At 67.9% G+C, this 55109-nt stretch carries 57 protein-coding genes, 2 tRNA genes and 2 pseudogenes (2 of these 61 cut by a window edge); 24 read left to right on the top strand and 37 right to left on the bottom strand.

All coding sequences use genetic code 11. The features are described 5' to 3' along the window. The 3 genes in view from FHR19_RS10385 to FHR19_RS10375 are tightly spaced (at most 5 nt apart) and all read right to left on the bottom strand, a layout consistent with a single transcriptional unit that may run on beyond the window. On the bottom strand, positions 1-365 hold the 5' portion of the coding sequence (locus tag FHR19_RS10385; RefSeq protein WP_184027945.1) for a CinA family protein. The gene continues 157 nt to the left of window position 1, outside the view; the window shows 365 of its 522 coding nt (coding positions 1-365); its start codon is at positions 363-365; its stop codon lies off the left edge, out of view. A gap of 5 nt (positions 366-370) precedes the next feature. After that, on the bottom strand, positions 371-910 hold the full coding sequence (locus tag FHR19_RS10380; RefSeq protein WP_184027943.1) for a hypothetical protein: 540 nt from the start codon (positions 908-910) through the stop codon (positions 371-373). Then, positions 910-2058, bottom strand: a complete 1149-nt coding sequence (locus tag FHR19_RS10375; protein ID WP_184027941.1) for a bifunctional 2-C-methyl-D-erythritol 4-phosphate cytidylyltransferase/2-C-methyl-D-erythritol 2,4-cyclodiphosphate synthase — start codon at positions 2056-2058, stop codon at positions 910-912. Before FHR19_RS10375 ends, FHR19_RS10380 begins: the two co-directional genes overlap by 1 nt. 92 nt (positions 2059-2150) lie before the next feature. Here FHR19_RS10375 and dusB point away from each other — a divergent pair, with 92 nt between their 5' ends. The 7 genes and pseudogenes from dusB to hflX all read left to right on the top strand — a co-directional run bounded on the left by dusB (position 2151) and on the right by hflX (position 11273). Continuing rightward, the gene (gene dusB / locus FHR19_RS10370; protein ID WP_184027939.1) at positions 2151-3149 is read left to right on the top strand and encodes a tRNA dihydrouridine synthase DusB; all 999 of its coding nucleotides are present in this window, start codon (positions 2151-2153) and stop codon (positions 3147-3149) included. Further along, a complete protein-coding gene (locus FHR19_RS10365; protein WP_343053239.1) occupies positions 3125-4216 on the top strand; it encodes a two-component system sensor histidine kinase NtrB in 1092 nt (363 codons plus the stop codon). Before dusB ends, FHR19_RS10365 begins: the two co-directional genes overlap by 25 nt. After that, on the top strand, positions 4174-5661 hold the full coding sequence (ntrC, locus tag FHR19_RS10360; RefSeq protein ID WP_184027937.1) for a nitrogen regulation protein NR(I): 1488 nt from the start codon (positions 4174-4176) through the stop codon (positions 5659-5661). The genes FHR19_RS10365 and ntrC overlap by 43 nt, the downstream gene beginning before the upstream one ends. 60 nt (positions 5662-5721) lie before the next feature. Next, positions 5722-7992 carry a sensor histidine kinase gene (locus tag FHR19_RS10355; protein ID WP_184027935.1) on the top strand — a complete coding sequence of 757 codons (2271 nt, stop codon included), beginning with the start codon at positions 5722-5724 and terminating at the stop codon, positions 7990-7992. After that, on the top strand, positions 7989-9365 hold the full coding sequence (gene ntrX, locus FHR19_RS10350) for a nitrogen assimilation response regulator NtrX (RefSeq protein ID WP_184027932.1): 1377 nt from the start codon (positions 7989-7991) through the stop codon (positions 9363-9365). Before FHR19_RS10355 ends, ntrX begins: the two co-directional genes overlap by 4 nt. 118 nt (positions 9366-9483) lie before the next feature. Next, positions 9484-9984, top strand: a pseudogene (hfq, locus tag FHR19_RS10345) (RNA chaperone Hfq); the annotation flags it as partial. Further along, complete coding sequence (gene hflX / locus FHR19_RS10340) at positions 9981-11273, top strand: GTPase HflX (protein WP_184028913.1); 1293 nt, start codon at positions 9981-9983, stop codon at positions 11271-11273. The pseudogene hfq and the gene hflX, both read left to right, overlap by 4 nt. Before the next feature lies 1 nt (position 11274). Here hflX and mazG read toward each other — a convergent pair whose 3' ends face one another. Genes mazG through FHR19_RS10290 form a run of 10 tightly spaced genes read right to left on the bottom strand, consistent with a single transcriptional unit; the run spans position 11275 to position 20433 of the window. Beyond that, positions 11275-12015, bottom strand: a complete 741-nt coding sequence (gene mazG, locus FHR19_RS10335) for a nucleoside triphosphate pyrophosphohydrolase (protein WP_184027928.1) — start codon at positions 12013-12015, stop codon at positions 11275-11277. A 42-nt stretch (positions 12016-12057) separates the two neighbouring features. Further along, complete coding sequence (locus FHR19_RS10330) at positions 12058-12648, bottom strand: retropepsin-like aspartic protease family protein (RefSeq protein WP_184027926.1); 591 nt, start codon at positions 12646-12648, stop codon at positions 12058-12060. After that, complete coding sequence (locus FHR19_RS10325; RefSeq protein ID WP_184027922.1) at positions 12645-13409, bottom strand: MBL fold metallo-hydrolase; 765 nt, start codon at positions 13407-13409, stop codon at positions 12645-12647. Before FHR19_RS10325 ends, FHR19_RS10330 begins: the two co-directional genes overlap by 4 nt. Continuing rightward, positions 13406-14185, bottom strand: a complete 780-nt coding sequence (locus FHR19_RS10320) for a TatD family hydrolase (protein WP_184027919.1) — start codon at positions 14183-14185, stop codon at positions 13406-13408. The genes FHR19_RS10325 and FHR19_RS10320 overlap by 4 nt, the downstream gene beginning before the upstream one ends. Further along, positions 14182-15738, bottom strand: coding sequence for a methionine--tRNA ligase (gene metG / locus FHR19_RS10315; RefSeq protein ID WP_184027916.1), 1557 nt, complete (start codon positions 15736-15738; stop codon positions 14182-14184). The genes FHR19_RS10320 and metG overlap by 4 nt, the downstream gene beginning before the upstream one ends. Positions 15739-15776: 38 nt before the next feature. After that, complete coding sequence (locus tag FHR19_RS10310; RefSeq protein WP_184027913.1) at positions 15777-16754, bottom strand: AAA family ATPase; 978 nt, start codon at positions 16752-16754, stop codon at positions 15777-15779. Beyond that, the gene (tmk, locus tag FHR19_RS10305) at positions 16751-17377 is read right to left on the bottom strand and encodes a dTMP kinase (RefSeq protein WP_184027910.1); all 627 of its coding nucleotides are present in this window, start codon (positions 17375-17377) and stop codon (positions 16751-16753) included. The genes FHR19_RS10310 and tmk overlap by 4 nt, the downstream gene beginning before the upstream one ends. Beyond that, on the bottom strand, positions 17374-18540 hold the full coding sequence (locus FHR19_RS10300; protein WP_184027908.1) for a D-alanyl-D-alanine carboxypeptidase family protein: 1167 nt from the start codon (positions 18538-18540) through the stop codon (positions 17374-17376). The genes tmk and FHR19_RS10300 overlap by 4 nt, the downstream gene beginning before the upstream one ends. Before the next feature lie 32 nt (positions 18541-18572). Continuing rightward, positions 18573-19391, bottom strand: coding sequence for an SPOR domain-containing protein (locus FHR19_RS10295; protein WP_184027905.1), 819 nt, complete (start codon positions 19389-19391; stop codon positions 18573-18575). A 10-nt stretch (positions 19392-19401) separates the two neighbouring features. Next, positions 19402-20433 carry a lytic murein transglycosylase gene (locus FHR19_RS10290; protein ID WP_246359465.1) on the bottom strand — a complete coding sequence of 344 codons (1032 nt, stop codon included), beginning with the start codon at positions 20431-20433 and terminating at the stop codon, positions 19402-19404. A gap of 112 nt (positions 20434-20545) precedes the next feature. Between FHR19_RS10290 and FHR19_RS10285 the strand changes: the two genes are divergently transcribed. Beyond that, a tRNA-Ser gene (locus FHR19_RS10285) sits at positions 20546-20635 on the top strand. Between the two features lie 14 nt (positions 20636-20649). Here the strand turns inward: FHR19_RS10285 and FHR19_RS10280 are convergent. The 15 genes from FHR19_RS10280 to rpsB all read right to left on the bottom strand — a co-directional run bounded on the left by FHR19_RS10280 (position 20650) and on the right by rpsB (position 33995). Then, positions 20650-21672, bottom strand: coding sequence for an NADP-dependent oxidoreductase (locus FHR19_RS10280; RefSeq protein WP_184027899.1), 1023 nt, complete (start codon positions 21670-21672; stop codon positions 20650-20652). Positions 21673-21752: 80 nt separating this feature from the next. Beyond that, the gene (locus FHR19_RS10275) at positions 21753-22127 is read right to left on the bottom strand and encodes a hypothetical protein (RefSeq protein WP_184027896.1); all 375 of its coding nucleotides are present in this window, start codon (positions 22125-22127) and stop codon (positions 21753-21755) included. Positions 22128-22233: 106 nt separating this feature from the next. Then, complete coding sequence (locus FHR19_RS10270; protein WP_184027893.1) at positions 22234-22572, bottom strand: PilZ domain-containing protein; 339 nt, start codon at positions 22570-22572, stop codon at positions 22234-22236. Between the two features lie 44 nt (positions 22573-22616). After that, positions 22617-22847 (bottom strand): 50S ribosomal protein L31, encoded by a 231-nt coding sequence (gene rpmE / locus FHR19_RS10265; RefSeq protein WP_184027891.1) that lies wholly within the window; start codon positions 22845-22847, stop codon positions 22617-22619. Positions 22848-22937: 90 nt separating this feature from the next. Next, on the bottom strand, positions 22938-23432 hold the full coding sequence (gene fabZ / locus FHR19_RS10260; protein ID WP_184027888.1) for a 3-hydroxyacyl-ACP dehydratase FabZ: 495 nt from the start codon (positions 23430-23432) through the stop codon (positions 22938-22940). After that, complete coding sequence (locus FHR19_RS10255) at positions 23429-24070, bottom strand: OmpH family outer membrane protein (protein ID WP_184027885.1); 642 nt, start codon at positions 24068-24070, stop codon at positions 23429-23431. The genes fabZ and FHR19_RS10255 overlap by 4 nt, the downstream gene beginning before the upstream one ends. After that, positions 24070-26796, bottom strand: a complete 2727-nt coding sequence (gene bamA, locus FHR19_RS10250; protein ID WP_184028912.1) for an outer membrane protein assembly factor BamA — start codon at positions 26794-26796, stop codon at positions 24070-24072. The genes FHR19_RS10255 and bamA overlap by 1 nt, the downstream gene beginning before the upstream one ends. 94 nt (positions 26797-26890) lie before the next feature. Then, on the bottom strand, positions 26891-28024 hold the full coding sequence (locus FHR19_RS10245; RefSeq protein WP_184027883.1) for a M50 family metallopeptidase: 1134 nt from the start codon (positions 28022-28024) through the stop codon (positions 26891-26893). Further along, entirely contained in the window at positions 28021-29178 is a 1158-nt protein-coding gene (locus FHR19_RS10240) for a 1-deoxy-D-xylulose-5-phosphate reductoisomerase (protein WP_184027880.1), read from the bottom strand. Before FHR19_RS10240 ends, FHR19_RS10245 begins: the two co-directional genes overlap by 4 nt. After that, on the bottom strand, positions 29175-29987 hold the full coding sequence (locus FHR19_RS10235) for a phosphatidate cytidylyltransferase (RefSeq protein ID WP_343053236.1): 813 nt from the start codon (positions 29985-29987) through the stop codon (positions 29175-29177). Before FHR19_RS10235 ends, FHR19_RS10240 begins: the two co-directional genes overlap by 4 nt. Then, a complete protein-coding gene (locus tag FHR19_RS10230; RefSeq protein ID WP_184027877.1) occupies positions 29984-30715 on the bottom strand; it encodes an isoprenyl transferase in 732 nt (243 codons plus the stop codon). Before FHR19_RS10230 ends, FHR19_RS10235 begins: the two co-directional genes overlap by 4 nt. Positions 30716-30752: 37 nt before the next feature. Further along, a complete protein-coding gene (gene frr, locus FHR19_RS10225) occupies positions 30753-31310 on the bottom strand; it encodes a ribosome recycling factor (RefSeq protein WP_184027874.1) in 558 nt (185 codons plus the stop codon). A 12-nt stretch (positions 31311-31322) separates the two neighbouring features. Continuing rightward, positions 31323-32048, bottom strand: coding sequence for a UMP kinase (gene pyrH / locus FHR19_RS10220; protein WP_184027871.1), 726 nt, complete (start codon positions 32046-32048; stop codon positions 31323-31325). Positions 32049-32161: 113 nt separating this feature from the next. Continuing rightward, positions 32162-33100 (bottom strand): translation elongation factor Ts, encoded by a 939-nt coding sequence (gene tsf / locus FHR19_RS10215; RefSeq protein ID WP_184027868.1) that lies wholly within the window; start codon positions 33098-33100, stop codon positions 32162-32164. 109 nt (positions 33101-33209) lie between these two features. After that, on the bottom strand, positions 33210-33995 hold the full coding sequence (gene rpsB / locus FHR19_RS10210; RefSeq protein ID WP_184027866.1) for a 30S ribosomal protein S2: 786 nt from the start codon (positions 33993-33995) through the stop codon (positions 33210-33212). Between the two features lie 265 nt (positions 33996-34260). Between rpsB and FHR19_RS10205 the strand changes: the two genes are divergently transcribed. Then, the gene (locus tag FHR19_RS10205; RefSeq protein WP_184027863.1) at positions 34261-34482 is read left to right on the top strand and encodes a hypothetical protein; all 222 of its coding nucleotides are present in this window, start codon (positions 34261-34263) and stop codon (positions 34480-34482) included. On the opposite strand, the gene FHR19_RS10200 is transcribed toward FHR19_RS10205, so the two are convergent. After that, entirely contained in the window at positions 34433-35218 is a 786-nt protein-coding gene (locus tag FHR19_RS10200; protein WP_184027860.1) for a CDP-alcohol phosphatidyltransferase family protein, read from the bottom strand. The two genes, FHR19_RS10205 and FHR19_RS10200, sit on opposite strands and share 50 nt — an antisense overlap. Further along, entirely contained in the window at positions 35218-35952 is a 735-nt protein-coding gene (locus FHR19_RS10195) for a phosphatidylserine decarboxylase (protein WP_184027856.1), read from the bottom strand. The genes FHR19_RS10200 and FHR19_RS10195 overlap by 1 nt, the downstream gene beginning before the upstream one ends. 146 nt (positions 35953-36098) lie before the next feature. On the opposite strand from FHR19_RS10195, the gene FHR19_RS10190 reads away from it, so the two are divergent. Beyond that, the gene (locus FHR19_RS10190) at positions 36099-37319 is read left to right on the top strand and encodes an NADP-dependent isocitrate dehydrogenase (RefSeq protein WP_096341413.1); all 1221 of its coding nucleotides are present in this window, start codon (positions 36099-36101) and stop codon (positions 37317-37319) included. Between the two features lie 101 nt (positions 37320-37420). Next, positions 37421-37840 carry a hypothetical protein gene (locus tag FHR19_RS10185; protein WP_184027853.1) on the top strand — a complete coding sequence of 140 codons (420 nt, stop codon included), beginning with the start codon at positions 37421-37423 and terminating at the stop codon, positions 37838-37840. A gap of 4 nt (positions 37841-37844) precedes the next feature. On the opposite strand, the gene mltG is transcribed toward FHR19_RS10185, so the two are convergent. The 5 genes from mltG to fabD form a co-directional block, all read right to left on the bottom strand. Continuing rightward, positions 37845-38813 carry an endolytic transglycosylase MltG gene (gene mltG / locus FHR19_RS10180; protein ID WP_184027850.1) on the bottom strand — a complete coding sequence of 323 codons (969 nt, stop codon included), beginning with the start codon at positions 38811-38813 and terminating at the stop codon, positions 37845-37847. Between the two features lie 10 nt (positions 38814-38823). Next, positions 38824-40086 (bottom strand): beta-ketoacyl-ACP synthase II, encoded by a 1263-nt coding sequence (gene fabF, locus FHR19_RS10175; RefSeq protein WP_184028910.1) that lies wholly within the window; start codon positions 40084-40086, stop codon positions 38824-38826. A gap of 211 nt (positions 40087-40297) precedes the next feature. After that, positions 40298-40534 carry an acyl carrier protein gene (locus tag FHR19_RS10170; protein ID WP_096341411.1) on the bottom strand — a complete coding sequence of 79 codons (237 nt, stop codon included), beginning with the start codon at positions 40532-40534 and terminating at the stop codon, positions 40298-40300. 210 nt (positions 40535-40744) lie between these two features. Beyond that, a complete protein-coding gene (gene fabG, locus FHR19_RS10165) occupies positions 40745-41485 on the bottom strand; it encodes a 3-oxoacyl-[acyl-carrier-protein] reductase (RefSeq protein WP_184027847.1) in 741 nt (246 codons plus the stop codon). Positions 41486-41499: 14 nt separating this feature from the next. Then, complete coding sequence (gene fabD, locus FHR19_RS10160) at positions 41500-42435, bottom strand: ACP S-malonyltransferase (RefSeq protein WP_184027844.1); 936 nt, start codon at positions 42433-42435, stop codon at positions 41500-41502. A gap of 171 nt (positions 42436-42606) precedes the next feature. Between fabD and FHR19_RS18040 the strand changes: the two are divergent. The 4 genes and pseudogenes from FHR19_RS18040 to rplI all read left to right on the top strand — a co-directional run bounded on the left by FHR19_RS18040 (position 42607) and on the right by rplI (position 44372). After that, positions 42607-42982, top strand: a pseudogene (locus tag FHR19_RS18040) (RcnB family protein). A 149-nt stretch (positions 42983-43131) separates the two neighbouring features. Then, on the top strand, positions 43132-43545 hold the full coding sequence (gene rpsF, locus FHR19_RS10150) for a 30S ribosomal protein S6 (protein ID WP_184027841.1): 414 nt from the start codon (positions 43132-43134) through the stop codon (positions 43543-43545). Next, the gene (gene rpsR / locus FHR19_RS10145) at positions 43545-43769 is read left to right on the top strand and encodes a 30S ribosomal protein S18 (RefSeq protein ID WP_007403456.1); all 225 of its coding nucleotides are present in this window, start codon (positions 43545-43547) and stop codon (positions 43767-43769) included. The genes rpsF and rpsR overlap by 1 nt, the downstream gene beginning before the upstream one ends. Before the next feature lie 12 nt (positions 43770-43781). Further along, positions 43782-44372, top strand: a complete 591-nt coding sequence (gene rplI, locus FHR19_RS10140; protein WP_184027838.1) for a 50S ribosomal protein L9 — start codon at positions 43782-43784, stop codon at positions 44370-44372. A 234-nt stretch (positions 44373-44606) separates the two neighbouring features. Here the strand turns inward: rplI and FHR19_RS10135 are convergent, their stop codons facing one another. Then, on the bottom strand, positions 44607-44942 hold the full coding sequence (locus FHR19_RS10135; RefSeq protein ID WP_184027835.1) for an Mpo1-like protein: 336 nt from the start codon (positions 44940-44942) through the stop codon (positions 44607-44609). 276 nt (positions 44943-45218) lie between these two features. Here FHR19_RS10135 and FHR19_RS10130 point away from each other — a divergent pair, with 276 nt between their 5' ends. Further along, positions 45219-45491, top strand: a complete 273-nt coding sequence (locus FHR19_RS10130) for a hypothetical protein (protein WP_184027833.1) — start codon at positions 45219-45221, stop codon at positions 45489-45491. Positions 45492-45573: 82 nt separating this feature from the next. Here the strand turns inward: FHR19_RS10130 and mutL are convergent, their stop codons facing one another. Beyond that, complete coding sequence (gene mutL, locus FHR19_RS10125; protein WP_184027830.1) at positions 45574-47352, bottom strand: DNA mismatch repair endonuclease MutL; 1779 nt, start codon at positions 47350-47352, stop codon at positions 45574-45576. A 149-nt stretch (positions 47353-47501) separates the two neighbouring features. Here mutL and FHR19_RS10120 point away from each other — a divergent pair, with 149 nt between their 5' ends. From FHR19_RS10120 to FHR19_RS10085, 8 genes are all read left to right on the top strand, one after another. Beyond that, a complete protein-coding gene (locus tag FHR19_RS10120) occupies positions 47502-48545 on the top strand; it encodes a rod shape-determining protein (RefSeq protein ID WP_184027827.1) in 1044 nt (347 codons plus the stop codon). A 23-nt stretch (positions 48546-48568) separates the two neighbouring features. Further along, the gene (locus FHR19_RS10115; RefSeq protein WP_184027824.1) at positions 48569-49453 is read left to right on the top strand and encodes a rod shape-determining protein MreC; all 885 of its coding nucleotides are present in this window, start codon (positions 48569-48571) and stop codon (positions 49451-49453) included. Continuing rightward, positions 49450-49959, top strand: coding sequence for a rod shape-determining protein MreD (locus FHR19_RS10110; RefSeq protein WP_184027821.1), 510 nt, complete (start codon positions 49450-49452; stop codon positions 49957-49959). The genes FHR19_RS10115 and FHR19_RS10110 overlap by 4 nt, the downstream gene beginning before the upstream one ends. Continuing rightward, positions 49956-51911 carry a penicillin-binding protein 2 gene (mrdA, locus tag FHR19_RS10105; RefSeq protein WP_343053234.1) on the top strand — a complete coding sequence of 652 codons (1956 nt, stop codon included), beginning with the start codon at positions 49956-49958 and terminating at the stop codon, positions 51909-51911. Before FHR19_RS10110 ends, mrdA begins: the two co-directional genes overlap by 4 nt. After that, positions 51908-53032: a rod shape-determining protein RodA gene (rodA, locus tag FHR19_RS10100; RefSeq protein WP_184027817.1), complete on the top strand. Its 1125-nt coding sequence runs from the start codon at positions 51908-51910 to the stop codon at positions 53030-53032. The genes mrdA and rodA overlap by 4 nt, the downstream gene beginning before the upstream one ends. Positions 53033-53132: 100 nt before the next feature. After that, positions 53133-53208 (top strand) — tRNA-Lys (locus FHR19_RS10095). 462 nt (positions 53209-53670) lie between these two features. After that, complete coding sequence (locus FHR19_RS10090) at positions 53671-55038, top strand: YeiH family protein (protein ID WP_184027814.1); 1368 nt, start codon at positions 53671-53673, stop codon at positions 55036-55038. Continuing rightward, positions 55035-55109, top strand: the 5' portion of a protein-coding gene (locus FHR19_RS10085) for a hypothetical protein (protein WP_184027810.1). The gene runs 186 nt beyond the window's last position; 75 of the gene's 261 nt are visible here — the first part of the coding sequence; its start codon is at positions 55035-55037; the stop codon falls past the right edge of the window. The genes FHR19_RS10090 and FHR19_RS10085 overlap by 4 nt, the downstream gene beginning before the upstream one ends.

Here is a 55109-nt window from a genome sequence, read left to right as displayed (position 1 = left end):
GTGCCCACGGGCTTCTTGTCGCTGCCGCCGCCCGGCCCGGCGATGCCGGTGATCGCGACCGCCACATCGGCACCCGACTTCTCCAGTGCCCCCTGCGCCATCCGCCACGCCACCGCGATCGAGACGGCGCCGAAGGTTTCGAGCACGTCGAGGCTGACGCCCAGCGTCTTCATTTTGGCTTCGTTCGAATAGGTGACGAAGCCGGCGTCGAGCACGTCGGATGAGCCCGGAATCTCGGTCAGCGCCGCGGCGACGAGGCCGCCGGTGCAGCTCTCGGCCAGCGCGACGCTGCGCCCGCGGGCGCGGTTCTCCTCGACCACGCGGCGGGCGAGGGTGACGAGTTCGGGGGGAAGCAGGGTATCCATGGCGCTCAGCGCGCTCCGTTAACGCAGATCGGCAGGGGCGAGCGGCGGCCCGTCTTTCGATCGCGGTCGTTGGCGAGTTGCAGGAACGCAACGGCGATCCCGGCGATGTTCTGGGGTGGCAGCGGCGCGACGAGCGACAGGATGCGGTCGATCTGTGGGCAGTCGGCGGCCTTGATCTCCTGCGCGACCAGCGGCGCGACGAGCGACGACACGGCGGGCGCGGCGAACGCGCTGTCGAGCAGCGGCGCGACATCGGGACCAGCGACCTTGGCAATCCCGGCGCGGGCAGTCGGCCATGCGTCGGCGCTCGCATCGATGTAGCGGCGGCCGAGGTCGGGATTGCGGCGCAGATAGGCGCTGGCGCCCAGCACCGGCGCGCAGGTCCGCGTCGCCTGAGCGAGCAGGTCGGGGGCGAGATACAGCAGAACAGCCTCGCCCTCACGCGGCGTAAGGCAGCTACTGGTCTGCGCCGTCGCCGCGGCGGGTGCCGCCAGTGCGGCGAGCATCAACGCGCCGCGGACCAGCGGCGAGGGGGTCTTCGTCATCATGCCTGTCCCGGAATGCGGATCGTCGCGCACGCCTGTGCCGCGACCCCCTCGCCGCGGCCGGTGAAGCCCAGCCGTTCGGTCGTCGTTGCCTTGACGCTAACGTGGGCCACCGGAAGCTGCAAGATTTCGGCGATCCGCTCGCGCATCGCCTGACGGTGCGGGCCGATCTTCGGCGCCTCGCACATCAGGGTGAGGTCGACGAAATCGACGATCCCGCCCGCTGCCCGCACCAGCCCGGCGGCGTGGGCGAGAAACTGGTCGGAGCGCGCGCCCTTCCACTGCGGGTCGCTGGGCGGAAAGTGGAGGCCAATGTCGCCCGCACCGATCGTGCCGAGCAGCGCGTCGGTGATCGCATGGAGCGCCACGTCGGCGTCGCTATGCCCGGACAGCCCCTTGTCGTGCGGGATGAGCACGCCGCCGAGCCAGAGTTCCTCGCCCGCCTCAAGCCGGTGCACGTCGAAGCCGGTGGCGCTGCGGCTGACCAGCGTGCCGGCAAGGCGCGCTTCGGCAGCGGCGAAGTCGGCGGGGTAGGTGATCTTGTCGAGCATCGGGCTTCCTTCGACGAGCGCCACGGTATGGCCGGCGGCGCGCAACATCTGCGCATCGTCGGTCGCCTCGGCATCGGCGGGCCAGGCGTCGTGCGCGGCGATCAGGTCGGCGAGGCGGAACGCCTGCGGCGTCTGAATGCGGACGAGGCCGTCGCGCGGCACGGTGTCGCCCAGCACCTCGATCCCGCGCGCCAGCGTGTCGGCCACGGCGATGGCGGGTGTGGCCCCGGCGTCGCCGTCCAGTGCCGCGACCAGCGCATCGACGACCGCGGCGGGGACGAAGGGGCGGGCAGCGTCATGGACGAGGACGCGCTCGATCCCCTCGGCCGCGAGCCTGTCGAGGCCCGCGCGCACCGACTCGCGCCGCGTCGCGCCACCGATGACGAAGGGCACCTCGCCAAGCGCCGCGGCAAGCTCGCCTTCCTGTCCGCTCGCGATTGCGACGAGGACTTGGTCGATCGCCGGGTGCGCGGACAGCGCCGCGTGGCTCCACGCAAGCATCGGCCGTCCGCCGAGCGTGCGGAACTGCTTGGGGCCGCCGGCACGCGTGCCCTGTCCGGCGGCGACGATGAGGGCTGCGGTCTTGAGGCGATCCATCGCCGCGCGCCTAGCCCAATCGCGAGAGGCCCGCCAGCCTTGCCAGTCGCGGGTCATTGGAGTAGGGGCTGCCTGTTTTTCAGGCAGTTTTCATGACCCAGCTTTCGCCCATCCAGATCGGTCCGGTGCGGATCGACAGCCCCGTGATCCTCGCGCCGATGACCGGCGTCACCGACCTGCCGTTCCGCAAACTGGTGCGCCGCTTCGGATCGGGCCTCAACGTGACCGAGATGATCGCCAGCCAGGCGATGATCCGCGAGACGCGCCAGTCGCTGCAAAAGGCGGCGTGGGACCCGGTCGAGGAGCCGGTGTCGATGCAGCTTGCCGGCTGCAGCCCCAAGGAAATGGCCGAGGCAGCGAAGCTCAACGAGGATCGCGGTGCGGCGATCATCGACATCAACATGGGCTGCCCGGTGAAGAAGGTGGTGAACGGCGACGCGGGCTCGGCGCTGATGCGCGACCTGCCGCTCGCCGCCAGCCTGATCGACGCGGTGGTCAAGGCGGTGAAGGTGCCCGTCACCGTCAAGATGCGGATGGGCTGGGATCACACCAGTCTCAACGCCCCCGAACTCGCGCGGATCGCGCAGGATCTGGGTGCGCAGCTCATCACCGTCCACGGGCGCACCCGCAACCAGATGTACAAGGGCAATGCCGACTGGGCGTTCGTCCGCCGGGTCAAGGACGCGGTGAGCCTGCCCGTCATCGTCAACGGCGACATCTGCTCGATCGAGGATGCCGAGACCGCACTCGCGCAATCGGGCGCGGACGGCGTGATGATCGGCCGCGGCGCCTATGGAAAGCCGTGGCTGCTCGGCCAGGTGATGCAGCATTTTGCGACCGGGCGGCAGGTCGCCGACCCGTCGATCGAGGCGCAGTACGAACTGATCGCCGAGCATTACGACATGATGCTCTCCCACTACGGGACCGAGACGGGCGTCAACATGGCGCGCAAGCATATCGGTTGGTACACGCGGGGCCTGACCGGATCGGCGGAGTTCCGCAACCGCGTCAACCAGCAGCCCGATCCGAATGTCGTCAAGGCGATGCTCGCCGAATTCTACGCGCCGTGGCGTTCGCGCGCGGCAGCCTGATCGAGGGCGGGCTGACAGCGAGCAGCGGGCCGAGCGCGGCGGAGCTGTTCGCGGCGCTCCCCGTGGCGGTGCTGGTGCTCGATGCCGGCGACGGCATCGTCTTCGCCAACGGCGCGTGCGAGCTGCTGCTAAACCAGTCGGAACGATCGATACGCGGGCTGGGGCTGACACAGGTGCTGGAGCTGCCCGACGATTACGTCCGGAACCGTGACCGTGGTGGGCTGGCGCTCGTCGATACGGAGGTCGTGACGCGGCGCGGGCACCGCCTGCGCGTCGACATGGCGGAGGCGCTGCTGCCCGAGCGGGGCTGGCGGATCATCACGCTCCACGATGCGGTCGCCGGGCGGCGGCACGGCATGGCTGAGCGCGGCGGCGCGCGTGCGGCGATGGGCGCGGCGGCGATGCTGGCGCACGAGATCAAGAACCCGCTGTCGGGCATCCGCGGCGCGGCGCAGCTGCTCGGCGATGCCGGCGGCGAGCGCGAGCTGACCGAACTTATCACCACCGAAGTCGACCGCATCGCCGCGCTGATCGATCGGATGCAGGACTTCACCGACACCCGTGCGCCGGTGCTGGAAGCGGCCAACATCTATCCGCTGCTCGCGCATGCCAAGCGCGTCGCGCAGGCGGGCTTTGCGCGCGGCGTCGCGATCGAGGAGCGATTCGACCCCTCGCTGCCACACGTGCTGATCGACGGCGACCGCTTCGTGCAGGTCATAGTCAACCTGATGAAGAACGCGGCGGAGGCGCTGGCCGGGCATCCCGATCCGTGCATCCAGATCGCCACGGCCTATCGTCACGGCATGTCGGCCAGCGCCGCGCCGGGGCGCCCGCGCCAGAAGCTGCCGATCGAGATCTGCGTGCTCGACAACGGCCCGGGTGCCCCCGCCGACATCGCGGACCATCTGTTCGAGCCGTTCGTGTCGGGCAAGCCCGAGGGGCAGGGGCTGGGCCTGCCGCTGGTCGACAAGCTGGTGCGCGACATGGGCGGGATCGTCGCCTATGCGCGGGAGGGAGAGCCTGAATGGACGGTGCTGCGTATCCTGTTGCCGCGGGCGGACGCGTGATCGAGGGGCGGATCGGCAGCATCCTGGTCTGCGACGATGACGCGGCGATCCGCACCGTGGTCGCACAGGCGCTGCGCCGGGCGGGGCACCGCGTCGACACCGTCGCCTCCGTGGCGCAGCTCAGGGCCGAGATCGCGCGCGGGTTGCCCGATGTGCTCGTCACCGACGTGATCCTGCCCGACGGCAATGGCCTCGACGTCGTGACGTCGCTGACCGCCGATTATCCGGGCCTCCCGGTCATCGTCCTGTCGGCGCAGAATACGCTGACCACCGCCGTGCGCGCGACCGAGGCGGGGGCGTTCGATTATCTGCCCAAGCCCTTCGACCTCGCGGCCCTTGCCGATGCGGTTCAGGGCGCGCTGGCGAAGAGCGCCGCGCGGCCCGTCGATCTAGGGCCGGCGGAGGAGGGCGGCGGCCTGCTGATCGGTCGGTCGCCGGCGATGCAGGAGGTGTACCGCGTCATCGCCCGCGTGGTTGCCAACGACCTGACCGTTCTGATTTCGGGCGAATCGGGCACCGGCAAGGAGCTGGTCGCGCGCGCGATCCACGAGCTCGGACCGCGCCGCGCCGCGCCGTTCGTCGCGATCAACATGGCCGCGATCCCGCGTGAGCTGATCGAGGCCGAATTGTTCGGGCATGAGCGCGGCGCGTTTACCGGCGCGGCGGCGCGGGTGGCGGGGCGGTTCGAGCAGGCGGCCGGCGGCACGCTCTTCCTCGACGAGATCGGCGACATGCCGATGGAGGCGCAGACCCGGCTGCTGCGCGTGCTCCAGTCGGGCGAGTTCACGACGGTGGGCGGCGCGCGCACGATCCGCGCCGACGTGCGCATCGTCGCGGCGACCAACAAGGACCTGACCGCCTCCGTCCAGCAGGGCGCGTTTCGCGAGGACCTGTTCTACCGCCTCAACGTCGTGCCGATCAGTCTGCCCCCCTTGCGCGAGCGGCGGCAGGACGTGGGGCTGTTGGCGCGGCACTTCCTCGATCGCGCGGCCGAGAGCGGCCTGCCGCGCAAGGGCATCGACAAGGGCGCGCTGGCGCTGCTCGAAAGCCACGACTGGCCCGGCAACGTCCGCGAGTTGGAAAATCTGATGCGCCGCGCCGCTGCACTCGGCCGCGATGCGACGATCGATGCCGAGGAAATCCGTGCCAACCTCGGCAAGGGCGGTCCGCCCGTCGTTGCGGGCGAAGTCGATCCTGACCTGTCCGCCGCTGTCGCAGCGCGGCTCGACCGGATGGCGCGCGAGATGCCCCAGGCATTCGAGGACGGCAGCCTCTACGAACGCATCATCGCCGAGGTCGAACGGCCGCTGATCGAAGCGGTGCTCGCCCGTTGCGGCCAGAACCAGCTTCGCGCGGCGCGCATCCTCGGCATCAATCGCAACACGCTGCGCAAGCGTCTCGACACGCTCGGCATCGATCCTACTCGGCGAACCGTGAACGGGTAGCGACCAAATGACCCAAAGAATGTGTTTTCCAAGCAACGGCGACGTTGTACGCTTGCAACGATGGAGGCTGTTGCCGTTCCCGACGTACTAAATACCGAACCGCGCAAGCGCCTTGGCGTCACGCCGCTCGTCGAACTCGGCGTGCTCGCGCTGGCGGTCGCCATCGGCATCGCTACCTACTTCACGATCACCGCGGACCCGAGTTCGCCGCGGCCGCTCACGCCGCCGCTGGTGGCGTTGTTGATGGTCGCCAACCTTGTCCCCGCGGTGGCGCTGCTGGTGCTGATCGGCCGCCGCATCGCGATCAAGCGCGCGATGGCGACGGCGGCGGGCGGGCAGGGGCGGCTCCACGTCCGGCTTGTCGCGCTATTCTCGGTCCTCGCTAGCGTGCCGATGATCCTCGTCACGATCGTCGCGTCGATGCTGTTCCAGTACGGTGTCGAGTTCTGGTACTCCGACCGCGCCAAGGACATGATCGAGCGCGCGGCGACGCTTGCCAACGAATCCTATGTCGAGATGACGCGGTGGGTCGATGGCGAGAACGTCGCCGTCGGCAAGGACGTCGCGAACCTGTTGTCGAGCGGCTACGGCTTCGACACGACCGAGTTCGTCGGCACCTATGCGCAAAGCGTCTTGCAGCGCAGCCTGGCCGAATCGATCATCTTCGGCGTGTCGCCAAAGGGCGAGATACTGACCTTCGCGCTGCTCGACCCGTATGAGCGCGGGCTGGCGAGCAGCATCCGCGTCGCCGACGCCCGCGCGGTGCTGGCGGGCAAGCCCAGCGTCGTGATCGTCAGTGGCGAGCGGGTGCAGTCGATCGCGCCGGTGCCGGGCACGCAGTATCTCGTCGCATCGAGTCGCGTCGTCGGCGCCAAGGAGCTGATGCAGCGCAAGCAGCGCGCCGAGGGCGTCGTTGCCGACTATCGCGCGCTTCGCGAACGGTCGCGGTCGCTGCAGCTTCGGTTCAACCTCGCGCTGCTCGGCATCTCGCTGTTCATCGTCGGGCTCGCGGTGTTCGCCGCGCTCGCCATTGCCGATCGTCTCGTCCGGCCGGTCAACGACCTCGTCGATGCCGCGCGCCGTGTCGCAGGTGGCAATTTCGATGCGCGGGTCAGCATGCCCAAACGGATGGACGAGGTCGGCTCGCTGGCGGCTGCGTTCAACACGATGACCGAGCGGCTTAAGGAACAGACCGGCGCGCTCGTCACCGCCAATGCCGAATCCGAAAGCCGCCGCGCGCTGATCGAGGCGGTCATGTCGGGGGTGTCCGCGGGCATCGTCTCGATCGGGGCGGGGCGAACCGTGCGCCTGCTCAATAGCTCGGCCGCCAACCTGCTCCAGGTGGGCGAAAGCCATGCGATCGGCCGCCCGCTGGTCGAGGTCGCGCCGGAGCTCGACGCGCTGCTCGCGAGTGACCAGCGCGAGGCGGTGGTGCAGGTCGCGCGCGGCGGCGAGCCGCGGACGCTGGCGGTCAAGATTACGCGCGAAGCTGCCGGGCCGATCCTGACGTTCGACGATATCACCCAGCAGCTCGCCGACCAGCGGCGTGCCGCCTGGGCCGATGTTGCCCGCCGCATCGCGCACGAGATCAAGAACCCGCTCACCCCGATCCAGCTTGCGGCCGAACGTCTACAGCGGCGCTATGGCAAGAACATCGAGCCGAGTGACACGACCTTCTCGCGCCTGACCGAAACGATCGTTCGCCAGGTCGGCGACCTGCGCCGGATGGTCGACGAATTCTCGTCCTTCGCGCGGATGCCGAAGCCCGTGTTCCGCCGAGAATCGCTGGTCGATATCGCGCGCCAGTCGATGTTCCTGCACGAGGTCGGCCACCCGGGCATCGCCTTCCGCCTCGACGCCGATGCCGACGCACCCGTCAGCCTCGTCTGCGACCGGCGCCAGATCGGGCAGGCGCTGACCAACCTCATCAAGAACGCCGCGGAGGCGATCGAGGCGCGCCCGCCCGCCGACGACCTGCCGCAGGGCGAGATGGTGATGGCGCTGGCGAAGGCGAACGGCCGCGTCACGCTTTCGATCGCCGACAACGGCGTCGGCCTGCCGGTCGAGCGTGACCGCATCGTCGAGCCCTATATGACGACGCGCAGCCGCGGCACCGGCCTTGGCCTCGCGATCGTCAAGAAAATCGCCGAGGAGCATATGGGCACGATCGCCTTTGCCGATCGGCCCGGCGGCGGCACGGTCGTGACGCTTTCCTTCGACGCGCGCGCGCTAGAGCCGCTCGCCGCGCCCGAGGATGCCGAGGCGACGCCCGCGCCGACCGACGACGACCGTTTCCTGATGTTGACCCGTACCCGGAACCCGAACCCATGACCCTCGATATCCTCGTCGTCGACGACGAACGCGACATTCGCGAGCTGGTGGCCGGCGTGCTGGAGGACGAGGGCTATGACACGCGCTCGGCCGGTGACAGCGACGCGGCGCTCGAGGCGATCGCGACGCGACGGCCGAGCCTCGTCCTGCTCGACGTGTGGCTGCACGGCTCTCGCCTTGATGGGCTGGAGTTGCTGGAGGAGATCAAGCGGCGCGATCCCTCGCTTCCCGTGCTGGTCATTTCGGGCCACGGCAATCTCGACACCGCGGTCGCGGCGATCCGCCGCGGCGCGTCGGACTTCATCGAAAAGCCGTTCGAAGCCGAGCGGCTACTCCTTCTCGTCAAGCGCGCGACCGAGACCGAGCGGCTGCGCGCCGAGGTCGAGGACCTGCGCGCCAGTGTCGGCCGCGACACCGACCTCACCGGCAGTTCGGCGGCGATCAACACCGTCCGCGCGACGCTGAAGCGGGTGGCGCAGACCGGCAGCCGCGTGCTGATCTCCGGCGGACCGGGGGTCGGCAAGGAAGTCGCCGCGCGCCTGCTCCACGCTTGGAGCCAGCGCGCCTATGCACCGTTCGTGATCGTCAGCGCGGCGCGGATGACGCCCGAGCGCGTCGAGGAGGAATTGTTCGGCGTCGAGGAAGCGGGCGATCTCGTCCGCCCCGGCCTGCTCGAACAGGCCCATGGCGGCACGCTGTTCCTCGACGAGATCGCCGACATGCCGGTCGCGACGCAGGCGCGCATCCTGCGCGTCCTCACTGACCAAAGTTTCACCCGAGTCGGCGGCACGCGCGTCGTGAAGGTCGATGTGCGCGTGGTCTCCGCCACCGCGCGCGACCTGATGGTCGAGATCGGGGAGGGGCGGTTCCGCGAGGACCTCTATTATCGCCTCAACGTCGTCCCCGTTGTCATCCCGCCGATCGCCGACCGGCGCGAGGATATTCCGCCACTGGTCGAGCATTTCGTCGCGCGCTACGCTACCGACCGCCGCGTGCCGACGCCGGAGGTCGCACCCGATGCGATGGTCGCGCTGCAAAGCTATGAATGGCCGGGCAATGTCCGCCAGCTTCGCAACGTTGTCGAGCGAACGGTGATCCTTGCTCCCGGCGACCGGATCGGCCGTATCGACCTCGACCTGCTGCCGCCGGAAGTGCTTCAGACTGGCCGCGACGGCGGCGGGATCGGCGCGAGCGCCATCATGGGCACGCCGCTTCGCGAGGCGCGCGAAACGTTCGAGCGCGAATATCTGCGCGTCCAGATCCGGCGCTTTTCGGGCAATATCAGCCGCACCGCGAGCTTCATCGGCATGGAGCGATCGGCCCTCCACCGCAAACTCAAGCTGCTCGGTATTACCGAAACGCGCGAGGATTGAGGGGCGGGCGCTGGACGCCCGGCCCCGTCGTCCCTAACTTGGCATCACGCGCCGTCGTGGCGCGCGACCGACGCCGTGCAAAGCGGCGCGTAGCGGGTAATTCCCGCCAAGAACAAGGGATCGACCGATGGCCGACAAACAAACCTCGCTCCAGGACCAGTTCCTCAACGCGCTCCGCCGTGCGAAGACGCCGGTAACGATGTTTCTCGTCAAGGGCGTGAAGCTCCAGGGGATCGTCACCTGGTTCGACAATTTTTCGGTCCTGCTGCGCCGCGACGGCCAGTCGCAGCTGATCTACAAGCACGCGATCTCAACGATCATGCCCACGGGCAATGTCGACCTGTCGCCGATCATCGATAGCGTGTCGGATAACGGCAGCAAGAACCCCGTATTGCAGGAAATCTTCTTGAGCGCGGTGCGCCGCCAGCAGGAACCGGTGACGATGTTCCTCGTCAACGGCGTAATGCTTCAGGGGCAGATCGCCGCGTTCGACCTGTTCTGCATGCTGCTCCAGCGCGACGGCATGTCGCAGCTCGTCTACAAGCACGCGGTCTCGACGATCCAGCCGGCCAATCCGCTGAACCTCGCCGAGGAGCAGGCGCAGGGGGACGCAGCCTGAGCACCGGGTTCGATCGCGACGCCGAGGAGTTCGCCCGCGGCGCGCGCGCCATCGTCGTGCTGCCCGATCAGGGCGGCGCGAGCCGTGAGGTGGACGCCCGGCTCGAGGAAACCGCCGGCCTTGCCGCCGCCATCGGCGTCGAGGTGGTCGAGCGGGTGGGCCTGCGCGTTCGTCAGCCGCGCCCCGCAACACTGATCGGCGGCGGCCAGGTCGAAGGCCTGCACGAGCGGGTCGAGGCGCTAGATGTGGGTCTTGCCGTGTTTTACGCGGCGCTGACGCCCGTTCAGCAGCGGAACCTGGAAACCGGGCTTGGCTGCAAGGTCATCGACCGGACGGGCCTGATCCTCGAAATCTTCGGCGAGCGTGCGCGGACGGCCGAGGGGCGCTTGCAGGTCGAGCTCGCGCATCTCGATTACCAGTCGTCGCGGCTTGTGCGCAGCTGGACCCACCTCGAGCGGCAGCGCGGCGGCTTCGGCTTTCTCGGCGGCCCCGGCGAGACGCAGATCGAAGCCGACCGCCGAATGATCCGCGACCGCATGGCGCGCCTTCGCCGCGAGCTCGAACAGGTCAGCCGCACGCGCACGCTCCACCGCGACCGGCGCCAGCGCGCGCCGTGGCCGGTGGTCGCGCTGGTCGGCTATACCAATGCAGGCAAGTCGACGCTGTTCAATCGCCTGACCGGGGCGGGGGTGATGGCTGAGAACCTGCTGTTCGCGACGCTCGATCCTACGCTGCGCCAGGTATCGCTGCCGGGGATCGACAAGGCGATCCTGTCGGACACGGTGGGCTTCGTCTCCGACCTGCCGACGCAGCTCGTCGCGGCGTTCAAGGCGACGCTGGAGGAGGTGGTTTCGGCCGACCTGCTCATCCACGTCCGCGACATCGCGCATCCCGACAGTGAGGCGCAGCGTCAGGACGTCGAGGATGTGCTGACCGAAATCGGCGTCGATCCCGACACGCCGCGGATCGAGGCCTGGAACAAGCTCGATGCGCTGGATGACGTCGGCCGCGACGAGGTGATCGAGGATGCGCATGCCAAGACCGGCGTCGTCGCGATCTCGGCGCTGACCGGGGAGGGGGTGGACGACCTTGTCGCCGCGGCGGCGGCGTGGCTGACGGCAGGGCATCGGCGCTTCATCCTGACGCTAGATCCGGCCGACGGGGCGGGGGCGGCATGGCTGCACCAGCATGGCGAGGTGCTCGACCATTGGATGGCCGATGACGGTGCGCATTACGAGGTGCGACTGGCACCGGAAGACCATGAGCGATTCGTGAGCCGCGCCGGCTAAGTCACTCCGTGGACTTCACCTTTTGCCAGAGCGCTTCCTGGCTTTCGAGGTCGAGGGTCGGGAATGCTTCGCCGCCCTCGGCCTCCATTGCGCGAAAGCGGCGCTCGAACTTGGCGTTGCCCCGGCGAAGCGCGGCCTCGGGATCGATGCCGTGAAAGCGTGCCCAATTGACGACCGCGAATAGGAGGTCGCCGACTTCCTCGGCGCGGTGGTCGGGATCGGTGGCGGCCTCGACCTCGGCCAGTTCCTCGTCGATCTTCGCGCGCGCGCCGCTCGCGTCGGGCCAGTCAAAGCCGACGCGGGCGGCGCGCTTCTGGAGCTTCTCGGCGCGACTGAGCGCGGGCAGGCCGAGGGCGACCCCGGCCAGCGCGCTCTTGTCTTCCTTGCCGGCGCGCTCTTCGGCCTTGATCGCTTCCCAGAGATGGTGACCGCCATGCTTGCGGTCGCCGAAGATATGCGGGTGGCGGCGCTCCATCTTGTCGCTGATCGCGGCGACGACGTCGGCCAGCGTGAACGCCCCGGCTTCCTCGGCCATCCGGCTGTGAAAGACAACCTGGAGCAGCAGGTCGCCGAGCTCGTCCTTCAGTTCGCCCATGTCGCCGCGCTCGCACGCATCGGCGACCTCATAGGCTTCCTCGATCGTGTAAGGCGCGATCGAGCGGAAATCCTGCGCGCGATCCCATTCGCAACCATCGATCGGATCGCGCAGGCGCGCCACGATCGCGACGAGCCGTTCGACCATCAGGACAACTCCAAACGTTCGATAATGCACATTATGTAAATGTCAGCCGTGTTTCGGCTCGAGGATCAGCGTGCTGCCCTCGACCCGCCAACTACCCAGTCGCGACAGGAAGTTCATGCCGACTACGCTCATGTCGCCGAAACTTGGCGAGATGACGACCGACAGGTCGCGTGTTTCGAGGCCGCCGATCGCGAATGTCTGGGCGACGCCTCGACGCGCCTGGACCGGTCCGTTTGCGGTGGCGAGCATTACCGGAAAGTCCGCCTCGTCCGTGATCCCGGCGGCACGCGCCGCATCCTCGGACAAGGCCGTGATCGTCGCGCCGCTGTCGATCAGCATCTGCTGGCGCGTGCCGTTGATGCGAACATCGGCGTAGAAATGCCCGTCCGGCGACTGGCGGATCCGCACCGTATCACCCGACACCTGCTGTCCGGTCAGCCCCGCGCGCTCGGCAAGCAGGATCAGGCCGTCACGGTTGGCGAACAGGACGAACAATACGCCCGCGATCGCCGCCCAGCCGAGCAGATTGCGGACGATCACGCGCGCGGAAACACGGCGCGCGCTCAATGCGCTGAGCACGAGGATCAAGGCGCCGACGCCCCAGAGCAGCTCGACCGACGTGTCGCCGCTCATGGTACGAGCACCATGCCATCATAGCCGAGTTCGACGCCAGCCGGCAGCTCGGCATCGAGCGTCCGGTAATCCATCGAACTGTCCATGTGGATCAGCACCGCGCGGCGCGGTCCGACGCGTTCGATATGCGAAAGCGCGAGCGAGAGATGGTTATGCGACGGATGCGGATGACGCCGCAGCGCATCGAGAATCCAAATATCGCAACCTGAAAACGCATCTGCCATGTCAACGGTAAGATCATGAAAGTCCGTCGAATAAACGATACGTTTACCATCCTGCGCGAAGCTCAGCCCCGCACTGGTGATCTCGCCGTGCGGCTGATCGACGACCTCGATCGCCAAGCCGTCGATCGTCATCTCGGCTGGCAGCGCGCTGAGTGTCGCGACCGGGCGATAGCCGCCTCCGCCCTCGAACACATAGGTGAAGCGTGACGCCAGCACCGCGGCGGTCGCGGGGCGCGCGTAACCGGGCACGGGGCGGTCGAGCGCATGGGCGAGTTGGCGCAGGTCGTCGATGCCATGCGTGTGATCCGCATGATCGTGGGTCCAGATCACGGCATCCACCCGCCCGACATTCGCGGCGTTGAGCTGTTCGCGCATATCCGGACCGGTGTCGATCAGGATGCGAGTGTCGCCGCTTTCGACCAGCGCCGAGCAACGCGTCCGCCGGTTGCGCGGTTCGGCGGGATCGCAGGCGCCCCAGTCGTTGCCGATCCGCGGCACGCCCGACGACGTCCCGCACCCCAGCAACGTCAGCTTCATGCGCGCGTCTTTTGAAAGAGTGTGTGAAAGTTCGCGGCGGTCGCGGCGCCCATTGCCTCAGGCGTGGTCCCGCGAAGGTTCGCGAGAAACGCGCAGGTATCGGCGACGAAGCCCGGCTCACCCGACTTGCCCCGATGCGGCACGGGCGCGAGGAACGGCGCGTCGGTCTCGATCAGCAATCGCTCGATCGGGAGCCGCGCGGCGGTTTCCTGAAGATCGCGGGCGCTCTTGAACGTCACGATGCCGGAGATCGAGATGTAGAAACCCAGGTCGATCATCCGGTCGGCGAACGGCCCGGTGCCGGTAAAGCAGTGGATGACACCGGGAAAGGCCCCCTTCCCCAGTTCCTCTTCGAGCAACGCCGCGGTGTCGTCCTCGGCATCGCGGGTGTGGACGATGATCGGCAGGCCGGTTTCGCGGGCGGCGGCGCAGTGGGCGCGAAAGCTCGCCGCCTGGGCCGCACGGTCGCTGTGATCGTAGTAATAGTCGAGGCCGCATTCACCGAGCCCGACGACGCGGGGGTGCGCCGCGGCGGCGACCAGCTTGCCCGCATCCACATCGGGGTGCGCGTCCGCCTCATGCGGGTGGATGCCGACGCTGGCCCAGACGTCGGGCTCGCGCTCGGCAACCGCGATCACGTCACCCCATTCGCGTTCGCGCGTCGAGATGTTGAGCATCGCGGTCACGCCGCGCGCGCGCGCGCGTTCAAGGACGCTCTGCTGTTCCTCGACCAAGCCCTTGTAATTCAGGTGACAATGACTGTCGGCCAGCGTCATGCCGCCGCTTCCTCCTCTGGCACGTCCAGACGCGGGAAGATGGGGGTCGGGGCCACGATGCGAAAGCCCTCCCCGGCCTTTCGCGCGTACCAGCCCTCGTCGGCGAGCGCGGCATGATCGCGTTCGTCGGCGCCCAATTGGTCAAGCATCGCACCGGCGGCGGCCGGGACGACGGGCAGGATCGTGATCGCGAGCAGCCGGATCGCGCGGACCAGCGTGCCGAGCACCGCGTGCATACGCTCGGGATCGGTCTTGCGCAGCGACCAGGGGGCCTGCACGTCGATATACTGGTTGCAGGCGAAGACGCCGCGCATCCACCCCTCCAGCGCCGGGGTGATCGACTGATCGGCGAACAGGCGGACGAACTCGGCATTGGCGTCGGCGACCGTCGCCAGCAGCGCCGCGTCGGCCTCGTCACCGCGACCGGCCTGGGGCAGCGCGCCGTCGAGGTTCTTGGCGATGAAACTCAGCGTGCGCTGGGCAAGATTGCCGAAGCTGTTGGACAGGTCGGCATTGGCACGCGTCGCGATCGCGCGCGGGCTGTAACTGCCGTCCTGCCCCCAACTGATGTCTCGCAGCAGGAAGTAGCGGAGCGCATCGACGCCGAACGCATCCGCCAGCGCCAGCGGGTCGGCGACGTTGCCCAGCGACTTCGACATCTTCTCGCCCTTGTTCAGGACGAAGCCGTGCCCGAACACCTCGCGCGGCAGCGGCAGGTTCGCGGACATCAGGAAAGCCGGCCAGTAAACCGCGTGAAAGCGGACGATATCCTTGCCGATGACGTGCAAGTCGGCGGGCCAGTAGCGCCACAGATCGCCGCCGTCTGGATATCCCGCGCCGGTCAGATAGTTGGTCAGCGCGTCGACCCAGACGTACATGACATGCCCCGGGCTGTCCGGCACCGGCACGCCCCAGTCGAAGCTGGTGCGCGATACCGACAGGTCGGTCAGCCCCCCCTCGACGAAGCGCAGCACTTCGTTGCGGCGGGTTTCGGGGCGGATGAAGCCGGGATTGGCGGCGTAGAAGTCGAGGAGCGGCTGCTGATATTTCGACAGGCGGAAGAACCACGTCTCCTCCGCCGTCCATTCGACGGGCGTACCCTGCGGCGACAGGCGCTGGCCGCCCTCCCCGTCGGTCAGTTCCTTTTCCTCGTAGAACGCCTCGTCGCGGACCGAATACCAGCCCTCGTAGCGGTCGAGATAGAGGTCGCCGGATGCCTTCATCGCTTCCCAGATCGCCTGGCTGGCGCGGTAGTGATCGGCCTCGACGGTGCGGATGAAACGATCGTGGCTGATGTTAAGACGGCCCGCCATCTCGCTGAAATAGGCGGACATCTCGTCTGCCAGTTCGCGCGCGGTGATGCCGCGGTCGCGCGCGGTCTGCGCCATTTTGAGCCCGTGCTCGTCGGTGCCCGTCTGGAAGCGGACGTCGCGGCCCGCCTGCCGTTGGAAGCGGGCGATCGCGTCGGCGGCGATCATCTCATACGCGTGGCCGATATGCGGGCGGCCGTTGGGATAATGGATCGCGGTGGTGATGTAGAAGGGCTCGGACATTGCCCCGCTCTAGGGCGCGTCCCGCAGAGCGGCAAGCGTCAGCGCGGGGCGAGACGCGCGACGATCCCACAGAGTTCGAATACGGTGCCTGCGGCATCCTGCGTCAGGGCAACCGCGATCCCGCCCACCGATCGGGCCGCGTCATGCGCGTCGAGCGCGGTGCGCAGGCGTTCGCCCGAAGCAAGGCGCGCCTGTTCGGCGATGAACGCAGGCACGCGCTCTAGGAATGCGGCGAAGCGTTCGGCCGCCCCCTTGCCCGACAATGCCTTGGCAAGGCGTCCGCGCACGGCATTGTCGCGATCCCCGGTCGCGGCGATCTCGGCCAGATCGCGCTCGATCGCCGCCATGTCGAGCCCGGCAAAGGCGAGCGCGCGGCCGGGCGAACCGGCCCCTGCCCGCACCAGCGCGGCCACCTCCGCCTCCGGCAGGTCGGGCTCCTCGGCACGAAGCACGCGCGCTACCTGATCGTCGGCCAGCGCCGAGAAGCGCAGCGAGCGGCAGCGCGAGCGGATGGTGGGAAGCAGGCGACCCGGCGAATGACTGACGAGGAGGAAGATCGTCCCTGCGGGCGGCTCCTCCAGGTTCTTGAGCAGCGCGTTGGCGCCGCTCCGCTCCAGATCGTCGATCGCGTCGATCAGGACGACGCGCCGCGGGGACAGGGCGGGCTTGGTCGCGAACATCGGTTGCAGCGTGCGAACCTGATCGATGGTGATGCTGCGCTTCAGACCGTCATCCGGCTTGGCGACATCTTTGGGCAGGCGTACGAGCTCGCGGTAATCGGGATGCGCGCCGCTCGCCAGCAGCCGCGCGACGCGGTGCTCGGGCGACAGCGGCCCGGTCGGCGGCACCGATGGGTCGAGTGCGCGGGCGAGGAGCAGCGCCGCGCACTCGCGCGCGAAGCGGCCCTTCCCCACGCCTTCCGGGCCGGCGATCAACCAGGCATGGTGGATCGCCTCGCCCCCGATCGCCGCGGCAAAGGCGGCGCGCGGTGCGTCGTTGCCGATGAGCGACGTCATGGCAGCAGGTCGGCGAGCGCCTCGATCAGCGCGGCAGTGACTTGCTCCGGTGCAGCGGCGGCGTCGATGCGGCGCACGCGGTCAGGCTCGGCGGCGGCGATGCGCGCGAAGCCCTCGGCCACGGCGGCGTGAAAGCCGGTGCCGCGCATCTCGAATCGATCATTGGCTGCGGCACCCCGCCCCGCCGCACGCGCCGCGCCCTCCTCGGGCGGCAGTTCGAGCAGGAACGTCCGATCGGGCATCAACCCGCGCGAGCCGAAGCCGTGGAGCGCGAGGATCGCGGCATCGTCGATGCCCTGCGCCCCCTGATAGGCGCGCGTCGAATCGACATAACGGTCGCAGATCACCCAATGCCCCGCGCCGATTGCGGGCCGGATGCGCTTCTCGACATGGTCGGCGCGCGCGGCGGCGAACAGCAGCGTCTCGGCATGCGGGCTCCAGCGCCCGACATCGCCCTGCATCAGCAATTCGCGGATCGCCTCCGCCCCGTCGCTGCCGCCCGGTTCCCGGGTGACGAGCACGTGGAGCCCGCGCGCTTCGAGTGCGGCGGCGAGCGCGCGGGCCTGTGTCGACTTGCCCGCGCCCTCCCCGCCCTCGAGCGTGATGAACCGCCCTGGGCTCAAGCGCCGAACAGCCCCATCAGCCCGGCCCAGACGCGGCCGAAGAAGCCGGCTTCCTCGACCGCGCTTTCGGCGACGAGCGGCAGGCGCTGCTCGCCGACATCGGCGCTGGTGATGACAAGGTCGGCGATGTGCTGGCCCTGTTTGATCGGTGCCTTGAGCGGCCCCTGATAGACGACCTTCGCGGTCATCGCTGCGTTGCTGCCGGCGGGCACGGTGACGTTGAGGTCGCGTGGTGCGACGAGGCCGACGGTCGCGGCATTGCCGAGCTGGACGTCGGCGGTCTCGACGCGCTTGCCCTGCTTCACGACGGGCTTCGCCTTCCAGGCGTTGAAGCCCCACTGCATGAAGCGCACGGATTCGCTAATGCGCTGGTTGAAGCTGTTGAGGCCCGCCACGACCATCACCAGGCGGCGGCCATTTTGCTCGGCAGAACCGGTGAAGCCGTAGCCCGCCTCTTCGGTGTGGCCAGTCTTCAGCCCGTCGGCGCCGGCGACGCGGCCGAGCAGCGGGTCGCGGTTCGCCTGGGTGATGGCGTTGCCGCCCATCGTCTGGCCCCAGGTGAAATCCTGTCGGCTGTAGAACTTCTTGTAGAGGTCCGGGTAGTTCTGGATCGTCGCCTTGGCGAGATGGGCGAGGTCGCGGGCGGTAACCATCGTGCGCCCCTCATCGGGCCAGCCGTTCGACGTGCCGAACTGGCTGTTGGAGAGGCCGATCGCCTTGGCGCGCTGGTTCATCAGGTTGACGAACGCCTCCTCGGTGCCCGCCACGCCTTCCGCCAGCACGACGCAGGCGTCGTTGCCCGACAGCACGACGACGCCGTAGAGCAGGTTCTCGACCGTCACCTGCTCGTTCGGCGACAGGAACATCGTCGAGCCGGCCTTCGGCCCGTGCCACTTCGCCCAGGTTTCGGGGCGGACGGTCAGCTTCTGGTCGAGCTTCACCTCGCCGCGCTTGATCATGTCAAAAAGGACGTAGACCGTCATCATCTTCGCCATCGACGCCGGCGGCATTCGGCGGTCGGCATCCTTGGCATAGAGCACCGCGCCGGAGGACAGGTCCTCCAGATAGGCAACGGGCGCCGGCGTGTCGAACGGCGGGCGCTGCGCGGCGGCGGGCGCGGCGGCGAGAAGGACGAGCGGCGAAAGGGCAAGCAGGCGGTTCATCGGTGGAAAATTACCCGGTGGCTTGAGGAACATCAGGGAATACGGACGAGCGCCGCGCCGGCCTGACCGCGGCGCGCGGCGGCGGCGCGGGCGGCCTCGGCGGCGGTGCGGTCGGCAAAGGGGCCGAGCTGGACGCGATAGAGCATGCCCGCGGCGCTCACCCGGCCGCCGAGTTGCGCGGCCAGCGCGCGGGCGTTCGCCTCGCTCGACAACGCGGCGACCTGGACGCCCCAGCCGGAAACGGGTGCCGGTTTGGGCTTTGCGGCCGCGACCGGTGGACGCTGGGCGACGGGTTTCGGCTTGGGCGGCGCGGTCGGAACGCGTTCGGGCAAGGCCTTGGGTTCGGGCTTCGGCTTGGACGCTAGGGGCTTCGGCGCAGGCGGCTTGGCTACGGCCGGCGCTGGTCGCGGATTATTTGCGGCGCCGAGCGCGGGCAATTCCTTGCGCAGGCCGACGAGCAGGACGGGCGGCGCGTCAAGTCGCGCCGTGGCGGGTTGGCCATTGCGCAGGGCGGCGACGTCCGGCGGTGACGGCCGCGCGCCGCGGACCCGCACCGGCGCGCCCGCCTCGACGCCCAGTTGGGTCAGCGCATCCACCGACAGTGCGATGGGCTGACCGGCGCGCGCGGGCGTGGCATCCTTCACCATCAGCAGCACCGTGCGGCCGGTGTCGAGCGAGGTCACTTCGACGAAGCTGCCGACCGGCAAGGTAGCATGCGCCGCGCCGGTCGCGATCTCGGCCGCGCCGGCATAGCCGACCGCGTCGTACCGCTCGCCCTCGTTCGACGCGGCGCTCGGCCCCGACCCAACCGGCGGGGCGTCCTGACCGGGCGCGGCACCCGCGAGGATCAAGGCGAAAAGTTCAGCTGGCGACGGCATCGGCGAGCAGTCCTACCGAAAGCGCGTAGAAATTGGAGCAGTTGTAATCGAGGATCACGCGATAGTTGCCGGTCAGCAGATAGGCCGTCTGTCCGCGGCCGTCAGGCTCGATCAGCGTCGCCTGCACGTCGTCGGCGGGCCAGCGACCACGCTGCGGCACCATGCCCATTGCGCGCCATTCGCGCATCGTCCGCCACTGGCTGTGCCGCTCGAACACCCGCGGGCATCGCGGCGACAGCGTGCGCGTCGTCATCCCCGCCCGGTCGAAACCGGCGGGTACGTTGACGGCGATGCCCCAGGGCTGCCCCGCCCGCCAACCGGCGTTGACGAAGTAATTGCCGATCGAGGCAAGCGCGTCGGCCTCGTTCGTCCAGATGTCGGCCTTCCCATCGCCGTCACCGTCGCGGGCGAGGCGCAGATAGATGGACGGCAGGAACTGCGGATAGCCCATCGCCCCCGCCCAGCTTCCCTTCAACCGTTCGCGCGGGACGCCGCGATCGAGGATCTTGAGCAGCGCGATGAACTCGCCCTCGAACAGCGCGCGGCGGCGCCCCTCATAGGCGAGCGTCGCCAGCGACCGGGCAAGGTCGAAGTCGCCGGTGTAGGCGCCGTAATTGGTCTCGTGCCCCCAGATCGCGACCATGATCGATTCGGGAACGCCGGTCTCCGCCTCGATCCGCGACAGCTTCGTGCGATTGGCCGCATAGGCGCGCTGCCCGCGGCTGATGCGCGCGGCATCGACGTGGCGGGCGCGATAGGGCGCGAAGTTGAGCACCGCGCTCGGCGGGCCGCTGACGCCGCCGGGCTGGGCGCGATCGAGTTCCACGACACGTGGATTGACCGTAAGCGTCGGCAGCACCGCATCGAGCGTCCGTGCGCTCACCCCGTCCGCCAGCGCGCGGCTGCGCACCTGCAACAGATAGGGCTGAAACCCTGCATCGTCCTGTGCCGCCGCGCCGCCGGCCGTGCCGACCGCGATCACGGCGCCCAGCAGCGCCGCTTTCCACCTACGCATGATACCCGAACCCGCCATGGCGCCGATGTGCCACAGTCGCGCCCTCGCCTGAACCCCCTTATCGCCGCCCCTTGCACAAATGCGCCGCAGGGCGCTAACGCCCCGGCGACGCGGAGAGGTGGCCGAGTGGTTTAAGGCAGCGGTCTTGAAAACCGCCGTGGGTGGAAGCTCACCGTGGGTTCGAATCCCACCCTCTCCGCCACCGGACCCCAGCGATCAGGCGACCTTGACGACGAGCTTGCCGAAATTGCGGCCGCGCAGCAGGTCGATGAACGCGTTCGGGGCGTTCTCCAGCCCCTCGACCACGTCCTCCTTGTACTTGAGCCTGCCCTCGGCGATCCACTGCGCCGCCTCACGGTAGAAGTCGCGGCGCTGGTCGGCGAACTCGATCTGGATGAAGCCGCGGATCGTCAGGCTCTTGGTCAGGATGTCGCGCATCGTCCCGGGCAGGCGGTCGCGGCCGGTATTGGACCCGGCCTTTTCGTTGTAGTGCGCGATCAGGCCGCAGACGGGTACGCGGGCATAGGGGTTGAGGAGCGGGAAAACCGCTTCCCACACCGCGCCGCCGACATTCTCGAAATAGACGTCGATGCCGTCCGGGCACGCCGCCTTGAGCTGCTCGGCGAAGTCGGGGGCGCGATGGTCGACGACCGCGTCGAAGCCGAGCTCGTCGCGGACGAACGCGCATTTTTCCGGCCCGCCGGCGATGCCGACCGCCCGCGCGCCCTTGATCTTCGCGATCTGTCCGACCGCCGAGCCGACCGCGCCGCTGGCCGCGGCCACGACCACGGTTTCGCCGGGCTTCGGCTTGCCGATCGTCAGCAGGCCGGCATAGGCGGTGAAGCCCGGCATGCCGAGTACGCCGAGCGCGGTGCTGACCGGCGCCGCCGCAGGATCGAGCTTGCGCAGCCCCGTCCCGTCCGACAGCGCGTAGCTCTGCCAGCCCGAGTGCGAGAGGACGATATCGCCTTCGGCAAAATCGGGATGGCGCGAGGTGACGACGCGGGCGACCGTCCCGCCCTCCATCACCGCGCCGATCTCGACCGGCGCGGCATAGGATTTGGCCGCGCTCATCCGCCCGCGCATATAGGGATCGAGCGAGAGGTAGAGGATCTCGAGCAGTACCTGTCCCTCGCCCGGCTCGGGCACCTCGGCAGTGTCGATCGTGAAGTCCGCCGGGGTCGGTTCGCCATCGGGGCGGGCGGCGAGAAGGATGCGGCGGTTGGTGCGAGCGTTCATCGGCGGGGTTCCGTGCAGCGGGGTGGAATGCCGGACGAACGCCCTCGCCGCCGGCTCGTTCCGGCGCCGCAACGCTTCACTCAGTCGTCGAGCAGCGCGTCTGTCATCCGCATCAGTGCGCCGCCCAGCCCGCCGAGAGCGAAAGCGGGGCGCATCGAGTCGCGACCGTCGTCGAGCCGCATCGACATGCGCGCTTTCACCGGCGTGCCGGGCAGTCGCGGGCGCTCTGTCGTGTCGGCGCACAACTCGCTGGTGGGGCGATCCCCCGGCAGGAGGTCGAGCGGCAGCGGCTCCGCGGTCAGGCGCGGCAGGCGAGGCGCGCGTGGCTCGGCAGTGGTCAAGCGGAGGTCGAGGATCGTCGGCAGGCGTGTGGCGGAAAGCGCGGACGGCGGCCCGTCTGCGGCAAGGCCGCCAGCGAGCATCATTCCCATCGCCACCGAGACCAGCGCGGCCATCGCGATTCCCCACCCTCCCGGGCCGAGACGGCCGGAGATGTGGCCGAAACATGGCCGAAAGCGGGCGCGGTTACCAGCGCGAATGCGGGTGCGTTGCGGACCGACCTCAGCCGGCGGTCAGGAGATCGAACTCGAACGGGGAAAGCGGCTCGTCGAACTGGCATCCCGCCTCGTAATCGCGCGACCAGACGATCCGCGTCAGCCGGCGCACGGCGCCCGGCAGGGTCAGCAGGATGCTGCTGCCTGGGATGAGATCGCTGAAGGTCTGGAGTCGCGCGCCGCTCATCGACAGATCGGTGATGCGACAGAGGCTGCCATGGCGCCCCTCGTCGAACAGGCCGGCGTCGAGTGACACCGCCTTTCGAGTGGCCCGCCGGCTTTCGCCAGCGGCGATCGGGATCAGCTCTGCGGCGATCCGGGTGCGGACGGGGACATGGCTTTCCATGTCCCCGACGCTACGCCGCGTTGGTAAACGCGGCGTAAAGGAGATTACTTCGACTTCAAAGAAAGCCCGCCGAAACGCTTGTTGAAACGTGCAACCTGACCACCCGCGTCGAGCAGGCGCTGGTTGCCGCCGGTCCAGGCCGGGTGCGCCAGCGGGTCGATGTCGAGCGTCATCAGATCGCCTTCCTTGCCCCAGGTCGAGCGCGTCTCGAACACGGTGCCGTCGGTCATCTGGACGCGGATCATGTGATAGTCGGGGTGGCCGGTCTTCTTCACGTTCAATTCTCCGAAATGCCGCTGGTTTCCGACCAGCCGCGAAGGGCGCGCGCATAGCAGCGCTGCGCCCGGTCTGCAACTTGCGTCGTGTTATGCCGCTTTGGGCGGGTCGGCGATCATTGCGGTGAAGTTGGCCGTCGCGGCGACCGCGCCGTCGATCAGTGCACGGCCGGCGAACTTGCAGACGCTCGAGCGCTTCTGCACGAACTCGACCTCGAGGGTCAGGAGCACGCCGGGTTCGACGGGCTTCCGGAACTTGGCTTCCTCGATCGCCATGAAATAGACGAGCTTGCCCGACCCGGCGAGGCCGAGGCTCTCGACCGCGAGCACGCCGGCGGCCTGCGCCAGCGCCTCGACGATCAGGACGCCGGGCATGATCGGGCGACCGGGGAAATGCCCTTGGAAGAAGCCCTCGTTGATCGTCACCGCCTTGACCGCGCGGATCGACTTGTCGGGGACGATTTCCTCGACGCGATCCACCAGCAGCATCGGATAGCGATGCGGCAGCGCGGCCATCACGCGGGTGACGTCGAGCGGGCCGAGCGCAGCGCGCCCGGCCTCACCCGTCGTTACGGTGTCGGTCACCGGCCGGGCGTGGCGGCCGGACGCGCCGCCGGCGCCGCGCCTGCGGCCGGGGCGGCCGCCGCGCCCTGCTGGCCTCCCGGCTGCCAGTTGGCCGGCGGGGTGATGCTGACGTTCGGGACGAGGCGGTTGAGCTCGGCGGTCACGTCGGCGGTGATGTCGGCCGAAGGCTGCGTCTGAACGGCGGCCTCGGGGCGAAGCAGCAGCGTCACCTTCTTCTTCGACATTGCGGCGTTGACCGCTGACTGAAGCTGCGCGCCGATCTGCTCAGCGGCATAGGCGCGGGCGCGCTGTACCGGCTGGGTCAGGCGCTGTAGCTCGGCATTGGCGGCCTGCTCCTTCTGCTGGATCGTGTTGGCCTGTGTACGCAGCGCCGCCTCGTTCGCGTTGGGGGCCGAGCGCGCCTTCTGGAAGGCATCGACCAGCGGTCGAAGCTCGTTCTGGACGGCGGTCTGGCGTGACTGCGCCTGGTCGAGCTGCGCCTTGTAGGTCGTCTGGATCTGCGAGATCGCGGTCTTCCAGGCGTTCGATTCGAGCACTGCACCCTCGGGATTGGCGACGGCGATGCCGTTGACCTGCGCCAGCGACGGCGTGGCGATCGCGACCGGGGCGAGCGCCGCGGCGATGAGGAACTTGTTCATTAGAAAGCGGCTCCAACGTTGAAGGTGAGAAGCTTGGGATCGTCGCCGTCGACCGAGATGATATCCTTGGCGAGATCGATGCGCAGCGGCCCGAACGGCGAGTTCCAGTTGACGCCCACGCCGACGGTGATGCGCGGCTTGGGCGTGTCGCCGACGAAACGCTCGAGGAACGGCGAGATCGTCTGCGACGCGGCCGAGTTCGGGTCGTTGCCCGAGCAGGTGCCGCCATAGGTCGTGGCGTAACCGACCGCACAGGTCGTCAGGCGCGTGCCCGATACGCCGTTCTCGGTGAAGCTGTTGATATAGAGTTGCTGCCCCGTATCGGTCGTGATCGGGCGGACGAGGTCGAGCAGGCGCGGCGAGCCGTCGACGTTGAACACGGGCTTGCCGCTCGCGTCGGTCGCCTGGGTAAAGGTCGCGGTCGGCAGCGGCTTCTTAATGTTGAACAGCGAACCGAGCTGGACATAGACCGACGGCCGAAGCCCCAGTTCCTGCGCACCCGAGCCGAGCGGAATCTCAAGCTCCGCGCGGCCGAGATAGTAGGCCTTGCCGCCCAGCGGATCGTCGACAATGCTCTGGCGATCGGTCTGGAGGATGATGTTGCCGTTTTCGTCGGTCGTGTACGGCGTGCGCAGCACTCGCGGGCCGACGCCGCGGATGTCGAAGCCGCGGAACTGCGGCTCGCCGAGATAGAAGCGGTCGACGATGCGGACAGGGTCGATCCCCGGCCCGCGGTCGTTCTCCAGGCTGTGAATATAGCCGCCCTGCGCGTTCACCGAGAAGATGAAGCCGCCGCCCAGCCCCCAGAAGCGGCTATATTCGCCGCGGCCACGGATGTAGCGCACGTCGCCGCCGAGACCCGCGAAATCGACGCCGGCGGTCAGGCGCTGTCCGCGGGTCGGCCGCAGGCGGCTGTTGAGGCTGTCATAGACGAGCGTCAGGCCGACGAGCGAGGTCAGGCGGTTGCCGAGCTGCTCGCATAGATAGCGACCGGCCTTGAGCGGGTCGCAGAAGCCGTTGGTGAAGTAGAGCGATTCGTCGAGGCTGACGTCGTCCTGGCTGAGCTGATACCGGCCCGAAAGCGACCAGTACTCGGTCAGCGGCACGCCCGCGACGATCTGGAACCCGGTCGAGGTCTGGCTGAACGTCGTATTGCGATCGTTGCCGATGAAGTTGAACGAGTTGAAGTCGCGGCGGAAGATCGTGCCGCCCAGCGCGATGTTCTTGTCGAACAGATAGGGCTCGGTAAAGCCCAGCTCGACCGACTTCGAATAGGCCGAATAATTGGCCTGAAGGCGCAGGTCCTGCCCCTTGCCGCGGAAGTTGCGCTGGCGGATCGAGCCCTGAAGGATGAACCGCTCGAGGCTGGAGAAGCCCGCCGACAGCGTCAGTTCGCCGGTCGAGCGTTCCTCGACATTGGCGTTGAGGACGACGCGGTCGGGCGACGAGCCCTCCTTCTCCTCGATCTCGAACTTGTCCTGGAAGAAGCCGAGCGAGTTGACGCGATCCTGCGACCGCTTGCGAAGGAAGCTGTTATAGGCGTCGCCCTCGGACAGGCGCATTTCGCGGCGGATAACCTCGTCCTGCGTCTGCGTGTTGCCGGTGATCTCGATCCGCTCGACATAGGTGCGCGACGCTTCGGCGATGTTGAACGTCAGCCCCATCGTCAGCGTTTCGGGATCACGGCGATATTCGGGGCGGACGTCGGCAAAGGCATAGCCGAACAGGCCCGCGGTTTCGGTCAGCGACGTGACCGAATCCTCGACCTGCTTGGCGTTGAACCAGTTGCCCTTCTTGATCGGCAGGCCGGCGGCCAGCTTGGCGCCGTCGAAATCACGGATGCCGCTGTCGACCTCGACATCACCGAACTTGTAGCGCGGCCCTTCCTCGACCACGTAGGTGATGATGAAGTCTTCCTTGTCCGGCGTCAGCTCCGCCACCGCGGAAATCACCCGGAAGTCGGCATACCCCTCCGTCAGGTAGAACTGACGCAGCTTCTGCTGGTCGTAGGCCAGACGATCCTGATCGTACGACGTGTTGGAGCTGAAGAAGCGGAAGAAGCGTGCCTGCTTCGTCGCCATCTGCTTGCGCAGCGTGTCGTCGTCGTACTGCTGGTTGCCGATGATGTTGATCTGGCGAACCTTGGACTTCGGCCCCTCGGTGATCTCGAAGACAACATCGACGCGGTTCTGGTCGAGATTGACCTGCTTTGGCTCGACCACCGCGGCAAAGCGCCCCTGGCGGCGATAGAGCTCGATGATGCGCGCGACGTCGGTGCGAACGGCGGTGCGCGTGAAGATCTGGCGCGGCTTGAGCTTGATCTCGGGCAGGATCTTGTCGTTCTTCAACCGCTTGTTGCCCTCGAGCACGATGCGGTTGATGATCGGGTTCTCCTTGACCCGCACGATCAGGTCGCCGCTCTCTACGCCCTCGATCTGCACGTCCTGGAGCAGGTCGGACGCGAGCAAGTCCTTGATCGCCTGGTCGACGCTCTCGTTGGTGTAGGCCTGACCGACGCGCAGCTTGGTATAGCTCAGCACCGTCTCGGGCTCGATCCGCTGGCTGCCGACGACGCGCAGCGACTTGATCGTCCGCGCGGGTGCCGCCTGGATCGCGGGCGCGGGCGCGGCCTGTGCCGCGGGGGTCGCGGCCGGTGCTGCGGTCTGCGCCTGTGCCACGCCCGCCAGCATCGTGCCGGCAAGCAGCATCGCGCCACGCGCACCCATCTTGCTCGCCTTGATCGCCGTCACCGTCGTCCCCACCCAAAATGTCCCGAAGAAAAGTCCCGTATCGGGGCGCAAGCCCCCTGCACGAACCGTGTCAGCCGATCAAGCCGGCGAGACTGCGCCAAAGTCCGAAAGCGCCAAGATCGTTGATCGTCACGAGTAGCATTAGCGCGAGGAGCGCGGCGAGCCCGCCGCGGAATGCCCATTCGAGCACCTGGGGGTCGACGGGCCGGCGGCGCACCGCCTCGATCGCATAGAAAAGAAGATGCCCGCCATCGAGCATCGGCACTGGCAAGAGGTTGATGAACCCCAAGTTAATCGAGATGAGCGCGATCAGCCCGATGAACTCCGGCAGGCCGAGGCTGAGCTGCTGGCCCGACACTTGGGCGATGCGCAGCGGCCCGCCAAGCTCATCCATCGACCGGCGGCCGCTGACGATCTGGCCGATGGTATCGACCATCATGCCGACGATCTCGCCGGTCCGTTGGACCCCGACCAGCGGTGCCTCGATCAGGCCGATCGGTTGGCGCACCGTGCCCGCCGGCCCGATACCGAGCCGGCCGATGCGATATTCGTTGCCGAAGCGGTCGCGCTCGCGCTGTTCGCCGATCGTCGCGAAGAGGGTTTGCGACGCGCCGTTCCGGTCGATGACGATCTCGGTCCGCTCGGCCGGGCGCAGCCGTGCAAAGCCGGCGATGTCGTCGAACGTCTCGATCGCCCGCCCGCCAAGGCTACGCACGCGATCGCCGGGGATCAGGCCGGCGGCCGCGGCAGCGCTGTTCGGCGCGACGATCCCGACGATCGGCGGTGTCCGGCTGACGCCATACGCATAGGCGAAACCGCCGAGGATCAGGATCGCGAGGAGGAAATTGATCGCCGGTCCCGCCGCGACGATGATCGCACGCTGCCACACGGGCTTGGCCTGGAACGTCTGCGCGCGCTCGGCCGCGGGCAGCGACAGCCATTCGGGGCTGGGCTGGCTGGCCGAGTTCATGTCGCCGGCGAAGCGGACATAGCCGCCAAGCGGCAGCCATCCGAATTTCCACCGCGTGCCGCGCCGGTCGGTAAAGCCCGCCACCTCGCGCCCGAACCCGATCGAGAACGCCTCGGCCTTCACCCCGAACCAGCGCCCGGCGAGGTAATGGCCCATCTCGTGCACGAAGACGAGCGGACCGATCACCCCGACAAAGGCGAGGACCGTGAACAGGACACCGGGGTTTTCGATCAAGCCACGCGATCCTTTACCCGCTCGGCCGCGACCCGCCGCGCCTCGCCATCGACCGCCAGCACCGCATCGACATCGAGCGGCGCGGGCGGGTCGTATCCCTCCAGCGTATCGGCAACGATTGCGGCAATTTCGAGGAAGCCGCAGCGCCGCTTCAGGAAAGCCTCGACCGCGACCTCGTTCGCCGCATTCAGGATCGCGGGCCGCGCGCCCCCTGCCCCCAGCGCCTCTCGCGCCAGGCGCAGCGCGGGGAAGCGGACGGGATCCGGCGCCTCGAAATCAAGCCGGCCCAGCTTGATTAGATCGAGCGGGGCCATTGGCGTCGCCATCCGATCGGGCCAGGCGAGCGTATGCGCGATCGGCACGCGCATGTCGCTCGGCCCGATCTGTGCCAGCATCGAGCCGTCGACATATTCGACCAGCGAGTGGACGGCCGATTGCGGGTGGACGACGATGTCGATCGCGTTCCCCGAAACGGGGAACAGCCGCGCCGCCTCGATCAGTTCGAGGCCCTTGTTCATCATCGTCGCCGAATCGACGCTGATCTTCGCGCCCATCGACCAGTTGGGATGCGCGACCGCCTGTTCGGGGGTGACGCCCGCCATCTGCTCGAGCGACCAGGAGCGGAACGGCCCGCCGCTCGCCGTCAGGATCAGGCGGCGCACCCCCGCGGGGCGGTCGCCGGCCAGGCACTGGAAAATCGCATTATGCTCGCTGTCGGCGGGGAGCAGCGTCGCGCCGCTCGCCTTCGCCGCAGCGAGGATGATCTCGCCCGCCGACACCAGCGGCTCCTTGTTGGCGATGACGACGGTGCCCCCGCCCTCGATCGCGGCGAGCGTCGGGCCAAGGCCCGCACAGCCGACGATCGCGCTCATCGTCCACTCGGCACCCGACCGCGCGGCATCGCAGACCGCTGCCATACCGCCGGCCACGCGGGTGGCGGTGCCGGCAAGCGCCTCGGCTAGTGCGGACAGGCAACTTTCGTCGGCGACGACCGCGAGTTCGGCGTTTGTCCGCCGCGCCGCCTCGGCCAGGCGCACGACATCGCAATTGGCGGTCAGCGCGACGACGCGGAAACGGTCGGGCTCGCGCTCGATCAGGTCGAGCGTCGAGGTGCCGATCGAGCCCGTCGCACCGAGGATGGTTACCGTCCTCATGCCGCCGAAGCTCCCAACGCAATCACCATCAATGCGGCCAGCGGCGCGACCGGCACGATGCCGTCGAGCCGGTCGAGCATCCCGCCATGGCCGGGCAGCAGCGTCCCCGAATCCTTGATCCCCGCGCGCCGCTTGAGCCAGCTCTCGTACAGGTCGCCCAGCGCCGACACGACCGCGAGCACTGGCGTCATCGCCGCTAGCCACGGCGACAGGCCATATTGCGCCATGATCCCGCCGAGCACGGCCGCGGCGACCAGGCCGCCGAGAAAGCCGGACCAGGTCTTGTTCGGACTGATCGCGGGGGCGAAGCGCGGTCCGCCGACGGAGCGGCCGACGAAGAACGCCGCGGTATCGCATGCCCAGACCAGGCCCATCGCCCAGAGCGACAGGAACAGCCCGTCGGGCATCGACCGCAGCAGCATCAGCGACAGCGCCGGCAAGCCGACATAGAGGATGCCGCCCGCCAGCGCCCGCTTCTGCGTCACCGCGCCCACGAAGAACGCCGCGCCGACCACGAGGCCGAGCGAAAAGAAGGATGGGCCGCTGGCGATCGGCGCCATGATCGCGAGCGGGATCGAGATCGCGAACTGGCCGATCTGCTTGTCGCGATGCGATGCGCCGAACATCGCCGACCATTCGCTCATCATGATGAGCGCGCCGATGACGACGACCAGCCAGAAGGCGAGCCCCCCCCACCAGAGCGCGCAGAAAGCCAGCGCGAGCAGGCTAAAACCGACGGTCAGGCGCTGCTTCAGGTTCGCCTTGCGCCGGATCTTTTCATCGAGGGCGACCGGATCGATCGGCGTCACAGGCCACCGAACCGGCGTTGGCGACGCATGAAACACTCGACCGCCGCGGCCAGCGTATCGGCATTGAAGTCCGGCCAAAGCGTGTCGACGAACAGGAGCTCGGCGTAGGCCGCCTGCCACAACAGGAAGTTCGACAGCCGCTGCTCGCCCGAGGTGCGGATGAGCAGGTCGAGCGGCGGCAGCTCGCGCGTCGTCAGCTCACCCTCGATCCGCGCCTCGTCGATGTCGGCGGGGTCGATCGAGCCGTCCCGCGCGGCGGCGGCGAGGCGGCGGGCGGCGGCAGCGATCTCCGCCTGCGCGCCGTAGTTGAGCGCGATAACGAGCGTCGGGCCGGTATTGACCGCGGTCCGCGCGATCGCATCTTCGATCATCGCGACCAGATCGCGCGACAAGGCATGATAGTCGCCGATCACCCGCAGCCGGACGTTGTCGGCGACCAGTGTCGCGATCTCGGCGCGTAGGAAATGGCGCAGCAGGCCCATCAGGTCCTGCACTTCCTCAGCCGGGCGACGCCAGTTCTCGGACGAGAAGGCGTAGAGCGTCAGCACCTCGATGTTGAGGTCCCGGGCGGCGCGGGTGACGCGGCGCACCGCCTCCACGCCCGCCTTGTGCCCGGCGGCGCGGGGCAGCCGCCGGGCCTTTGCCCAGCGGCCGTTGCCGTCCATGATGATCGCGACGTGGCGTGGCCGATCACCCGCCAGCGCCGATGCGTCGATCTGCGTCGCCATCAGCGCGCCCGTTTGTCGAGGAGCCGAACCGCCGGCCTCACTTGCCGAGGATTTCCTTTTCCTTCGCCGCCGCCGCCGCGTCTAGGTCGGCGATCGTCGCGTCGGTCAGCTTTTGCACCTCGGTCTCTAGCTTCTTGCGCTCGTCCTCCGAATAGACGCCCTTCTTCTCGTCGGTCTTGAGCGCGTCCATCCCGTCGCGGCGGACGTTGCGGACCGCGATCCGCGCCTTCTCGGCATATTGCCCGGCGAGCTTGGCGAGTTCCTTGCGCCGCTCCTCGGTCAGGTCCGGGATCGGCAGGCGGAGCGTATTGCCATCGTTGATCGGGTTCAGGCCGAGGCCTGCCGAGCGGATCGCCTTTTCGACCGGGCCGACGTTCGACTTGTCCCACACTTGCACCGACAGCATCCGCGGCTCGGGCACCGAGACGGTCGCGACCTGAACCAGCGGCATGTGCGCGCCGTACACCTCGACGGTGACGGGATCGAGCAGCGAGGTCGAGGCGCGGCCGGTGCGAAGCCCGGCGAGGTCGCCCTTCAGCGATTCGACGGCACCGGCCATGCGGCGCTCGAGATCAGCCTTGTCGTATGCGGCCATGATCGGCTCTCCTTATGCTTGTGGCTTGCGGACGATGGTCGCGGTGCCCTGCCCGCCGATGACGGCGGCAAGATTGCCCTCGTCTCGGATCGAAAAGACCACGATCGGAATGTCGCTGTCGCGGCAGAGCGCGACGGCGCTGGCGTCCATCACCTTGAGATTGTCGGCGAGCACGCGGTCGTAGCTGAGTTCGTCGTAACGGGTCGCGGTCGGCACCTTCTTTGGGTCGGCGTCGTACACGCCGTCGACGCTCGTGCCCTTGAAGAGGGCGTCGCAGCCCATTTCGGCCGCGCGGAGTGCCGCGGTGGTGTCGGTCGTGAAGAACGGCAGGCCGGTACCCGCCGCGAACAGGACGACGCGACCCTTCTCCATGTGTCGCTGCGCACGGCGGCGGACATAGGGTTCGCACACGCTCGCCATCGGGATCGCCGACTGGACGCGGGTGTCGACGCCCGCCTTTTCGAGCGCGTTCTGCATCGCGAGCGCGTTCATGACGGTCGCCAGCATGCCCATGTAGTCGGCGGAGGCACGGTCGAAGCCCTGTGCCGCGCCCGCCAGCCCGCGAAAGATGTTGCCGCCGCCGACGACCATGCACAGCTCGACGCCGCTATCGGCGATCGCCTTCACCTCTTCGGCGACGCGCGCGCAGGTTTCGGGATCGATGCCGTACTGGCCCTGGCCCATCAGGACCTCGCCCGACAGCTTCAGAAGGATACGCTTGAAAGTGGGGCGGCTCATGGGTCCCGCTTGGTTGAGTGAAGGGGGCAGCAAAACGGCGCGGACCTTAGGAGCCCCGCGCCGTGATGCCAACCTATTACGCCCTTCCCCGCCATGGGCAAGGGCGGAACGGCTTAGTTCTTCGAGAGGCCCGCGGTCGCAGCGACTTCGGCGGCGAAGTCGCTCTCTTCCTTCTCGATCCCTTCGCCCAGCTGGAAACGGACGTAATCAACCAGCTTGATCGACGCGCCGGCGTCCTTGGCCGCCTTCGCGATCACGTCGCCGACGGGGGTCTTGCCGTCCATCACGAACGCCTGCGTCAGAAGGGCGTTCTCCTTCTTGAACTTCTCGATCGGGCCGTTGAGGATCTTCTGCGCGACCTCGTCCGACTTGCCGACGATCTTCTCGGCGTTCTTCTCGCGAAGGATCGCGGCCTCACGCTCGACGACCTCGGGGTCGAGGTCCTCGGCGGTCAGCGCCAGCGGGAAGGCAGCGGCGACGTGCATCGCGATCTGCTTGCCCAAGGGCTCGAGAACGTCGACGCCGGCATCCGATTCGAGCGCGACGAGCACGCCGATCTTGCCGAGACCCGGGGCGGCGGCGTTGTGGACGTACGGGATCACCGCGCCCTGCGTGACCGACACGGCCTTCGCGCGGCGCAGCACCTGGTTCTCGCCGATGGTCGAGATGTTGTTGGTCAGCACTTCCTCGACCGTACCGCCGGCGGGCATCGCCGCACCCTTCAGCGCGTCGACATTGTCGCCCTGCTCGAGCGCGATCGTCGTCACGTTGCGGACGAAGTCCTGGAAGATCTCGTTCTTGGCAACGAAGTCGGTCTGCGAGTTCACCTCGACCGCCACGCCCTTAGTCCCGGCGACGGCGACGCCGACCAGACCCTCGGCCGCGGTGCGGCTCGACTTCTTGGCGGCGGCGGCGAGGCCCTTGGTGCGCAGCCAGTCGACGGCGGCTTCCATGTCGCCGCCATTCTCGGCCAGCGCCTTCTTGCAATCCATCATGCCGGCGCCCGAACGCTCGCGCAGTTCCTTGACGGCGGCTGCCGTGATCTCGGCCATGTCGATTTCCTTCTTAAAATGCGGGCGGGGTCAGTGCGAATTGCCCTGCCCCGCCCGAATGACAGATCGGTGACGCGGGCGGTCACCCGCCGCGCGTCTTGTCAGGCGATCAGGCCTGAGCAGGCGCTTCCTCGGCCGGGGCCGTCTCGGTCAGCGCGGGCTCGGCCGGCGGCTCGGCCATCGCGCCGAAGTCCTGGCTCTGCATCGCGGCCTGGTTGTTGCCGCGGGTCGCGGCGATCGCCATCGCCTCGCAATAGAGGCGGATCGCACGGCTCGCGTCGTCGTTCGCGGGCACCGGGAAGGCGATGCCGTCGGGCGAGACGTTCGAATCGAGGATCGCGACGACCGGAATGCCGAGCGTGTTGGCTTCCTTGATCGCCAGCTCTTCCTTGTTCGCGTCGATCACGAACATGATGTCGGGAATGCCGCCGAGGTCACGGATGCCGCCGAGCGACAGCTCGAGCTTGTCCTTCTCGCGCGTCAGGTTGAGCACTTCCTTCTTGGTGAGGCCGTGCGTGTCGCCCGAGAGCTGCTCTTCGAGCGTCTTCAGGCGCTTGATCGAGCCCGAGATCGTCTTCCAGTTGGTGAGCATGCCGCCCAGCCAGCGGTGGTTGACGAAGTGCTGGCCCGACTTGCGAGCAGCCTCGGCGATCGGCTCCTGCGCCTGGCGCTTGGTGCCGACGAACAGGACCTTGCCGCCGCCGGCGACGGTCGACGACACGAAGTCGAGCGCACGCGCGAACAGCGGCACGGTCTGCGACAGGTCGAGGATGTGGACGCCGTTGCGATCGCCGAAGATGTAAGGCTTCATCTTGGGGTTCCAGCGATGCGTCTGATGGCCGAAGTGCGCGCCCGATTCGATCAGCTGGTGCATGGTGACGACAGGTGCCGCCATAGGGATATCTCCTTCCGGTTAGTCCTCTGGGAAGCAAGCGACCCTTAGCGCACCTGAAAGGCGGCGTCGGGCACCGGGTTATGGGCTTCCCATGCGGGTTGAGCGCGTGCCCTTAGACGAGCGTGATCCAGAGATCAACGCTTGACACCGGGAACGGAAAAGGAACATAACGGGTTTGCAACGGGATCATGGAACCGGCTCGTCGCAAAGCTGTTCATAAGTAACGTTTCGTTAACCGTGTTCCGCGGTTCGAGGAGTGGGTCAGGTGGTCGCTATTCTCGCTTTTGCGCTGTTCGCCTTTGCCGGTTTTGTCGCGCTCGGTGTCATCGCCGCTACGATCGCGCCGTATCGTGCGCGGATCGCCTGCCTGCTGGTGCACGGCACGCAGAGCCGGATCGCTGCGCTGCCGCCGCTGCCCTCGCGTGGCGAAACGCGCGCTACGCCGCGGCTGACGGCGTCGCCGGCGCACCTGCGCGCAGCCGCCTAACACGGGCATAGGCGGCGATGCTGAACGGGATCGTCGCCAAGTAGCCGAGGCAGATGACGCTGAGCGTCTGCCAAGGCGCCGAGACGATTGCCGCGGCGAAGATCACCACGACCGCCAGCGCCTCGAACCGCACACGGCGACGCAGGCGCAGCGACGACCAGGAAAAGGTCGCGAGGCTTGACACCATCAGGAACGCGGTAAACGCCACCCACGGTGCGACGAGCCAAGGCGAGCGGAATATCGCTTCCTCGGTCCAGAACCACAGATACATCGGCAGCATTGCGAGCCCCGCTCCTGCGGGCGCGGGCACACCGGTGAGGAAGCCCGCCGATTTGTGCGGCTGTTCGGCGACATCGATGTTTGCGTTGAACCGCGCAAGGCGCAGCGCGCAGAACACGGCATAGATCAGCGCCGCCAGCCACCCGATCCGCGGGATGCCCATCAGCGACCAGAGATAGACGATCAGCGCGGGCGACACGCCGAAGCTGATCGCGTCGGACAGGCTGTCGAGCTCGGCCCCGAACCGGCTCTCGCCGCGGACGAGCCGGGCGATCCGCCCGTCGATCCCGTCGAGTACTCCAGCCAGCAGCACCATCAGGACCGCCCGCTCCCAATCGCCGGCGATCGCGAAGCGGATACCCGTAAGGCCCGAGCACAGCGCCATGGCCGTGACGGCATTGGGCGCGATCGCACGCAGCGGCAGGCCGCGGCCCGGACGGCGGGGGCGAAGCGCCATTACTGGGCAACGCCCGTCGGCGCCTCGACCCCGATGCGGCCGATGATGGTCTCGCCCGCGACGCTGCGTTGGCCGAGAATGACCTGCGGCTGATAACCCGCCGGCAGGAACACGTCGACGCGGCTGCCGAAGCGGATGAGGCCGATGCGCTGGCCCGCGACGACCATGTCGCCGGGCTTGACGAAGGCGAGGATGCGGCGCGCGACGAGGCCCGCGATCTGGGTAAAGCCGAAGCGGGTGCCGTCGGGTGCCTCGACGACGATGTGCTGGCGCTCATTCTCGTCCGACGCCTTGTCGAGGTCGGCGTTCACGAACTTGCCCGAGATATAGACGACCTGGCGGATCGTGCCGGTGATCGGCGTGCGGTTGATGTGCACGTCGAACACGCTCATGAAGATCGACACGCGGGTCAGCGGCCCCTCGCCCAGCCCCTGCGGACCGGCCAGCTCCGGCGGCAGCGCGACCTGCTGGATCATCGTCACAAGGCCATCGGCGGGCGCGACGATCAGCCCTGGCCCCTGCGGCGTCACCCGGACCGGATCGCGGAAGAAAGCGGCGACCCAGAGCGTCACGCCCAGGAACGGCCAGGTCCAGAACCAGCCGCCGCTGATGAAATAGACCAGTGCTGAGATCGCTAGGGCGATCAGGACGTATTTGCGCCCCTCGGGGTGGACGGCGGGGAAGCGCCACTTGACGGTCGAGGTGGCGATGGGCGGCTTTTCGAGTGATGGCATCGCGCGGGTCTAACCGTGCCCGCCCCGCGATACAATCAGTTGTGGCAATAGCCCGCCCGCAAAGCCGATCGCCCGCGCGGTTGATCCCGGCGCGCGCGCGGCTTAGGGAGCGCCCAAACCTCCCTCATGGATACAGCGAGACGTTGATGGCGAAGATCAAGGTGAAGACGCCCGTCGTGGAGATCGACGGCGATGAAATGACCCGGATCATCTGGGCGTGGATCCGCGAGCGCCTGATCCTCCCCTATCTCGACATCGACCTCGAATATTACGACCTCGCCGTCGAGAAGCGCGACGAGACCGACGACAAGATCACCGTCGATTCGGCCAAGGCGATTCAGAAGTACGGCGTCGGCGTGAAGTGCGCGACGATCACTCCCGACGAGCAGCGGGTCGAGGAGTTCGGCCTCAAGAAGATGTGGAAGTCGCCGAACGGCACGATCCGCAACATCCTAGGCGGCGTGGTCTTCCGCGAGCCGATCGTCATCAAGAACGTCCCCCGCCTCGTCCCCGGCTGGACGCACCCGATCGTCGTCGGCCGCCATGCGTTCGGCGACCAGTATCGCGCGACCGACTATCGCGTGCCGGGCCCGGGCAAGCTGCGCCTCGTTTTCGAGGGCGATGACGGCACCGTGATCGACGAGGAGGTGTTCAAGTTCCCCTCGGCCGGCGTCGCGATGGCGATGTACAATCTCGACGACTCGATCCGCGATTTCGCGCGCGCCAGCCTGAACTACGGCCTCGGCCGCGGCTGGCCGGTGTACCTGTCGACTAAGAACACGATCATGAAGGCCTATGACGGGCGCTTCAAGGACATCTTCCAGGAGGTGTTCGAGACCGAATTCGCGCCCCAGTTCAAGGAAGCCGGCATCGAGTATCAGCACCGCCTGATCGACGACATGGTGGCGAGCGCGCTCAAGTGGCACGGCGAGTTCGTGTGGGCGTGCAAGAACTACGACGGCGACGTCCAGTCGGACACGGTGGCGCAGGGCTTCGGCTCGCTCGGCCTCATGACCTCGGTCCTGATGACCCCCGACGGCAAGACGATCGAGGCGGAGGCGGCGCACGGCACCGTCACGCGCCACTATCGCCAGCACCAGCAGGGCAAGGCGACGTCGACCAACCCGATCGCGTCGATCTTCGCTTGGACCGGCGGCCTCAAGTATCGCGGCAAGTTCGACGGCACCCCCGACGTGACCCGCTTCGCCGAGACGCTGGAGCGCGTCTGCGTCGAGACAGTCGAGGGCGGCGCGATGACCAAGGATCTCGCGATCTTGATCGGTCCGGACCAGCCCTGGATGACGACCGAGCAGTTCTTCGAGGCGATCCGCGTGAACCTCGAAACCGCGATGGGCGAGTGGAAGTAAGGCTTTCGCCGCTAATGGATTGAAAGGGGCGCCCCGGGAAACCGGGGCGCCCTTTTTCTCATGGGTTGACCGGACCTACGGGAAGCGACCACTCTGTCCGCATGAAATGGTCGGTCGTAAGGGCGTGGGGAGCGAAGATCGCCCTTTCCGTTGCTCTCATGGTGTTTGGTGCCGACCTATGGTCGCTCTATCTTTGCAGCATCGAACCTACACTCGCGGCAAGCATTGACCGTCTTAACGACTGGTTTGGTCCGACGCTGATCGTGCTCATGGCGCTGTATCACTGGCTTAGCCCCGCGAGAGAAAACGAGGCTTACAAAGATGTTTCGCCTCGGCTGTCCGGAGCGGTAACTGTCATGCTGGTTGGTACGGCAGCGGCGATCGCGTTGGTCAGTTACAGCGCGGCATTGGCGGCGGGCACATGGCTGTTGGCGATCCTTGTCACCATCGTAATCTGGCGGTTCGCGTCAAAGAATGCCGACCAGATCGGTGAGGCAAGATTCGGCGTGACAGGCGACTAGGCCCTTACATCTCCCCGCGCGCCTTCCGGATGGCGTACCATTTCGCCACGTTGGCATTGTGCTCGGCCAGCGTGTTGGCGAAGACGTGCCCGCCCTTTCCGTCCGCCACGAAATACAGCGCGGGCGACGGGGCCGGGTCGAGCACCGCATCGATGCTCTTGCGGCCGGGATTAGCGATTGGACCCTCGGGCAGGCCCGTCATCGCATAGGTGTTGTAGCCGTTGACCGCATTGACCTCCGACCGGAGGATGCGGCGGCCCAGCGGGCGGCCCTTCGTCAGCGGGTAGATGATCGTCGGGTCTGCCTGTAGCCGCATCCCCTGGCGCAGGCGGTTGGAGTAGACCGCCGCCACCGTCCGCCGCTCCGCCTCCACCGCGGTTTCCTTCTCGACGATCGAGGCGAGGATCAGCGCTTCGCGCGGGGTCGAGACGGCGATGCCGGGTTTGCGGCGCTTCCATGCCTCGGCAAGGTAGCGGTCCATCGCGCGCTGCATCCGGCCGAGCACCGCCGCGCGCGTCTCGCCGCGCTGATAGCTGTAGCTGTCGGGCAGGACCGACCCCTCGGCGGGCACGCCGACCTTGCCGGTCAGTTCGGGCGCACGCATCAGCGCCTCCTGCACCAGCACCGATGGCAATCCCTCGGGCACCGGTACGAACCGCTGGAGCGTCTTGCCGCCCTGCATCAGCTTGAGCAGGTCCGCCTGGCTGATCCCGGCGGGCAGCGGATATTCGCCCGCGCGGATCGGATCGGACGAGCCGAACAGCTTGGCGAACAGCACGAAGCGGCTCGCCGAGCCGATCGCGCCGGCTTTCTCCAGCTCGTCCGCCGCGCGGGTCAGGCTGGCACCCGCGGGCACGACGACGCTCTTGTTCACGGGCAGCGGCCCCTTGCCGCCCCAGCTCTGCATCACCCCGAACAAGCCTGCGATCGCGCCGAGGCCGAGGATCAGGCCAAGGCAGCCGAGACGCTTCATCGCGAAGGACTCAATCGATCGCCTTCATGACGAGCGAGGCATTGGTGCCGCCGAAGCCGAACGAGTTGTTGAGGATCGCGCGCACCTTCCGCTCCTTGGCGACGTGCGGCACGAGGTCGACGCCCGCGCAATTCTCGCTCGGATTGTCGAGGTTGAGCGTCGGGGGCACGATCGAATCGCGCATCGCGAGGATGCAGAAGATCGATTCGACCGCACCGGCACCGCCCAGCAGGTGACCGATCGCCGACTTGGTCGAGCTCATCGACATGCCGTCGAGCGCCGGACCGAACAAGCGGCGGACCGCGCCCAGCTCCAGCTCGTCGCCGAGCGGGGTGGAGGTGCCGTGCGCGTTGACATAGTCGATGTCGGCGAGGCTCAGGCCCGACTTGCGCATCGCCATTTCCATGCTGCGATAGGCGCCCGACCCCTCGGGATGCGGGGCGGTGACGTGATAGGCGTCGCCGGACAGGCCATAGCCGATCACCTCGGCATAGATCTTCGCGCCGCGCGCCTTGGCGTGCTCGTACTCTTCGAGGCAGACGACGCCCGCGCCCTCGCCCATGACGAAGCCGTCGCGGTCGCGGTCATAGGGGCGGCTGCCCTTTTCGGGCGTGTCGTTGAAATTGGTCGACAGCGCGCGCGCCTGTGCGAAGCCGGCAATGCCGATCGGGCAGATCGCCCCCTCCGCGCCGCCCGCGAGCATCACGTCGGCATCGTCCATCGCGATCATCCGCGCGGCGTCGCCGATCGAGTGCGCGCCGGTCGAGCAGGCCGTGACGACCGCATGATTCGGGCCCATCAGCCCGTATTTGATCGACACCTGACCCGAGATCAGGTTGATGAGGCGGCCATGGACGAAGTGCGGGCTGACCCGCGACGGTCCCTTGCGGTCGAGGACGAGCGATTCGCTCTCGATCCCCGGCAGGCCGCCGATGCCCGCACCGATCGAGCAGCCGGCGCGATAGCGCTCCTCCTCGCTCATGTCGGTGAGGCCCGCATCCTCGAGCGCCTGTCCGGCGGCGTCGATGCCGAAGATGATGAACGGGTCGACCTGGCGCTGGATCTTGTGATCGACGCGCTTGTACGGGTCGAAGCCATATTCGTGATCGGCGGGCTTCACCTCGCACGCGATCCGGCACTTGTAATCGGTCGCGTCGAAACGCGTGATCGGGCCGGCGCCCGACTTGCCCGCGATCAGGTTCTTCCACGCGGTTTCGACCTCGGCGCCCAGCGGCGTGACGAGACCCAGGCCTGTGACGACGACGCGGCGCATGTGAAACTCTCCGTCCATCGGCCCCGCGCGGGGGCCATCCTTTTCGATCATGCGGGCGCTCAATGGCGTTACGGAAAGCCCGGCCGCATCGCTGCGATCAAGGGGCTGACCGACGCGCTGTCAAGCGCCGCACATAAACAAACGGCCCCCCGCCCGGCCCATGGGGCGCGGGCGGAGAGCCGCGAACGTCTTCTAACGAGACGGGCTCAAATCAGCCCTTGTGCTCGTCGATATAGGTGATCGCGTCCTTGACGGTCGTGATCTTCTCAGCGGCATCGTCGGGGATCTCGACGCCGAACTCTTCCTCGAACGCCATGACCAGCTCGACGATGTCGAGGCTGTCGGCGCCCAGATCGTCGATGAAGCTGGCGTCCTCGGTCACCTTCTCGGCCTCGACGCCCAGATTTTCGACGACGATCTTCTTCACGCGATCGGCGGTGTCGCTCATTCCCAAATCCTCTTGTGGGGTTCTTTCGATTACCTGAACGCCCTATCGGGCCAAATCCGCGCTGGCAAGTGGGCGTCGGTGGGATGGCTTTGCCATCGGTTGAGAATGCGCCGTGGCGCATTCCACGGCACCAGCCCGCTCCCCACCCGGCCACCCACTAAGTATCCTGATGGGTGGCCGGGTGGGGGAGCGGGCCGGTGCCGCCAACCATCAAATCATCGCCATGCCGCCGTTGACGTGCAGCGTCTGGCCGGTGACGTACCCGGCCTCGCGGCTGGCGAGATAGACCACGGCGGCGCCGATATCCTCGCCGGTGCCGAGGTCGCCGGCCGGAATGCGCCCGAGCAGCGCGGTCTTCTGCGCGTCGGGCAGCACGTCGGTCATCGCCGAGCGGATGAAGCCCGGCGCGACGCAATTGACGGTGATGTTGCGGCTGGCCAGTTCCTGCGCCAGCGCCTTCGACATGCCGACCAGCCCCGCCTTCGACGCGGCGTAGTTGGCCTGGCCCGGATTGCCGGTCGCGCCGACGACCGAGGTGATCGACACGATCCGGCCGAACCGCGCCTTCATCATCGGTCGGGCAGCGGCGCGGGCAAGGCGGAATGCGGCTTCGAGGTTGACGCGGATCACGTCGCCCCACTCCTCGTCTTTCATCCGCATCGCGAGGTTGTCGCGGGTGACGCCGGCATTGTTGACAAGGATGTCGAGCCGCCCGCCCAGCGCCTCGACCGCCTGCGGCACCAGCGCGTCGACGGCGGCACCGTCGGACAGGTTGCATGGCACCGCCACATGATCGCCGCCAAGGCCGCTGCAAAATGCCTCGAGCTTCTCGGCATTCGAGCCCGAGACGGCGAGCCGCGCGCCCTGCGCGGCCAGCGCCTTGGCGATCGCCGAGCCGATGCCGCCCGATGCGCCGGTGACGAGCGCGGTCATGCCAGTAAGGTCGAACATGGGATCCATTCTCCTCAGAGCGCCTTCAGCAGCGCTTCGATATCGTCCATCGTGATGACGCTGGTGGTCGTCGCATCCGGGGCGGTGCGCTTGACCATCGGGCCGAGCACCTTGCCGCCGAGCTCGACGTAATCGGTGACGCCCGTATCCCACATCGCCGCGACGCTCTCGCGCCAGCGGACCATGCCCGTGACCTGCTCGACCAGCAGGGCGCGGATGACGGCGGGGTCGGCGACGGGGGCGGCGGTGACGTTGGCGAAGACGGGGACCAGCGGCGCCTGCATCGCCACGTCGGCCAGCGCCGCTTCCATCGCATCGGCGGCGGGCTGCATCAGCGGGCAATGGAAGGGGGCCGATACCGGCAGCAGGACCGCCCGCTTGGCCCCGTGATCCTTGGCGAGGGCCACCGCCCGTTCGATCGCAGTGCGCGCGCCCGAAATGACGACCTGCCCGGGGTCGTTGTCATTGGCGACGGTGCAGACCTCGCCCTCGGCGGCCGCGTCGGCGATCGCCTGTGCCTTGGCGCGGTCGGCGCCGAGCAGCGCGGCCATCGCCCCCTCGCCCACCGGCACCGCCGCCTGCATCGCCTGTCCGCGCAACTTCAGCAGCCGCGCGGTGGTCGACAGGTCGAATGCGCCTGCGGCACACAGCGCGGTATATTCACCGAGCGAGTGGCCGGCGACGAAATCCGCCTTGTCGGACAGGCGCACGCCGCCCTCACGCTCGATCACGCGCAGCACGGCAATGGCGTTCGCCATGATCGCGGGCTGGGCGTTTTCGGTGAGGGTGAGGCCGCTCTCCGGCCCCTCGGTCATCAGGCGATAGAGGTGCTGGCCCAGCGCCTCGTCCACTTCGCCGAACACTTCGCGGGCGTGGGGGCTCGCCTCGGCCAGCGCGCGGCCCATGCCGACCGCCTGGCTCCCCTGCCCCGGAAAGATGAACGCGCGCATCACTGGCTCCCGCTTGGATTGGAAGCGCTCGCGCCTACGCCCGAACGCCGAAAGCTTTCAAGTCCCGGCGGGCCTGCGACAATCTGTGACCCTTTCGTTCTCCCCTCGCGATAGGTCTGCGACACGCGGGTCCCAGATTGCCTTCATCGAAATCGAACAGAGGAGATGAAGATGTTCAAGAAGCTCATGCTCGCCGGCGTCGCCGCCTCGATGGTCGCGGCCCCCACCATGGCCAGCGCCGCCCCGCAGCAGTATCGCGAGGTCGTTCGTCAGGGCCCGAACCGCACCGTCGTGGTCCAGCGCGGCCCCGGCTATCGCGAGAAGACCGTGATCCGCCACAACAACGCCCGCAAGTGGGCGCGCGGCCAGCGGTTCGACCGCCGCTATGCGACCAACTACCGCCAGATCGACTACCGCGCGTATCGCAACCGCGGTGTCTATGCCCCGCGCCCGCGGCTATCAGTGGGTGCAGTCGGGCAACGACGCGGTGCTGATCGCGCTGGCCAGCGGCGTGATCGGTGCGGTGATCGGCGGCGCGATCCGGTAACGCTTGCTTTTCGGCCCTGCATGTGATGTAGGGCCGGCAACCGGGGTGGAAGGGTTCGCCTTTCCGCCCCGGTCTGCATTTGCGACGACAGCCGGAGGGGCCATGCGATGGGCGCATGGTCAGCGATCGGCCAAGACAGGAACGAAGACATGTCTCTTTACGAGCACGTCTTCCTCGCCCGCCAGGATCTGGCGCAGGCGCAGGTGGACGCGTTGGCGGAAAACGCCACCAAGATCGTCGAATCGATGGAAGGCAAGGTCGTCAAGACCGAGACCTGGGGGCTTCGCAGCCTCGCCTATCGCATCGCGAAGAACCGCAAGGCGCATTACGTGATGCTCGAGATCGACGCACCCGGTGAGGTCGTCGCCGAGCTGGAGCGCCAGACCCAGATCAACGAGGACGTGATCCGCTACATGACCGTCCGCGTCGACGGCCATGAGGCCGGCCCGACCGTCATGATGCGCAAGGGCGACCGCGAGCGTCGCCGCGACCGTGACGACCGCGGCGACCGTGGTGGTGATCGTGGCCCCCGCCGCGAGCGTGAGGAAGGGGAGAACAACTGATGGCCCGCCCGTTTTTCCGCCGTCGCAAGAGCTGCCCCTTCTCGGCCAAGGACGCGCCGCGCATCGATTACAAGGATGTGCGCCTGCTCCAGGGTTTCGTGTCGGAGCGCGGCAAGATCGTGCCCTCGCGCATCACCAGCGTGTCGGCCAAGAAGCAGCGCGAGCTGGCCCAGGCCATCAAGCGTGCGCGTCACCTGGGCCTGCTGCCCTACGTCGTGAAGTAAGGAGCGGATCCCATGCAAGTCATCCTGCTTGAGCGTGTCGAGAAGCTCGGCCGCATCGGCGACGTGGTCACGGTGAAGGACGGGTTCGCCCGCAACTTCCTGCTGCCCAACAAGAAGGCGCTGCGCGCCAACGACGCCAACCGCCGCGTGTTCGAGGCGAATCGCGAGCGGATCGAGGCGGAGAACGCCACGCGCCGCACCGACGCCGAGGGCGAGGCCAAGACGCTTGAGGGCGTGTCGGTCACGCTGATCCGTCAGGCCTCGAACGTCGGCCAGCTCTATGGCTCGGTCGCGGTTCGCGATCTGGTCGATGCGCTCGTCGCCGACGGCCACAAGGTCAACAAGAGCCAGGTCGTGCTCGACAAGCCGATCAAGTCGATCGGCCTCCACGAGGTGCGCGTCGCGCTGCACCCCGAGGTGTCGGTGACGGTCAAGGTCAACGTCGCGCGTTCGCCCGAAGAGGCGGACATGCAGTCGCAGGGCGTCGACGTCATGTCGGCGATGTTCGAGAAGGAAGAGAGCGGCTTCACCGAAGACCGCGATCCCAACCTCGAAGCCGGCGAGATCGCGCGCGAGCCGAACGAGACCGAAGAAGAGGCCTGAGCCTTTACTTCCAACAAGAAAAAGGGGCTGTCCGAGCGATCGGGCAGCCCCTTTTTCGTGTGCGTTCGCGATTGCTGCTCAGGGCACCGCGACGCACGCGCTGATGACCGCGGCGAGCGGGATCAGCGACAATATGACGGGAACGACCTTGCTCATCTGAACGCCTTTTCAAATGCCTTGTCCGCCATCAATGCGCGACTGCATCAAAAGGTTTCCGGGCGGTGAACGGGTCGATCAGGCGCGGTTCGGGTCGACCCCCGCGGCGCGCAGGTGACGGTCGAGCCGGCCGCCCAGCCACAGGAAGAACATGCGATAGTCGCTGACCAGCGACCAGAGCGGGTGCGTGAACGTCGCCGGCCGGTTGCGCTCCACCCGGAAATGCGCGACCCAAGCGAAGCCGTAGCCGGCGATCGGGATCGCAAGCCACCACCATCCGCCGTTCAGGACGGCGATTGCGGCGAAGGCGAAGGTCAGCGCCGTCCCCGCATAATGCAGCGCCCGCGTCTTCGCCCGCCCATGCTCGCGAAGGTAGAAGGGCCAGAACTCGGCATAGGTAGCGACGCGGGCCATGGTGGACACGGTACCTCACCCCACATCCTCCGTCATCCCGGACTTGATCCGGGGTCCCGCTGCCTTGGGAGCAGGAAGAAGCGGGATTCCGGATCAAGTCCGGGATGACGAGGAGTGGTCGTTTTGTTCAACTACAGGGAGATTGGCCTACCTGGCGCACTGGCGGCTTCTCGATATCCCCATGGGTCAGCTTTGCGGAGTTCGACCCACGATGCCACCTTGCCGGGATGGCCAGGATCGGTGGCTCGCCGGCGGTGCTCGAGATAAGGCTTGGCCATGTTCGTGATCGAAGACGAATGGCATGCCGAGTGGATCGGAAGATATGCGACCCGAGGCGAGGCGCACGACGCGCTTCGGAAACTGGCGAGCTTGCCATGGGACGAACTGCCGAATGCTTGTCCTTGCAAGAGTTCGCAAACCTGTGGGCGACGTTATCATCTGATCGAGTTCGATACCTCTGCTGGTCCATGGCAGCGCCTCGAGGACGAGCCAGTGCTCGATGTCTCGGCAGCCGGGACGGACTGGCTGACCGCACTGCCGTTGGCCTAAACCTGAAATCCGCGTCCGGGGGACTACCGCGAGTCATTCGAGCCGGAGCAGAACTGCACCAGATGATACCCGATCGGGCCATTCATCGCCGCCCGAACAACTTCTCGATATCGCCGTGCGCCAGCTTCACCCAGGTCGGGCGGCCGTGATTGCACTGGCCCGAGTGCGGCGTGACTTCCATCTCGCGGAGCAGTGCGTTCATCTCGGGCACCGACAGCACGCGCCCCGCGCGGACCGAGCCGTGGCAGGCCATGGTGGCAGCGACATGGTCGAGCCGTTCCTTGAGCGACAGCGCTTGGTCGTGCGCGGCGATCTCGTCGGCTAGGTCGCGGATCAGGCCCGCCACGTCGCTCTGACCGAGCAAAGCGGGGACCGCGCGGACGAGTACGGCGGTCACGCCGAAGCGTTCGATCTCCAGCCCCATTTCGGCAAGCTCGCCCGCCCGATCCTCGAGCCGGTCGCAGGCGGGTTCGTCGAGCTCGATCACCTCGGGCAGCAGCAGCGCCTGTCGCGGTGCGCCGCCGGCCGTGAGCGCACGGCGCAGGCGTTCGAGGACGAGGCGCTCGTGCGCGGCGTGCTGGTCGACGATGACGAGGCCGTCCTCCGCCTCCGCGACGATATAGGTACGCGCCACCTGCCCTCGCGCGACGCCGAGAGGATGAGCAGTTGTCGAGGGCACCGGTTCCGATGCCGGCTCTGCGCGGGCGGCGGGCGGCGGCGACAGGAAGGTCGGGCGCGCGTCGCGCAGCAGCAGGTCGCCGGCGGGCGGCCCCCAGGCGAACGCCTCGGGCGGCGGCGATGACGTCATGGGCTCAGCCTGCCAGTTCGCCATCGCACCGGCATCGGCCGCCTGCACCACGCGGTGTCCCGCCTCGTCCAGCGCGCGCCTTAGGCCGCTGACGATCAGCCCGCGGACGAGCGCGGGATCGCGGAAGCGGACCTCGGTCTTGGCCGGGTGGACGTTCACGTCGACGCTGTCGGCCGGCACGTCGAGGAACAGCGCGACGACGGCATGGCGGTCGCGCGCCAGCATTTCGGCATAGGCGCCGCGGACGGCACCGACGAGCAGCTTGTCGCGCACCGGCCGGCCGTTGACGAACAGATACTGGTGGTCGGCAAGCCCGCGATTGAACGTCGGCAGTCCGGCCACGCCGCCGAGCACATGCCCCGCGCGATCGAGGTCGATCGCGACCGAATTGTCGGCAAGCGCGCGGTCGGTCAGCGCCGCCACGCGCTCGGGCCGGGTCTCCCCCGGCGGGACCGACAGCACGCGGCGGCCGTCATGCTCGACCGCGAAACCGATCTCCGGCCGCGCCATCGCGAGACGGCGGACGACGTCGAGGCAGGCGGCATATTCGGCGCGCGGACTGCGCAGGAACTTGCGCCGCGCGGGGATGCGCTCGAACAGTCCCTCGACCCGGACGCGCGTACCCGGAGGCAGCGCCGCCGGGCCTTCCTCGATCAATTCGCCATTGTCGACGATTCTGCGCCATCCCTCGCCGCCGCGCACCCGGCTTTCGAGGGTGAGGCGCGCAACGCTGGCGATCGAGGGCAACGCTTCGCCGCGAAAACCGAGCGTTGCGACGCCTTCGATCGCACCTGCCTCCCACAGCGATTCGGGCAATTTCGACGTGGCGTGGCGTTCGAGCGCCAGGGCCATGCTCTCGGCATCCATGCCACAGCCGTCGTCGACCACCTCGATCCCGTCGACCCCGCCCGCCGAGAGCCGCACCGAAATCCGGCAAGCCCCTGCATCGACAGCGTTTTCAACCAGTTCCTTGAGTGCGGCGGCTGGCCGCTCGACCACCTCGCCCGCGGCGATCCGGTTGACGAGGTTCGGGGGCAGGCGGCGTATTGACATGGGGGAGCCTGTAGCCCAAGCGGCGGCATCCCGCGACCCGCTTCCGCCACCCCTTCACCGGCGCCGGACCTTCGGCAGGCGGTGGGTCCGGCTAGACGTTGCATCACGCCCGTGCGCAGTATCTGCGTGCGACAACATTGGGTTGGTCGATGATTTTCTCGCGATTGTTCAAGTTCATGTCGCACGATATGGCGATCGACCTCGGGACGGCGAACACCGTCGTCTACCTGCGCGGACGCGGCGTCGTCCTCAACGAGCCTTCGGTGGTCGCGGTCGAGACGCTGAACGGCGTGAAGCGCGTGAAGGCGGTCGGCGACGACGCCAAACTGATGATGGGCAAGACCCCCGGCTCGATCGAGGCGATCCGGCCGCTGCGCGACGGCGTGATCGCCGACATCGACGTCGCCGAGCAGATGATCAAGCACTTCATCGAGAAGGTGCACGGCCGTCGCCGCGGGCCGTTCAGCTTCCCGCAGATCGTCATCTGCGTCCCCTCGGGCTCGACCAGCGTCGAGCGCCGCGCGATCCGCGACGCCGCCTCGAACGCGGGTGCGAGCCAGGTCTTCCTGATTGAGGAGCCGATGGCCGCTGCGATCGGCGCCGACATGCCCGTTACCGAGCCGATCGGATCGATGGTCGTCGACATCGGCGGCGGCACGACCGAGGTCGCGGTCCTGTCGCTGCGCGGTCTCGCCTATTCCACCAGCGTGCGCGTCGGCGGCGACAAGATGGACGAAGCGATCGTCAGCTATGTGCGCCGCAACCACAACCTGCTGATCGGTGAAGCCACGGCCGAGCGGATCAAGCAGGAAGTCGGCTGCGCCAAGCCGCCCGTCGACGGCATCGGTGCGACGATCCATATCAAGGGCCGCGACCTCGTCAACGGCGTGCCCAAGGAAATCCAGATCAACCAGGGCCAGATTGCCGAGGCGCTGTCGGAGCCCGTCGGCACGATCATCGAGGGCGTGCGCATCGCGCTGGAGAACACCGCGCCCGAACTGGCTGCGGACATCGTCGACCAAGGTATCGTCCTGACCGGCGGCGGCGCGCTCCTCCAGGGGATCGACGAGGTGCTGCGCGACGAGACCGGCCTGCCCGTCACCATCGCCGAAGACCCGCTGACCTGCGTCGCGATCGGCACCGGCCGCGCGCTCGAGGATCCGATCTATCGCGGTGTGCTGCTCGCGGTTTGAGCTGAGAGAGGGAGGGCGCGCCGATGGCGCCGCCGCGTAAACCGCGCCCCGGCTTTTCGAGGCGCGCCCAGTTCGGGTTGTTCCTCGGCTATGTCGCCGCGGCGACGGGCGCGCTGATCGGCGCGATCGTGCTCGTGCTCTCGTTCCTGCACCCGCCCGCCTATATCGCCGCGCGGGGCATCCTGCGCGAGGCGACGACGCCGGTGTCGTCGGGGCTCCACTGGGTGCGCCGGCAGGTCGCCGACATTCCGCCGGGCGTCGGCGGCTATTTCGGCGTCATGGGCGAAAACCGCCGGCTGAAGGCCGAGCGCGAAGCCGAGAAGAAGCTTCTCGCGCGTGCGCGCCAGCTGGTGATCGAGAATATCCGCCTGCGCCGCCTGCTCCAGCTGCGCGATCGCGAGGGCGAAACGGTGGCGACCGCGCGCCTCGTCAATGCGACCTCGGCCAGCACGCGGCGGTTCGCGACGCTGAACGCCGGGCTGTGGCAGGGCGTGCGTGCCGGCTATCCGGTGCGGGGGCCCGAGGGCCTGATCGGCCGCGTGCTGGAGGTGAGCCCCAATACCGCGCGCGTGCTGCTTGCCGTCGATCCCGAGAGCATCATCCCCGTCCGCCGCGTGCGCGATGGGATGCCCGCGATCGCGACGGGGCGCGGCGACGGCCTGATCGAGGTGCGTGTCGCGGGCATCGCCAACATGCCGTACCGCGCGGGCGACGTGTTCGTCACGTCCGGTGCGGGCGGGCTCTACCCGCCGGGTATCCCCGTCGCCCGCGTGATGCGTAACGCCCGCGATACCGCAGAGGCACGGCCGCTCGCCAACCCGGATGCGCTCGATTTCGCGCAGGTCCAGCGCCCTTATCTCCTCCCCCCCGCCCGCCCCGCCCCGCCCGAAAGCGCGGCCAAGAAGTGAACGAACCGCTCCGCTCCGCCTTTGCCGAGCCCGAGCCGCCGCGCCGCTCGCGCCGCATCGCGCCGGCGACGATCATGCTCGGGTCTCTGGTGACGCTGTTGCCCGTCGTCTCGACGGTGCCGTGGCTGCCCCCGCTGGGGCTGATGCTGCTGGTCGGCTGGCGGCTGGTGCGGCCCGACGTGCTGCGCGTCTGGGCGGGTGCACCGCTCGGCCTGTTCGACGATCTGGTCAGCGGACAGCCGCTGGGCAGCGCGATGCTCCTTTGGGGGGTGTCGCTGATCGTGCTGGATATGTTAGACATGCGCCTCGTGTGGCGTGATTTCTGGCAGGACTGGCTGTTGGCGAGCGGGACGATCGCATTCTGCCTGATCGGCGGCCGGCTCATCGCCTCGCCGCTGGGGGCGCATGTCGATACCGCGCTTGCGCTCCAGATCTTGCTTGCCTCGGCGCTCTATCCGCTGGTGTCGCGCCTGTGCTTCGCGCTCGACACCAAAGGCCGGCCGTGAGCGGCCCGATCCGCCAGGTGACCGAGGCCGCGCAGGCCTTTACCTTTTCGCGCCGGGCCTTTGCGCTTAGCGCGGGCCAGATTGGTGTCGGCGCTCTGCTCGCCGGCCGCATGGCATGGCTGTCGGTCGCCGAGAACGAGCGGTACAAGCTTCTGTCCGAGAGCAATCGCGTCAACCTGACGCTGATCCCGCCGCGGCGCGGGTGGATCGTCGATCGCGCTGGCCACGCGATCGCCAATAATCGTACCGATTTCCGCATCGACCTGATCCCCGAGCGGGTCGAGGATGCCGCGCGGGTGCTCGCCGATCTCGCTCGCCTGCTGAAGCTCGATCCGAGCGAGGTCGAGCGGATCACCAAGGAACTGGAGCGCGCGCGGGGGCTGCAGCCCGTGCCGGTCGCGGAGAATCTCGACTGGGACCGCTACGCCGCGGTCGTCGTGCGGCAGCCCGAACTGCCGGGCGTGGCGCCGACGCAGGGCTATGCCCGCAACTATCCCGCCGGGGCCGCGGTCGCGCATCTGGTCGGCTATGTCGGCACGCCCTCAGCCGAGCAGTACAAGGAAAGCAAGGACCCGCTCTACCTCGCCCCCGGTTTCAAGCTGGGCAAGGACGGGCTTGAGAAGGCATTAGAACCGAAGCTGCGCGGTACACCCGGCGCACGTCGGGTCGAGGTGACGGCGCGCGGGCGGCCGGTTCGCGACCTCGACACCCGCCGCGACGTGCCGGGGCAGACGGTCAAGCTGACGATCGACGCGGGTCTTCAGGAATATGCCGCGCGACGCCTGGGCAACGAGAGCGGCAGCGCGGTCGTCATCGACGCGCGCACGGGCGGCATCCTCGCGATGGCGTCGATGCCCGCTTACGACCCCAACAGCTTTTCGGACGGCATCAGCCGCCTCGAATGGGGGATGCTGAGCGAAGACGACCACCTGCCGCTGACCAACAAGGTGTTGCAGGGGCTCTACCCGCCGGGCTCCACCTTCAAGCCGGCGACCGCGATCGCGGCCCTGCGCGCGGGGATCGACCCGGAGAGGACGGTCTATTGCAATGGCGGCTACCAGCTCGGCAACCGCTTCTTCCGCTGTCTCGGGCGGCACGGGTCGGTCAATCTGCACCGCGCGATCGCCAAGAGCTGCAACACCTATTTCTACACCATGGGCCGCGACGTCGGGATGGACGGCGTGGCGGCGGCGGCGCGGCAGCTCGGCCTCGGCGCCGAATATCCACTGCCCTTTCCCTCGCAGCGTTACGGGACGATCCCTGATCCGGCATGGAAGCTACGGAAATACAAGGAAAGCTGGCGACCCGCCGACACGCTAAACGCCTCGATCGGTCAGGGTTATATTCTCGCCAGTCCGCTCCAACTGGCGGTGCAGGCGTCGCGCATCGCGTCCGGGCGCGAGTTGATGCCGCGCATCCTCGCCGATGCGCCGATCGTCGGGCCGATGCTCGACGTGCCGCAGGAGCGGATGGCGATGATCCGCTCGGGCATGGACGAGGTGGTGAACGGCGCCGGTACAGCGGTGCGCAGCCGGCTTCAGCTCGACGGCATCCGCATGGGCGGCAAGACGGGCACCGCGCAGGTACGGCGCATCGCCGGCGGCGCGCGCGGCGGCCTGAACGTGCCGTGGAAGTATCGCGACCATGGCCTGTTCATCGGCTTCGCGCCGGTCGAGAACCCGCTTTATGCCGTCGCCGTTGTGATCGAGCACGGCATGTCGGGTTCCGGGGCCGCTGCCCCGGTGGCGCGTGATCTGCTGACCTACCTGTTCGATCGGCCCAAGGCGATGGAGACGCTCGAGGCGTTCGAGAAACAGTGGGGCGGCGACCTCAACGCGCGGATGGCGGCGAAGGCGGAGGCCTATCGCCTCGTCCGACAGGCACCGATCCCGATCGCCACCCCCTCCCCCCATCCGGAAGCGACACCGCCGGCCGCGGGGGGACGCGAGTGAGGCTCGGCGAACTGATACCCGCGCCGATCGCGCAGCTGCCTTGGCATATCCTGTTCTTGATCTTGGCGATCGGCGGGTTCGGGACCGTCGTGCTCTTCTCGGCCGCGGGGGGCAGTTTCACGCCCTGGGCGTGGTCGCAGGGGATCAGGCTGCTCGTCTTTCTCGGGCTCGCCGTCGTCCTCTCCTGGGTGCCGATGCGCTTCTGGGAAAAACTTGCGCTGCCCGGCTACGGCATCACGCTGGCCGCGCTAGTCGCGGTCGAGCTGCTGGGCGCGGTGAAGGGGGGCAGCCAGAGGTGGCTCGACCTCGGCTTCATCCGGTTGCAGCCGTCGGAGTTCATGAAGCTGTTCATGGTGCTTGCCGCCGCGCGCTTCTATGCGATGCTGCCGGGGGCGGAGGTGCGCCGGTTCGGGGGCATCTGGCCCGCGGTCGGCCTGATCGCGATGCCCGCCGCGCTGGTGATGCTGCAGCCCGATCTCGGCACCGCGCTGATGATTACCGGCGGCGGGATCGTCATCATGTTCCTGGCGGGCGTGCCGCTGCGCCTGTTCATAGGCGGGGCGCTGGGTCTGGCGCTGTTCGTGCCGATCGCGGTCAACTACATCCTCCACGATTACCAACGCAATCGCGTGCTGATCTTCATGAACCCGGAGGCCGATCCACTCGGCACGGGTTATCACATCAGCCAGTCGAAGATCGCGATCGGGTCGGGCGGGCTGTTCGGCAAAGGTTTTCTCCAAGGCACGCAAAGCCATCTCGACTATCTGCCGGAGGGGCATACCGACTTCGTCTTCGCCACGATGGCGGAGGAATGGGGGCTGGCGGGTGGCGTGCTGCTGATCCTTGCCTTCATGCTTCTGATCCGCTGGGGGATGAACGTTGCGGCGCGGTCGCCCGCGCGCTTCGGACGGCTGGCGGCGGCGGGTCTGGCGACGACGATCTTCTTCTACGTGGCGATTAACCTCCTGATGGTCATGGGCTTCGCGCCCGTGGTCGGCATCCCGCTTCCGCTCGTCAGCTTCGGTGGTTCGGCGCAGATGACGGTGCTGATCTGCGTCGGCGTGCTGATGTCGATCGACCGCGCGTCCCGCCCGAAACCCGGTTTCCGCCGCCTGATCTGAAAAAAGTGAAAAAAGGGGTTGCCGCCCTCGGGGACCACTGTTAGTGGCGCGCTTCCCGACGGGGAACGGACCGCAGCCGGCCGGTTTCTCCTCCCGGAATGGACGCATAGCTCAGTTGGTAGAGCAGCTGACTCTTAATCAGCGGGTCCTAGGTTCGAGCCCTAGTGCGTCCACCATTCTCCTGAAATCGCCGGGTTATCCCGAGGCTTAGCGAGCAATCTCGTGAACCGGACAAGGCGCTCCGCCCGGTGCCCGGGCTCTGTCGATCACGGAATTGAATAGCCCTTTCATCCGGCGGCTGTTGCTAGCACGCGTCGGCTGGGCGCCGTCGTGATTGCGGATCGGGCGGCACCGGACGCTGCAAAAAGGCATAACCCCGCCGCTTTGTAGCCGGGTCGTTGCGTCGGCCTGAGCGTCGCTGACTCCAGGTGGTTGCCTGCCGCGTGGATGGACAGCCTTACCGACAGGCTCGATGTCCAGAACCCGCCGGGCATCGTAATCTTCTTCATGCTATCCTCGGTGATGGCGCCGAGCGCCACAGACGATCGGCATGATGCTGCCGCTACGCCTTTGATGCGAAGCAAATCTATGTCGATCGTGCCGCCCCGCGCCCTAAGCTTTAGCCTGAGGAGAGCGGGATGACGGCGACGGAGACGCGTGGCTGGCGCGAAATGTGGCGCAAGGAGGACTGGTGGGCGGTCTGGATCGGCCTCGGCATCGTCGCGGCCGCGTGTATCGCGTTCGCGAACGGTACGAGCCTGCGCTGGCTGGCGGTGCTCCCCGCGCGCTGGTCGTCGATCATGGCGCTGGCGGGCGATCTGGGCAGTAACGGCTTACGCTATCTCGCGCTGTTCGTCTTCTGGACGGCGGTGTTCGCGATCGCTTTGCGCGCGGTGGGCCAGCGGGTTACGGCATTCCTGCCGGCCTTCGCCATCCTGTTTGCCGCCGCGACCGCAATCTTCGTCCTGGGACAGTGGCAAGGGGCGACGGCGTTCAACCTCGAGCCGCCGCTGCTGGCGCTGCTGATCGGCCTCGTCATCGCCAATACCGTGCGGCTGCCGGCTTGGTTCGATGCGGGGCTGCGCGGCGAGTTGTACGTCAAGACGGGCATCGTCCTGCTCGGCGCGACGCTGCCCCTGACATTGATCGCGCTCGCCGGGCCGGTGGCGCTGCTGCAGGCGTCGATCGTGTCGGTGGTGACGTTCGGGGCGATCTATCTCGCCGCGGTCCGGCTGGGCCTCGACCGGCGCTTCGCGGCGACGCTGGGCGTCGGCGGCGCAGTGTGCGGCGTGTCGGCGGCAATCGCGGTCGCGGGCGCGGTTAATGCCAAGCGCGAGCATGTCGCGATCACGATCACGCTTGTCATCCTGTGGGCCATCGCGATGATCTTCGCGCTGCCCGCCGTCGCCTGGGCGCTCCGGCTGCCGACCGGCGTCGCGGGCGCATGGATCGGCACCTCGGAGTTCGCCGACGCCGCCGGCATCGCCGCCACACAGGCCTATGGCGGGCTCGCCGAGCGGACCGGCGCGGTGCCCGGCACGACGGAGCAGGCGCTTCAGGCCTTCACCCTCGTCAAGGTCGTCGGCCGCGACATGTGGATCGGCATCTGGGCCGTCGTCCTCGCCATCGTCGCGACGACCCGATGGGAGGCGGCGCCCGCCAGCGCCCGCCCCGACCCGCGCGAGATCTGGGTGCGCTTCCCCAAGTTCGTGTTCGGCTTCCTGATCGGCTCGGCGATCGTGTCGACGTTCACCGCCGGGCTGTCGCTGGCCGACTATAACCGTCTCGTCGCGCCCGACCTGATCGGGCCGATCAAGGATCTGCGTACCTGGGTATTCATCTTCTGCTTCCTCAGCATCGGGCTGACGACGCGGTTTCGCGACCTCGCGCGGGCGGGACCGCGGCCGTTCGGGGCGTTCGCGATCGGGGTAGGCATCAATCTGGCGCTCGGCTTCGTGCTGTCGGTCTGGCTGCTCGGCGGCTATTGGACGACCCTCGGTCAGTGACGGCGACCTGCGGCCATTGCCGTCATTTCGACGGCGAGGCGGCGGCGTTCGAGCGCGCGCTGCCCGGCATT

This window comes from Sphingomonas yantingensis (assembly GCF_014199325.1).
GTDB lineage: Bacteria > Pseudomonadota > Alphaproteobacteria > Sphingomonadales > Sphingomonadaceae > Sphingomonas > Sphingomonas yantingensis.
This window is presented reverse-complemented; position numbering and strand designations above follow the sequence as displayed.

Bases quoted from the DNA above. Each gene is read 5' to 3' on its own strand.
- FHR19_RS10300 (WP_184027908.1), bottom strand. From the start codon at position 18,540: ATGAACCGCCTGCTTGCCCTTTCGCCGCTCGTCCTTCTCGCCGCCGCG.
- FHR19_RS10240 (WP_184027880.1), bottom strand. From the start codon at position 29,178: ATGAGGACGGTAACCATCCTCGGTGCGACGGGCTCGATCGGCACCTCG.
- metG (WP_184027916.1), bottom strand. From the start codon at position 15,738: ATGTCCGAGCCCTTCTACATCACCACCGCGATCCATTATCCCAACGGC.
- mltG (WP_184027850.1), bottom strand. From the start codon at position 38,813: ATGAAGCGTCTCGGCTGCCTTGGCCTGATCCTCGGCCTCGGCGCGATC.
- FHR19_RS10280 (WP_184027899.1), bottom strand. From the start codon at position 21,672: ATGAACGCTCGCACCAACCGCCGCATCCTTCTCGCCGCCCGCCCCGAT.
- ntrC (WP_184027937.1), top strand. From the start codon at position 4,174: ATGGACGGTGCTGCGTATCCTGTTGCCGCGGGCGGACGCGTGATCGAG.
- fabF (WP_184028910.1), bottom strand. From the start codon at position 40,086: ATGCGCCGCGTCGTCGTCACAGGCCTGGGTCTCGTCACGCCGCTGGGC.
- FHR19_RS10170 (WP_096341411.1), bottom strand. From the start codon at position 40,534: ATGAGCGACACCGCCGATCGCGTGAAGAAGATCGTCGTCGAAAATCTG.
- FHR19_RS10090 (WP_184027814.1), top strand. From the start codon at position 53,671: ATGACGGCGACGGAGACGCGTGGCTGGCGCGAAATGTGGCGCAAGGAG.
- FHR19_RS10290 (WP_246359465.1), bottom strand. From the start codon at position 20,433: ATGCGTAGGTGGAAAGCGGCGCTGCTGGGCGCCGTGATCGCGGTCGGC.
- FHR19_RS10190 (WP_096341413.1), top strand. From the start codon at position 36,099: ATGGCGAAGATCAAGGTGAAGACGCCCGTCGTGGAGATCGACGGCGAT.
- rpsB (WP_184027866.1), bottom strand. From the start codon at position 33,995: ATGGCGGCACCTGTCGTCACCATGCACCAGCTGATCGAATCGGGCGCG.
- FHR19_RS10185 (WP_184027853.1), top strand. From the start codon at position 37,421: ATGAAATGGTCGGTCGTAAGGGCGTGGGGAGCGAAGATCGCCCTTTCC.
- FHR19_RS10195 (WP_184027856.1), bottom strand. From the start codon at position 35,952: ATGCCATCACTCGAAAAGCCGCCCATCGCCACCTCGACCGTCAAGTGG.
- mazG (WP_184027928.1), bottom strand. From the start codon at position 12,015: ATGGTCGAACGGCTCGTCGCGATCGTGGCGCGCCTGCGCGATCCGATC.
- FHR19_RS10130 (WP_184027833.1), top strand. From the start codon at position 45,219: ATGTTCGTGATCGAAGACGAATGGCATGCCGAGTGGATCGGAAGATAT.
- FHR19_RS10270 (WP_184027893.1), bottom strand. From the start codon at position 22,572: ATGGAAAGCCATGTCCCCGTCCGCACCCGGATCGCCGCAGAGCTGATC.
- fabG (WP_184027847.1), bottom strand. From the start codon at position 41,485: ATGTTCGACCTTACTGGCATGACCGCGCTCGTCACCGGCGCATCGGGC.
- FHR19_RS10310 (WP_184027913.1), bottom strand. From the start codon at position 16,754: ATGACGTCGCTCATCGGCAACGACGCACCGCGCGCCGCCTTTGCCGCG.
- FHR19_RS10255 (WP_184027885.1), bottom strand. From the start codon at position 24,070: ATGAACAAGTTCCTCATCGCCGCGGCGCTCGCCCCGGTCGCGATCGCC.
- FHR19_RS10135 (WP_184027835.1), bottom strand. From the start codon at position 44,942: ATGGCCCGCGTCGCTACCTATGCCGAGTTCTGGCCCTTCTACCTTCGC.
- FHR19_RS10200 (WP_184027860.1), bottom strand. From the start codon at position 35,218: ATGGCGCTTCGCCCCCGCCGTCCGGGCCGCGGCCTGCCGCTGCGTGCG.
- ntrX (WP_184027932.1), top strand. From the start codon at position 7,989: ATGACCCTCGATATCCTCGTCGTCGACGACGAACGCGACATTCGCGAG.
- pyrH (WP_184027871.1), bottom strand. From the start codon at position 32,048: ATGAGCCGCCCCACTTTCAAGCGTATCCTTCTGAAGCTGTCGGGCGAG.
- rpsF (WP_184027841.1), top strand. From the start codon at position 43,132: ATGTCTCTTTACGAGCACGTCTTCCTCGCCCGCCAGGATCTGGCGCAG.
- rpsR (WP_007403456.1), top strand. From the start codon at position 43,545: ATGGCCCGCCCGTTTTTCCGCCGTCGCAAGAGCTGCCCCTTCTCGGCC.
- FHR19_RS10120 (WP_184027827.1), top strand. From the start codon at position 47,502: ATGATTTTCTCGCGATTGTTCAAGTTCATGTCGCACGATATGGCGATC.
- rplI (WP_184027838.1), top strand. From the start codon at position 43,782: ATGCAAGTCATCCTGCTTGAGCGTGTCGAGAAGCTCGGCCGCATCGGC.
- FHR19_RS10325 (WP_184027922.1), bottom strand. From the start codon at position 13,409: ATGAAGCTGACGTTGCTGGGGTGCGGGACGTCGTCGGGCGTGCCGCGG.
- FHR19_RS10230 (WP_184027877.1), bottom strand. From the start codon at position 30,715: ATGGCGACGCAGATCGACGCATCGGCGCTGGCGGGTGATCGGCCACGC.
- FHR19_RS10275 (WP_184027896.1), bottom strand. From the start codon at position 22,127: ATGGCCGCGCTGGTCTCGGTGGCGATGGGAATGATGCTCGCTGGCGGC.
- tsf (WP_184027868.1), bottom strand. From the start codon at position 33,100: ATGGCCGAGATCACGGCAGCCGCCGTCAAGGAACTGCGCGAGCGTTCG.
- bamA (WP_184028912.1), bottom strand. From the start codon at position 26,796: ATGGGTGCGCGTGGCGCGATGCTGCTTGCCGGCACGATGCTGGCGGGC.
- mutL (WP_184027830.1), bottom strand. From the start codon at position 47,352: ATGTCAATACGCCGCCTGCCCCCGAACCTCGTCAACCGGATCGCCGCG.
- FHR19_RS10115 (WP_184027824.1), top strand. From the start codon at position 48,569: ATGGCGCCGCCGCGTAAACCGCGCCCCGGCTTTTCGAGGCGCGCCCAG.
- FHR19_RS10320 (WP_184027919.1), bottom strand. From the start codon at position 14,185: ATGACGCTGGCCGACAGTCATTGTCACCTGAATTACAAGGGCTTGGTC.
- FHR19_RS10355 (WP_184027935.1), top strand. From the start codon at position 5,722: ATGGAGGCTGTTGCCGTTCCCGACGTACTAAATACCGAACCGCGCAAG.
- FHR19_RS10380 (WP_184027943.1), bottom strand. From the start codon at position 910: ATGACGAAGACCCCCTCGCCGCTGGTCCGCGGCGCGTTGATGCTCGCC.
- fabD (WP_184027844.1), bottom strand. From the start codon at position 42,435: ATGCGCGCGTTCATCTTTCCGGGGCAGGGGAGCCAGGCGGTCGGCATG.
- FHR19_RS10330 (WP_184027926.1), bottom strand. From the start codon at position 12,648: ATGAGCGGCGACACGTCGGTCGAGCTGCTCTGGGGCGTCGGCGCCTTG.
- FHR19_RS10375 (WP_184027941.1), bottom strand. From the start codon at position 2,058: ATGGATCGCCTCAAGACCGCAGCCCTCATCGTCGCCGCCGGACAGGGC.
- dusB (WP_184027939.1), top strand. From the start codon at position 2,151: ATGACCCAGCTTTCGCCCATCCAGATCGGTCCGGTGCGGATCGACAGC.
- frr (WP_184027874.1), bottom strand. From the start codon at position 31,310: ATGGCCGCATACGACAAGGCTGATCTCGAGCGCCGCATGGCCGGTGCC.